The following is a 57,671-nucleotide window of genomic DNA, read 5'->3' on the forward strand; positions in this document are numbered from 1 at the left end:
AAGGCCATGAACGTGCGGTACCTGGCCAAGGCCACCACCTCACTGCGGGCACACGCGCGGGTCGACATCCCTGACTTCGAGGCCCTGACCAAGGGCACCGACGTGGTCGTATCGGTCTCGGTGGTCGACGCCCGAGGCGAGGAGGTCGTGCACGCCGACATCACGACGTGGGTGACGCCCGCCTAATCGAGATAGGTGCCGTGGCCTTCGCGCACCAGCTCACCATCGAAGATCAGCACCTCGTTGACCAACTGGCCGCGGTGGTTGCGGTAATTGATGACGAGCGCCTGCGTCCCTATATAGGTAGCCACGACCTCGAAGTGCAGCTCCGGCACTGCGGCCAGCGCGGTCCAGTACCGCCGCAGCGCGTCCTTACCCCGCACCACTCCCCCGGACTCGGGCACCACGCGCGCCGCGACCGGTGAGGTGAAGACGACATCGTCGTGAAAATGCGCCAGAACCGCCTCGACGTCATGTGCGTTCCAGGCCGCGCACCACTCGCGGGCGAACCGGTCGGCATCGGGAAGCGTCATGCCGCCCTATCGAAGTGCACACCCGCCCGGGCGGGCAAGCCATTTTCGGGCAGTGTGCGCCGAGCGTGGCACCTACCGCGACGACGCGCCGCCGGCGCCACCAGGATGCGCCACGTTCGACGTAGCACTCAGTGCTGCAGAGTCGCCCAGAACGCGCATTGGTGCACCTGGTCATAATCTGTGACCAATCGACTTCCGTCGGGGCGCAAGGACATGCGGCTGTCATGCTCGCCACCGGTCAGCGCCGGCCATTCCGGCGCACCGTCGGCGCTCGGCCTGCCGTCGCGGACGAATGAACTCCAGTAGTCGATCATCTGATCCGATAAGGCGATCTGCGCGGGCGCGGGCGGCGGCGCCCCGCCCATGTTGAAGATGTACCGCAGATCGAGCGAATGACTTGCCCCTACCGGGAAGGGCAACTTGCGCAGCGGATCTGGTGTCGGTGGCGCCGGATCGGCGAACTCGTACCCGTACACGGGTGCGTCGGCAACCAGCGCGTCGCCGATGCGGTCCGCCACACACGCGAACGCCGCGTCGGTGACTGCCGTCGAATAGGCGACTGCGGCGCTGCCGCCGTAGCCGCCCAGCGGGTAGTGCTCCGCCACCGCGCCGGCATCGGCGCCGAATGTCGACTCCAGCAGCCGCGGGTAGGCGTCGGCGTGGAACCGCTTGCCCGCGCGCAGGTATTGCAGCGCAACGAAGAGCGTGAACTCGTCGCGGGTCGTGCCGATCATCACCGGCACCCGGGCAGCGCCGCCATCGCTGATGGCCCGCATCGGGTCGACCGGCAGCAGTGTCGTCCCGGCGACGGGTCCGCTGAGCATGTTCTCGCCGATTCCGTAGTACCACACGGGTTTTCGCAGTTTGTCGACCGGCAGGCTGCGCAGGCAGTCCGCCGCGGCCGCCGGATCGCCGCAGCCCGCGGCCGCCGCGTAGGCCAGGCTGGCGCGGGTGGCCTCGGGCAGCGCGCCCTGGGCCTGGCACGGCCCGCTGGCGATGATGGCGCCGCGGAACAGACCGGCCGAGTCGGGCGCGACAAGGTGGTCGCACACCGACATCCCGCCCGCGGATTCGCCGGCAATGGTCACCTTGTCGGGGTCGCCGCCGAACGCGGCGATGTTGTCGCGCACCCAGCGCAGCGCCGCCTGCTGATCTGCCAGGCCGTAGTTGCCGACGTCGGAACCGGCACCCAGCGCGGGATGGGCCAGGAAACCCAGTGCGCCGAGTCGGTAGTTGACGGTCACCACCACCACGTCGCCGCGCGTCGTCAGCCGCGTCGAGTTGTAGATGCTGCTGGAGCCGTTGATGAACCCGCCGCCGTGGAGCCACACCAGCACCGGTCGACGTTCGCCGGAGGCCTGCACCGGCGGCGTCCAGACGTTGAGCGTCAGGCAGTCCTCGCTGGTGTTGCGGCCCATCTCGAGGTCGCCCTTGGGGTCCTGGATGCAGCGCGCGCCTGGTTTGGCACCGTCGCGCGCGCCGTCCCACGGTGGCGCCGGAGCCGGCGGACGGAAGCGCAGCGCACCCAACGGTGGTGCGGCATAAGGGATTCCACCGAAGAAGCGGAGATCGGGATTGACCGTCCCGCGGACGGTCCCCGAAGCGGTGTGCACCAGCGCCGGATCAGCTGTCACCGCGTCGGGCGCGCCGGCCGTGGCACCTTCACTGTGCGGGTCCAGACCACAGCCGGCCACCAGCAGCGCCGCGGCCGCCACTGCTACAGCGCGCTGCAGCAGTCTGCGCGGATGGGCGGACGACACGAGCACCCAGCCTACTGAAAGGCTGCCGAATGCAGCTCAGAAATATTTTCGGCGACCCCCTCCCCATCGGGGATCGAACGACCTACACTCCACTTGACAGCTGTCAAGTTTGCGTCTGCGTGAGGAGTTCAATGACTGCACCCACCACCGACGAGGCCGCCAAGGTCCTCGCAGATCCTTCCGCCTACGCCGACGATGATCGGCTGCACACCGCACTGACGCACCTCCGCGCCACCAATCCCGTTGCCTGGGTGGATAATCCGCCGTACCGGCCGTTCTGGGCGATCACCAAACACGCCGACATCATGGCCATCGAACGGGACAACAACCTCTTCATCAGTGAGCCCCGCCCGCTGCTGATGCAGGCCGACGCCGAAGATCTACTGAAGGCACAGGCCGACGCGGGCATGGGGCTGCGGACCTTGATCCACATGGACGACCCGCACCACCGCAAGATTCGCGCCATCGGCGCCGACTGGTTCCGCCCCAAGGCCATGCGCGACCTCAAGGTCCGCGTCGACGAACTGGCGAAGCGGTATGTCGACCGGATGCGCGACGCCGGCCCGGAATGCGACTTCGTCGAGGAGATCGCGATCCAGTTCCCGCTCTACGTGATCATGTCGCTGCTCGGTCTGCCCGAAGAGGACTACGACCGCATGCACACCCTCACCCAGGAGCTGTTCGGCGGCGACGACGACGAGTACAGCCGCGGCCAGTCCCCCGAGGAACTGTTCAGCGTGCTGCTCGACTTCTTCGGGTACTTCGCCAAGCTGACGGCATCGCGGCGGGCCAATCCCACCGACGACCTGGCATCGGCGATCGCGAACGGCCGCATCGACGGCGAACCGCTCAGCGACATGGACACCGCGTCCTACTACGTGATCGTCGCCAGCGCCGGCCACGACACCACCAAGGACGCCATCTCGGGTGGGCTGCACGCGCTGATCCAGAATCCCGGCGAGCTGGCCCGCCTCAAGGCGAATCCCGACCTGATGCCGACCGCGGTCGAGGAGATGATCCGGTGGAGCACGCCGGTGAAGGAGTTCATGCGCACCGCCACCGCCGACACCGTCCTGCGCGGCGTGCCGATCGCGGCGGGCGAATCCGTCTATCTCGCTTACGTTTCCGGCAACCGTGACGAGGAGGTGTTCACCGACCCGTTCCGGTTCGACGTCGGGCGCGAGCCCAACAAGCACCTGGCGTTCGGTTACGGCGTGCACTTCTGTCTGGGTGCGGCCCTGGCCCGCATGGAGATGAACAGCCTGTTCACCGAGCTGCTGTCGCGGCTGGACTCGATCGAGTTGGCCGGTTCCCCGGAACTCTCCGCGACGACGTTCGTCGGCGGCTTCAAGCACCTGCCGGTCCGGTATTCGCTGCGCTGATGCGATGAGTCGCGAGGAATCCGTCGACGGCGACGACGGCGATCTCGTGGTAATCGAAGTCGGGCAACGTGCTGAGCTTGCCGAGCACGATGGGGCCGAATAGCAACGCCGCCGCGTGGAGTCGGTCCACGTCGCCCAACTCGGCGACGGCCTCGGGACTGGACAGCACGGCCTCGAACGGGAAGGCGTACTGCTCGGCGACCCGTTCCCGCAGGTTGCGGACCTCGACGCTCTCGGCACCTGCCGTACCCCACGGCAGGTGTTCGAGGTTGCTGCCGAGCGCCAGCCAGGACATGGCCGCCAGGCTGACCGGCGCCTCAGCGATCAACTCCGCCTGCGCGCGCACGAGCGCGATCAACCGCTCGCGCAGGTCCCCCTCGGCGAGCGGCACCGGAGCCGGCGGAATGAGTGCGTGAAATGCCGCTGCCAGCAAGTCATTTCCGCTGGCATAGTGCCGGTAGAGGGTGGCTCTGGCCACATTGGACGCCCGGATCACGGCATCCACGGTCACGGCGCTGGGACCGCCGGAACGCAGCAGATCGGTCGCCGCCTCGAGAAGCCGCGCCCGGGAACGAGCCGGCCGCGGGTCACCATGTTCGCTGGACAACGCCAATCACCTCCGGGCGACAAACGAGACTGTTAGTCTCGTTTGAAGATCAACAGTCTTGAAACTACCGGAAGGCGGCTGCATGGCCGACAAGGCGAGCGCGGTGAGCCCCCGGACCCAAACCACCCTGCCTACGGCCGCACCACCCACCTCGCGTCGCCGCGGCTGGACGCTGTTCGTGGCGTGTTGTGGTGTGCTGCTGGTGATTTCGTCGATGGTGGCACTCAACACCGCGCTCGGCGACATCGCCATGGCGACCTCGGCGAACCAGACGCAGCTGACCTGGATCATCGACAGTTACACCTTGATCCTGGCGTGTCTGCTATTGCCCGCCGGTGCCCTGGGCGACCGCTACGGCCGGCGTGGCGCGCTGCTGTTCGGCCTCGCCATCTTCGCGGTCGCCTCGATCGTTCCGGCGCTGAACACCCATCCCATGCACATCATCGCGGCCCGAGGTGCGGCCGGAGTGGGCGCCGCGTTCATCATGCCCGCAACGCTGTCGCTGATCACCGCGTCGTACCCGGCGGACCAGCGCACCAAGGCGGTGGGCATCTGGGCCGGAATCTGCGGCTGCGGTGGCGTGGTCGGCATGCTGGGTTCTGTTGTGCTGCTGCACTTCTGGCCCTGGCAGTCGATCTTCTGGGCCTTCGGCGGTGCCGGGCTCGTCCTCATCGCCATGACCGCGACCATCACCAGTTCACGCGACGCGGAGGCCCGGCCATTGGATGTTGCAGGCGCCGCGGTGATTGCCGCGGCCGTGGCCGCACTGGTCTACGGCATCCTGGCGGCGCCCGATCGCGGTTGGACGCATCCGGTGGTTCTGGGTGGCATCGCCGCCGGGCTGATCCTGGCAGCGGCGTTCGCGATCATCGAGCTACGGGCCCGGTACCCGCTGCTGGATGTCCGGCTATTTCTCGATCGCCGATTCGGCACCGGAGCCGCAGCCATCACGGTGCTGTTCATGGTGATGTTCGGTTTCTTCTACCTGGCGATGCAATTCATGCAACTGGTCATGGGCTACAGCCCGATCGGGACCGCACTGGCCCTGTCCCCGCTGGCGGTGCCGATGCTCATCCTGTCCCCGCTGTCGTCGTGGTACCTGCCGAAGCTGGGATTGCGCCTCGTGGTACTCATCGGTTTGGGGCTGCTGTCCGCCGGTCTGCTGTCTCTGTGCCTGGTCCGCGTCGACTCGCCGTACTGGAGCCTGGCCTGGCCGCTCCTGGTGGTGAGCACCGGCGTCGGAATCTTCACCGCACCAACGACTTCAGCGATCATGACGTCCGTGTCCGATGACAAGCAGGGCGTCGCGTCAGCGGTCAACGACACCACACGGGAGGTGGGCGCAGCCATCGGCATCGCGCTGACGGGCTCCCTCCTGGCGGCCGGATACACCAAGCACATCGGGGCTGCCGTGGCCGGATTCCCGGTTCCGGTGCAGGACGCCGCGCGCGGCTCGTTGGCCGGCGCGGTGGCCGCCGCACCCCATCTGGGCCCGGTCGGCGGTCAGCTCGTGACCGTGGCCCGGGTGGCGTTCCTCCACGCCATGCAGACGTCGCTGGTGGTACTCGCGACGATCACCGCGGCCGCCGGCGTGCTGATCGCGTTCTGGGCGCCCGGCCGCGAGCGCTGAGCCGAAAGGCCATTTATCGCAATTGTTTTCGCGATTCGCGTGCGCCAGGTGGCCACTCAGCGGCTACGAGCGTGGGTCGGTAACACCGCAAGCGGGGTCCCCATCGATTTCGCAATTGACCGCACGCTCGCGCTACGCCCCACCCGAACCGTTACCGACCCACGCTCCTAGGACACGATGAACCGCGCGGCCCGGTGCGCCAGCATGACGATGGTCGCGTGCGGGCCCCGACCGGTGATGCCCGGCAGCGCGGCGCCGTCGGCGACCCACAACCCGTCGACGCCGCGCACCCGGCACTGCGGATCGAGGACGGCGCGTTCGTCGCCGTCGGCGCCTAACGGGGCCGTGGCAGACAGATGCTGCGCGGTGGACCAGGCCGGTTCCGCGTCGGCGATGGCAGTACCGAACAGGTCGCGACAGAGTTCGTACCCGACGTGTAGGGCCGCGGCGTCGGCCGGGTCGGCGTCGTAGCGGTGCTCGATGACGGGACGCACCTCGGGGTCGTCCGACACCAGCAGGACCCTGCCCTGCGCGCGCGGTCGCATGAGGGAGATGCCGAGGTGCACCGGGTCCGCGCCGTCGGTGACTCCGCCGGTCATGGCCGCGAAGCCCCAGGTGTACGGCCGGATTTCCAATTCGTCGGTGGTGAGCAGCAATTCGAGCGGCGGGCGTGCGGGCGCCGCGGGCCAGGTGGTCGGCACCACCCATTCCGGATGATCCGCGCACCCGGCCCCCACCGGCAGGTCCGCCACCACCGGTACGCCGACCGTGCGCAACTGTGCAGCCGGGCCGATCCCGGACAGCATCAGCAGATGCGCGGATTCAATTGCCCCGGCGCACAACACGATCCGGTCGGCGTACCGGTCCGACACCCCCTGGGGGCCGAGGCACCGGACTCCCACCGCGCGGTCACCGTCGAACAACACCCGTAGCGCGCGGGTGCCGGCGAGCACCGTCAGGTTGTCCCGGCCGCGCGCGGCCGTCAGATAGACCTCGCCGGGGCCGTGCCGGTGCCCGGTGTCATCGATGTTGAGCGGCACCGCGCCGAGGCCCGTCCGGACCCCGGCCGCGGCATTGAGATCGTCGATCCAGGGGAACCGCGCGCCCGCCGCGGCCCGGAAAGCCTGTGAGGATGCTGCGAATTCGCTGATACGGCGGACCGGGACCGGGCCGGCCGATCCATGTTCGGCACCACTGAAGTCATGGTCCGTCTCGATGGCGCAGTAGTGCGGCAGCACGTCGGACCAGGACCAGCCCGGCACCGCCCAGTCCGCGAAATCGGCCGGCCAGGCCCGGCAGAAGTAGCCGCCGTTGATCGCCCCGGAACCGCCCAGCACCCGTCCTCGCACGATGTCCACGGACCGCGCCGGATTCTGCGTCAGGGTCGTGCGGTGTTGTCGGGCCACGATGCTGTCGACGCCGATGGGCAGCACCCAGCCCGGCTCCGGGCGGATGGTGCCGCCGGTCTCCAGCAGCGTCACCTGGCAGGCGGGATCGGCCGAAAGACGCTCGGCCAGAACGCAGCCGGCACTGCCGGCCCCGACGATCAGGACGTCATCGCGGCGTCGGCTCAAGTCCGGATCTGCGGCTTGAGCGCACCCAGATGCCGCTCGCGCACCACGCCGCCCCACAGCCCGAGACCGTAGGCGATGTCGTCGAGACGCTTGAGCAGCAGGTAGGCCAGCAGACCAACGCGCTGGGTGTTGTCGTCGACGGTGTGGTGGCGGCGCGCCCAGTCGACGACGCCGTCCACGATCGCGGCGATGAGCACCACCTGCCGCCAGCGCCGGAAACACACCGCCAGCACCAGCGCCACCGGCCAGTAGTGCCGGCACAGCGCTGCGGCGAGTTGCAGGGCCGCAGCCCACAGCCCCTGCGCGGCGACCGCGGCGACCTCGCGCGGCTCGGTGTCGATCGATCGCAACGAGTTGGCGATGCGACGGCCGGTGATCGCCGCGGCGATGGTCGAGGCCAGGTACCCCACCCCGGACCCCATGGCCAGCAGCACCCAGACCACCAGCGTCCAGCCGGAGATGACCAGCGGCGCCGTCTTACCCGGGTGCCGCACCGACAGCGGCGCGGCAGAGGAACCGTAAAAGGCCTTGCGGGCGAACCATTCTCCCAGGGCGGTGCGGTGATCGTGGCCGACCAGCGCGATCGGCTCGTACCGCAGCCGGGCCCCGGCCTCGATGAACCGCCAGCACAGGTCCACGTCCTCGCCGGACTGCAGCGACTCGTCGAAACCGCCCACCTGGTCCAGCGCCGCGCGCCGGCAGATGATGGCCGCGCTCGGCACATAGGCCACCATGCCGTACGGCACCACGGGGGCTTCCCGCATGCCGAGGTCGAGCGACGAGCGCACGGCCTCGTAGCGCGCGATCAGATTGTCGGGCTCGTGCAGGCCGACGATCCGCGGCGCGACCAACGCGACGGCGGGGTCGCAAAAGTGCCCCAGCAGCGCTTCCAGCCACCCGCGACGGGGCACCACGTCCGAGTCCAGGAAGGCCACGAAGTCGGTCTCGCAGGCGGCCAGCCCGGTGTTGCGGGCCGCGGCCGGTCCGCGGCTGACGTCGTGCCGGAGCACGCGCACGTCGCAGTGCCCGGCCAGATCGCAGAAGTCCGCGGCCTGCAGCGACACCACGGAGCCGTCGTCGACCACGACCACGCGCATGCCGCGCAGGGACCGCACCAGCCGAGCGACGCCAACGGCGTTGTCGCGTACCGGAACAACGACGGTGACGTCGAGGTGCGACGGACCGGTCGCCGGCCGTGGGTGCGCCACCGTGGCGTCGAGCAGCGTGCGGGCCAGCTGCGCGCTCTGCGCGTCGTGGACCTCCAGGCGGCCGCGGTCGAGCATGGTCTGCGCCGCCGGAGCCAGCTTCAGCAGGCGCGTCGGCGAGCCACCGAGCAGCGCGGCGCCCTCTCCCAGCACCTTGACTCGGCGATCCACTTGGACGGCAAAGCCGTCAGGCAGCCGCGGCCCAGTCACTGTCCCACCCCCGTCACGCGAGCATCCCCCCAGAGCTCGGCTGCCATGCGCTGATCCGGCGCACGGAGCTTTCGACCATTTCTGCAAAGATACGGGACCCGTCTGCTGCGGTGGCGGTCGTCGGATCGCCGAGCACCCCGAGCGGGCTGACCGCCGCCATGCCGCCGCGGCGCAATGCCGGCAGCAGCTCGGGCAGCGGTGCGGTGTTGCCGACGACGCTTTCGTCGACCCAGACATCGGCCGGTGAAAGGTGCAGCAGTACAGACGTTTCGGTATGGCCCGCGTGGGCGTCCGCACCGGCGGCGGTGCACGGGCACCAGGCCACGTCGCGCCCCTCGGCCCGCAGCAGCGTGGTCGCCGCCGTCAGCGCCGCCGCGTTGCCGCCGTGACCGTTGACGAACACGATCCGGCCGGCCCAGTTACATGCAGACCGCCCGAACTCGACCAGCAAATGTTCCAGCGCGGCCAGGCCGATCGAGATGGTGCCGGGAAAGCCCTCGTGCTCACCGCTCGCGCCGTAGTTGATGGCAGTCGCGACCAACCACGTGGGCTGATCGACGCCGTGGATCGTCTGCGCGCGCAGTTCCTCCGCGACGGACCGCGACACTGCCTCAGCGATCCGGGTATCGGTATCCAGCGGCAGGTGCGGCCCATGCTGCTCGGTGGAACCAATCGGGACGATCAACGAAGGCCGCATGGCTTGCAACTGCCTCGACGTCGAGTTCCCGAGCTCGCTGGGAAAAGGCACCCGCCGATGGTAAGCCGAATTTGCCTGCTGTGCGCCAATTGTTGCCGTATACGCAACAATTCGTAGCGAATGGTCAAATCGCCGCGGTTGTCAAGACCCCGGCGACCATCACGTCAGTCCCGTCAGCACCGCGCGTATCAGCGGACCCGTCGAATCACCCCGTCCGCCCCGCGGCTCAGCCGCCCAGCCGCCGGGTGAAGCCTTCCGGCACCAGGATGTCGTCCGGTCCGAGGTCGTGGATCGAGGCCTTGCCCAGCCCACGCAGCGCCGAGTCGATACCCCCGTGCATGATGTCGAGGACGTTCTCGACGCCGGCCTGTCCTTCGGCCGCAAGCCCCCACAGGTAGGCCCGGCCGAGCATGACCGCCCGGGCCCCCAGCGCCAGCGCCTTGACCACGTCGCTGCCGCGGCGGATACCGCCGTCCAGCAAAACCTCGACCTGGTCGCCGACGGCCTCGGCGATCGCGGGCAGCGCCCGGATCGACGCCGGCGTGCTGTCCAGGTTGTTACCGCCGTGGTTGGACACCGAGATTGCTGAAACACCGGCATCCACAGCACGTTTGGCGTCGTCGATGCGCATGACGCCCTTGAGCATGAACGGTCCGCCCCACAGCTCACGCAGCCAGGCAATGTCCTCCCAGGTCGGTGCCGGGGTGCCCATCCATTCGCCGTAGGCCTGGAAGAACGGCGGCGCGGCCTGGCCGTTGATCGCCTGGTTCGGCACCGACAGGGCCGGCGGCCGCATGGTCTTGGCCCACTGCAGCAGCCAGCGCGGCTTCGTCATGACCTCGGGGCTCATCTTGACGATGGTCTTGAGATCCATCTTCTCCGGGATCTTTGGGCTGCCCCAGTCCCGGCCGTGGCTGAAGCTCCAGTCGGTGGTGACGATGAGGCCCTTGGCGCCGGCCGCGCGGGCGCGCTCGGCCCGGGCCGCGATGTCGTCGCGGCTGCCGAGCCAGTAGATCTGGAAGAACGTCTTGTCGTTTGCCGCGATGACCTCTTCCATCGGCTTGCTGGCGAACGACGACAGCCCCATCGCGGTGCCGCGGGCCGCGGCCGCGCGCGCGACAGCGACCTCGCCGTCGGGGTGGATCGCCTGCACACCGGTGGGAGAAATAATCACCGGCAGCGAAATCTCTTGACCCATAACCGTTGTGGCCATCTCACGCTTGTCCAGCGCGCCGATGACGTGCGGGGCGAAGCCGAGCTCGCCGAACGCCGCGACGTTGTCGGCGACCGTCAGGCCCTTCTCGCTCGCCGAGATCAGCGAGGAGTAGGCGGACTTGGGGAGCCGCTTCTTCGCACGCTCCTGCGCGATGGCGACGGTTTCGAACCAGGTATCACGGGCCATGATTTAGACAGGACTTTCGTTACAGAATTTCTGGGGCGCCTTGGCCGGCATGGCCAACAGCTTGAGCGGGATCGGCCCCTTGCGGCCGCCGCTGCGGGAGTGGTCGAGATGCGACTTGGGCTTGTCGCGGCCCTGCGCCAGGGCGGGCTCGCCGTAGCCCTGCACGCACTCGGGGTCCGGCCCGTCCATGGGCAGGCCGGTGAAGAACTTGGCCGCCATGCAGCCGCCGCGGCAGCTGTCGTAGTGCCCGCAGCTGCTGCAGGCACCGGCTGACTGCGGTTCCCGAAGCTCGCGGAACAGCGGGGCGTTCTGCCAGACGTCCTGGAACCCATTGTCGCTGAGGATGTTTCCGGCCAGGAAGCGCTCGTGGATGGCGAACGGGCAGGCGTACACGTCACCGACCGGGTCGATCAGGCACACGACGCGCCCCGCGCCGCACAGGTTCAGCCCCGCGAGCGCTCCGGGCTCGCCGAGGCCCGACAGGTGGAAGAACGAGTCACCGGTGAGCACCCGCTCCCCCTTGGCGACCAGCCAGTTGTACAGCTGCACCTGCTGCTCGGCGGTGGGGTGCAGGTCGTCCCACACATCGGCGCCGCGGCCGGACGGACGCAGCCGGGTGATGCGCAGGGTGGCGCCGTAGTTGTCGGCCAGGGCCTTGAAATCGTCGAGCTGGCCGACGTTGTGCCGGGTGACGACGACCGAGATCTTGGCGTCCTTGAAACCGGCGTTCTTCAAGTTCTCGAGCGCCCGGATCGCCATGGCGAACGAGCCCGGGCCGCGCACCGCGTCGTTGATCTCGGCGGTGGCGCCATCGAGCGAAATCTGAACGTCCACATAGTCACTCGCGGCCAGCTTGGCCGCGACCGCCTCGTCTATGCGCACGCCGTTGGTGGAGAACTTGACACCGACGTGGTGCTCGGTGGCGTAGTCGACGAGTTCCCAGAAATCTGACCGCACCGTCGGCTCGCCACCGCCGATGTTCACGTAGAACACCTGCATGCGCTCGAGCTCGTCGATGATGTCCTTGCACTGCTGGGTGCTCAGCTCGCGCGGGTCACGCTTGCCCGACGACGACAGGCAGTGCACGCAGGACAGGTTGCAGGCGTAGGTCAGTTCCCAGGTGAGGCAGATGGGCGCGTCGAGGCCGTGCTCGAACTGCTCGATCAGCCGGGGCACGGGTGCCGTTGCGGTCATGAAGCGGTGGATCCTTCGGGGCTGTTCTGGTCTACCGGGATCAGCATCTTGGACTGGACCAGCACGCCGAACGCGTGCAGATACGGCCCCTGCTGGTCATCGTCGATACCGACGGCGCGGCAGGCGCTGCGAACGTCCGGATGGTCGGCGAGCGAGTTGACGATCTCGACGATGATGCGGTTCTTGAGGAACGAAAGTTTGCGCGTACCAAAGTGATATAAGAGGGCGCCGAACGGTTCCGGACGGACGGCGACCTGGTGGTGCAGCCGCCAGCCACGGTCCGGATCGAAGGCCGCCTCGGGCCCGGTCCGGGCCGCGGCTGGTGCAGACACGGTCAGTAGACCCCGCACATACCGTCGATCGAGACCTCTTCGACCAGCGTCTCGGTGACCAGTTCGGTGTCGGAATTAGCCTGCTGATTCGAGTCCATGGATCGCCCCTTTCGCTACCGTGGCAGTTGTCGGGACTCGACAACTGTGATCCAAGTCGCAAGAATATGGCATCGAGTGCCGAAAAGGAAGGGCGGGTCTGATGCGGACCGAAACGGAGCGTCCCGAGCGCGATGCCGCGGCCGCCCCCCAGCACGGCCGCGTGGGCCGTCGCCGCTCCACCACGCGCGACCACATCACCCATGTGGCGCTCGAACTCTTCGCGACCCGCGGCTTCGACGACGTCAGCGTCGACGACGTCGCCCACGCCGCCGGGATCTCCCGGCGCACCCTGTTCCGGTACTTCTCGTCGAAAAATGCCATCCCCTGGGCCGACTTCGACGCGAGTCTGACCGATCTGCGGGACCTTCTGAATGCCGTCCCCCACGACGTACCGCTGGACGCCGCCCTGCGCTCGGCGCTGTTGGAATTCAACAGCTTTGACGAATCCGAGACGCCCCGGCACCGACGCCGGATGCAGGTGATCCTGCAGACCGACGCGCTGCAGGCCTACTCGATGACGATGTACGCGGGCTGGCGCGGCGTGATCGCGGCATTCGTCGCGCGCCGGCTGGACACCAAGCCGACAGCGCTGGTGCCGCAGACGGTGGCGTGGACGGTGCTCGGGGTCGCGCTGACCGCCTACGAACAGTGGCTCGCCGACGAGACCGTCTCGCTGCCCGATGCCCTGGGCGAAGCCTTCGACATCGTCCGCGCGGGCATCGGCGCCGTGTGATTTGTGCACGGTTTTCCGCGGTCAGCGCGGAAAACCGTGCACAAATCACAAAAAGTTGCGGTTGGGGCGTCGGAAAATGCGCGCCCGGCGCGACGATAAGGGTGTGAGGGGCGAATCAGACGGTGATGCTCCGCAGACGCTGCTGGCGCTGTACGACTCGGCACTGCCCGTCGTCTACGGCTACTTCGTGCGGCGCTGCGGTGATCGGGGCACCGCGGAAGACCTGACGTCGGAGACGTTTCTGGCGGCGATGGACGCCGCCCGCCGGGATGCGCCACCGACGATCTCGGTGCCCTGGTTGATCGGCGTGGCCCGGCACAAACTGGCCGACCACTACCGTCGCAGACACGACCGCTTCACCGTCCCCGTACCCGAAACACCCGAGCCCGCAGAGCCTTTCGACGACTGGGACGCCGAGCTCGACCGCATCGTCGCCGAGGCCGCGCTGGCCCGGTTACCCGAACAGCACCGCATGGTGCTGACGTTGCGATATCTGGATGACCGCCCCGTGCCCGAATGCGCCGAATTGATCGGACGCACCGTGCACGCCACCGAGGCCCTGCTGGTGCGGGCCAAGCGGGCATTCAAGATCGAATACCACGACACCGAATACCAGGACGGAGGTGCGTCATGACCATGCACAACAGTCACGACCCGCTGACGGTCCTGGCCGGCGGTGAACACCCCGTGCAGCCGGACCCGACATTCGCGGCCCGACTGCGCGCGCGCCTGGAAGCCGCCGTCACCCTGCCGAAAGGAGTTGTCATGAGTGGCACCGACACTGCCATCGCCGAACTGAACACCCCCGCCGCTGAGGTCGGGGTGCCCCGGCCCGCGGCGCTGCCCTATCTCGCCGTGGCCGACGCCCGCGCCGCGATCGGCTGGTACGTCGACGCGCTGGGCGCCGTCGTCGCCGGCGATCCGGTGGTCATGGACGACGGGCGCATCGGGCACGCCGAGCTCTCGCTGGCCGGCGGCGTGCTGTACCTCGCCGATGAGTTCCCCGAAATCGGCCTGAAAGCACCGGCACCCCAGTCGGTTTCAGTGAGTCTGATGCTCAACGTGCCGGACACCGACGCCGCGCTGGCGCAAGCCCGGCAACATGGCGCGCAGGTACAGCGGGAACCGTACGACGCCCACGGCTCGCGGACCGCGGTGGTCATCGACCCGTTCGGCCACCGCTGGATGCTCACCGGCCCGGTCCCGGTCGCGGTCCCGATCCGGCACGGCGACATCGGCTACATCTCGGTGCAGACGCCGGACGCCGAACGGGCGGCCGCGTTCTATGGCCACGTGCTCGGCTGGACATACGACCCGGGCACGCACAAGGTGACGGGCAACCGACTGCACACCGGCATCTTCGAGACCACCGGCCCGCAGACGGTGTTCTGCTGCTACGCGGTGCGCGACCTCGACGCCGCGCGGCAGGCGATCCTCGCCGCGGGCGGTCAGGTGGGCACGCCGGAGGACCACGAATGGGGGCCGACCGTGGACGCCACCGATGCGCTGGGCACCGACTTCGCGGTGTTCCAGCCGACACCGGACATTCCTCGCCCCGCGCTGAACGGGGCTGGGCCGGGCGAACTTTCGTACATGACGTACTACGTGACCGAATCGGCCGCGTTCCGGAACTTCTACGGTGCGGTACTGGGCTGGACGTTCGAACCAGGCCGCATCGACGACGGATGGGGCGTGCAGGACTGCCACCCGATGTCCGGCGCCGCCGGTGGCGCCGCCCAGACCGTCGCCGTCCCGATGTGGACGGTGACGGATATCGACGCTGCCGTCGCGCGAGTTCTCGAAGCCGGCGGTTCGGTGATCGAAGCACCGTCCCGACAGCCGTACGGGATGATGGCGCACTGCGCCGACGACCAGGGCGCTCGGTTCTACCTCGGCGCGTTCTGACCGGTGCGCGAAAGCCCGCGCGCGACGCGGGCTTTCGCGCCCACCGAGCCGCACATCGCGAGGAACGTCAGTGTCCACGCGGCCAGCGCCACCCAGCCCGCGAGGTCGCCGATATCGGTCAGGGCGGGCAACCCGTCAGCCAAACCGAGGAAGTGCCCGGCCACCGCATACATCCCAAGCGGGAACACCATGCTCCAGAGCGCCGTGCTGTACCGCAACGGCACCCGGCGGATGAGGTGGCGCCAGAAGCCGGCCACGATCAGCACCGGGATCAGCCACGTGCCGAACGCGAAGAACAGCACGGCCACCCCCGCAATCAGACCCCGCGTGGACACCACCACCGGAGTGTCGGCCATCTGCACTATGCGGGCGCCGGCGAACACCGTGATCGCGGTGGCGCCCATGGCAATCCAGTACGGCGGGGTGAGTTCTTGCGCGGTCACCGGATACATGAGCATGCGGAGCGCGACCAAAATGCCCGCCGCCGCGTACAGAAAAACGCCGACCGACCAGCAGAGCACCGCGAGCAGCGCCAGTGGCCGGTTGGTCTCGCCGAGCAACGGCTGCAGTCCAGCCGCCATGACGGCCACCGACTGGGCCGCGACGACCGCAAGAAACCACGTACCGTTCACACGGGACAGGGCCGGCTGCTCCGGCTGCCCGAGCACCGCCGTCCACGGAATCAGGTAGCCCAGTACCAGCCAGGACAGACCCCCGAGGACCGACAGCCAGACCGCCGGTGCGACATGACCATCGAGCAACAACCGGGCCGCCAGGACATCGGTACCTGCGACGAACGTGAACAGCGTGAAGCTGCGTTCGGGATCGGCCAGGCCATCCCGAAAATCTCTACCGAACAAGATGATTCGTGCGACATTGCCGACCACCAGCACGACGTAGACGATTCCGGCGATCCACAGCAGCACCGCCGACACCGTGTGCAACTTCAGCAGGCACGCCGCCGTCGACACGATGCCCGTCGCCATGACCACCGCGAAGTAGCCCGGTTCGAGCGTGCGCACCGCCGCGCGCAGGCCCGCAGCACGGACCTCAGAAGTCATCTCGACAGCCAAGCACGCCGGCTCAGGGATTTGTGCAGGATTTTCCGCGTGACGCGCGGATTTTCGTGCACAAATCGCACGGGAGCTAGCCCAGGACGTCCGCGATCGGCACCGCGACGGCGACCTTGGCCCGGTTCTTCATGACCTTGCCCGGCATACCGCCGCCGACCACGCCGCTGACGGCGCCGTCGCGCTCGTAGAACGCCAGGAACTTGCGGCCGTCGTCCTCGATGATGTGCACGGTGTCACCGGCCTTGGGCTCGCCGAGGCACTGGATCTTGACGTCGTACTGGTCGCTCCAGAAGTAGGGCACGACGACGGCGGCGGTGGCATCCTGGCCCAGCATCGCCGGCACGATCACCCGCGCCTGCTCGGCCACGTTGCTCCAATGCTCCACCCGCACTTGATGTCCCGCGACATCCCGCCAGGAGGCGACGTCACCGATGGCCCATACGTTGGGCGCGCTGGTGCGGCCGGCGGCGTCGCACACGACGCCGTTGTCGACGGCGATGCCGCTGCCGTCGAGCCAGTCGGTCGAGGGGCGCGACCCGATACCGACGACGACGACGTCGGCATCGAGCTCGGAACCGTCGGCCAGCTGCACCTTCTCGACGTGACCGGTGCCGGTCACGCCGGTGACCCCGACGCCGCACCGCACGTCGACGCCCTCGGCGCGGTGCAGCCGTGCGACCAACTCACCGATCTCGGTGCCGAGCACCGACGCCAGCGGCGTGGGCTGCGGCTCGACGATCGTCACCTCGACACCCATCTTGCGCAGGCTGGCGGCCACCTCGCAGCCGATGAACCCGGCGCCGATCACGACGGCGCGCTTGGCCGACCCGGCATGCGCGCGCAGCGCCAGCGACTCGTCGTAGGTACGCAGCACCCGGATGCCCTCGAGGTCCGGCAGCGACGGGATGGTGCGCGGCACCAGGCCGGTGGCGATGACCAGTTCCTCGTACGCGACGACCTCGCCGCCCGCCAACGTCACCGTCTGCGCCTCGGTGTCCAGCTTGACCGCACCCGAGCCCAGCAGCAGCGTGATGTTGTTCTCGGCGTAGAACTCGGCGGGCTTGAGCGTCGTGTCGTCGACCTCGGCGCGCAGCACGTCCTTGGACAGTGGCGGCCGGTCGTACGGCAGATGGACCTCGTCGCTGATCAGCGTGATCGGCCCGGCGTACTCGGCTTTGCGCAGCTGCTCGGCGGTACGTGCAGCGGCCAGACCGCCACCGACGATGACGATGCCTCCGTTTGTAGTCACGTCGGCTTTCTTACACGATGCGGCCGGTGCGAGGTAGGCCACCCTGTGCTTGCCTGCTCAGCACACCGGTAGCCATTCAGGCCTGGCCCCGGCCCCCGACCCTGCGCTCGACGATGTTCGACAGCACCACGATGCTCTCGCTGCGTTCGATCGCCGCGCTGCCCCGGATGCGCTCCAGCACCGACTCCAGATGTCTCATGTCGCGCGTCATCAGATGCAGGATCGCGTCGGACGTCCCGGTCACCGTGGCAGCCGAGACCACCTCGGGGATGCCCTCCCAGGCCTCGCGCAGCTGCGCCGGCGTGATGGTGCCGTGGCAGTACACCTGAACGTATGCCTCTGTCCCCCAACCGATCACGTTCCGGTCGACGACGGTGGTGAAACCGCGGATGACGCCGGTGGCGAGAAGCCGGTCGACCCGCCGCTTGACCGCGGGCGCCGACAGGCCGACCCGCTCACCGATCTCGGCGAACGTGGCACGCGCGTTGTCCGCCAATTCGGCGAGGATGCGCTCGTCGGTCTCGTCGACGCTTTCCACCGGCCGCACACCTCCGTCACGCAATAGATTGTCGAATCGCGAGTTATCAAACAATAGATCTGTTACATACGTGCAACAAGCAGCGATTGCTTGCACGCAAGAGTGCTTCTACCATCGAATTATGACGATTACTGATGTCGTCAAGATGGCGACACCGAATCCAGGTTGGCGACCAGACCGGGTGGCCCGCCCCCGGCACTATGTGATGACCCGGCCGACGCATTTCGCCGTCGAATATGCGATCAACCCGTGGATGGACACCTCGACCCACGTGGATGCGGCGCTGGCGGTGCGGCAGTGGGAGCAGCTGGTCCGCACGTACCGGAGCCTCGGGCACACCGTCGAACTGGTCGACCCGATTCCCGGACTGCCCGACATGGTGTACGCCGCCAACGGCGGACTGGTGCTCGACGACGGGTTCGAGAAGGTGGCCATCATCGCCCGCTTCACCTACCCGCAGCGGACCGGAGAATCGGTGGCCTACGCCGGCTGGATGATGGACCACGGCTACTGCCCGCTGTACACCGAGCACACCAACGAGGGACAGGGCGACCTGCTGATCATCGGGTCGAAGATCCTGGCCGGCTATGGATTCCGCACCGACCGCCAGTCGCACGACGAGGTCGCCAAGCTGTCCGGGCTGCCGTTGGTGAGCCTGCAGCTGGTCAATCCCCGCTTCTACCACCTCGACACCGCGCTGGCTGTCCTCGATGACGAGACCATCGCGTTCTATCCCCCGGCCTTCGGCGCCACGTCGGTGGCGTTGCTGCGCAAGATGTTCCCGGGCGCCATCGAGGTTTCCGATGCCGATGCCCACGTACTCGGCCTCAACGCGGTGTCCGACGGATTGAACGTCGTACATCCGGCCGCGGCCACTGGCTTCGCCGCGCAGCTCGCCGACGCCGGTTTCCGTCCCGTCGGTGTCGACCTGTCCGAGTTGCTCAAGGGCGGCGGGTCGGTGAAGTGCTGCACCCTGGAGGTGCACTCGACGTCATGCTGAAAGCCGTTGCGGGAACACCGCAGAGCACGGCTCAGCTGATCGCCCTCGACGACCGCTATGCCGCGCACAACTACGCCCCGCTGCCGGTCGTCGCGGCATCCGCCGACGGCGTCTGGATCACCGATCCGGAGGGACGCAGCTACCTGGATTGCCTGGCCGCGTATTCGGCGGTCAACTTCGGCCACCGCAACCCCGAAATCTTGGCGACCGCGCACGCCCAACTGGACGCCGTGACGCTGGTCAGCCGTGCCTTCCACTCCGACCGGCTGGGCCCGTTCTGCGCCGCGCTCGCGCAGTTGTGCGGCAAGGATCTGGTGCTGCCCATGAACAGCGGCGCCGAGGCCGTCGAGAGCGCCATCAAGGTCGCGCGCAAATGGGGCCGGGACGTCAAGGGGGTGACGGCGCCCAACATCATCGTGGCGCGGGGCAACTTCCACGGCCGCACCACGACGATCATCAGCTTCTCCGACGACGAGACAGCCCGGCAGGGCTTCGGCCCGTACACCCCCGGTTTCCGGTCGGTGCCGTTCGGGGACGCCGACGCGCTTGCGGCCGCCATCGACGACGACACCGCCGCTGTGCTGATCGAACCGATCCAAGGCGAGGCCGGCATCATCGTGCCGCCCGACGACTATCTGCCCCGGGTCCGCGCGCTGTGCACCGAGCGCCGCGTGCTGTTCATCGCCGACGAAATCCAGTCCGGCCTGGCCCGCACCGGGCGCACGTTCGCCTGCGACCACTGGGGCGTGGTGCCGGACATCTACGTGCTGGGCAAGGCGCTGGGTGGCGGCATCGTACCGCTGTCCGCGGTCGTGGCCGACGCCGATGTGCTCGGCGTACTGCACCCCGGCGAGCACGGATCGACGTTCGGCGGCAATCCACTGGCCGCGGCCATCGGCACCACGGTGGTCGGCATGTTGCAGCGTGGCGAATTCCAGTCCAGGTCAACTGAACTCGGCCGGCACCTGCACGCCCGCCTGACCGCGATGATCGGACACGGCGTGACGGCGGTGCGCGGGCTGGGCCTGTGGGCGGGCGTCGACCTCGATCCGGCGGTCGGCACCGGCCGCGAGGCCAGCCTGCGACTGGCCGAACGCGGCGTGCTGACCAAGGACACCCACGGCCCGACCCTGCGGTTCGCCCCGCCGCTGGTGATCACCGGGGCCGAAATCGATTGGGCGATGGACCGATTCGCCGAGGTGCTGGCCGGGCCGCCGGGCGCTCGGTGATAGACCCATAGGATGCGCTTCAATCCGCCACCCAACTGGCCGCCGTTCCCGCCCGGCTGGCGGCCCGGGCCCGACTGGCAGCCGGATCCGACCTGGCCGCCGCCACCGCCGGGATGGGCGTTGTGGGCGGACGACCAATACCGTTACGCGCCAACAGAACCGGGCCCGCCGCGCCGGTCCGGCGCCCGGAAATGGTGGATCATCGGCGGTGCGGTGCTCGCCGTGGTCGCGCTGGTGGCAGGCGGCACGGTCGTCGCCACGAAGTCCCTGCGCGACACCGCGGCGCCGTCGACCGCGCCGCCGACGACGTTCAACGGCCTGACCATCGTGCCGACGCACCCACCGGAGCCGACGGACTTCGACACCTGGACCCGCATCGGCGACATCGACGTCACGTTCACCAACGACGGCCGGACGGTACGCCTCGACCCGCCAGCCAACCCGACGACCGCCTGGGCAGGACTGATCCAGCCCGGTGATCCGGCGTGCTCGCTGCGATTCACCGGACGGGTCCGCGGCACGACCGGCGGCTACGCCATCGGACTCACCGCCGGCAACAACCCGGCCGACGCGGATGCGGTCCCGATCCCGGCACCGCCCGACAACGACTGGCATGCAATCGATGTGACCATCACCAAGGCGGGCGAGGTCTCGGTCGACCTCGACGGCAAATCCGCGCTGCGCCGCACGACGACGCCCGGCTGCGGCCGCCCGGCGATCAGAATCTCGGCGGGCGCAACAGAATTCGCCGACGTCCTGGTCGGTCAGGTGTCCGCGTAGGTCAGTACTTCATGACGCCGCGGTCGACGGCGATCTGGGAACCTGAGATGGTTGCCGATCCCGGGCCGGCCAGCCAGGTCACCACGTCGGTGACCTCTTCGGGCGTCATGAACTCCTGCAGACCGGCCTTGCCGTCGTGTGCGACGGGCTTGTACGGCATCGGCGCGAAGCTGTGCAGGTAGGTCGGGTACTTGGAGAAGATCGCGCCCATGGCCTCCGGCTCGATCATCGGCGTCATGATCGAGTAGGGGTGGATCGAGTTGACCCGGATGCCGAACTCGCCCACCTCGAGCGCCAGCGCATTGGTCAGACCGACGAGGCCGAACTTCGAGGCCGCGTAGTGGCCGTTGCCCGGCGTCGCCTTCAGCCCGGCCGACGAGCTGACGATGATGATCGATCCCCCGTTACCGGCCTCGATCATGGCGGGCACCACCGCCCGGATGGTGCGCCAGGTGCCGGACAGGTTGACGTTGACGACGCTGTCCCACTGGTCTTCGTCGATCTCGAACAGCCGTCCCCAGCTCAGCACACCCGCGTTGGCCACCAGGATGTCCAGACGACCGAACTGCTCGACGGCGTCGGCGACGACCTGCTTCTGGGCGGCGAGGTCGCGGATGTCGACCTCGCGGGCGAGGACCTTGCGGCCCTCGGCCTCGACCAGGCGTGCGGTCTCGGCGAGATCCTCCGACGTCGGCATGGGGTAGGTGATGGTGTCCGAGACGGGACCACAGATGTCGATGGCGACGATGTCGGCGCCCTCGCGCGCCATCCGGATGGCGTGCGCCCGGCCCTGCCCGCGGGCAGCCCCGGTAATGAACGCCACCTTGCCTTCGAGTGCTCCGTCTGCCGCCATTGCCAGTCCCTTCATCGCGCCGGAATTACCGTCACGCTAGCAGCCAAACTAGAACGCGTTCTAGTGGCTCCCCGCAGGCGGGATATCGGCTACAGCTCCGCGATGATCTGAGCGCGCTTCGCGGTGTACTCGGCCTCGCTGATGGTGCCCATGGCGCGCAGTGTCTCGATCTCCTGCAGCCGTTGTGCGGTCGACGGCGCCGGTGCCGGCGGAACGACAGGTGCCGCCGCGGCGGGCGCTGCGGCCGGCTCCCGCTCGGCGGCCGTCGCCCGCCGGACCACGTCCATGACCTGTTGCCGCACAGCCGGATTCGACCGCAGGTCCGCCATGCCCTCGAGCGCCACCCCGTTGGCCTTGAGGATCTGCAGGATCGCCATGATCGGACCCGAGCGCCCCGTCAGGTCATACGTCCGGCCGTCCTGCTCCGACGTGAGCCGGACCGGCATCATGCCCGACACCAAAGCACTTCGCTGCCAGTCGATGTGGAACTTGTTGGTCGCCGGATCGACCAGTGCGACGAGCTTACGGGCCGTGATCATCGGCAGCCTGCTCACCGAGGCCAGCACCTTGTCCTGCGCCTGGAACGGCGCCAGACCCGGCCCCGAGATCTGCAGATTCAGTTTCACCAGTGGCTGGTCGTTGACCCGGGTGCCGGTCTCCCCGATCCCGGTCACCTCCGCCAGCGCCAGTACCCCGCCGGCCTCGAGTTGCTCGAGCTCCGCCGAACGCATCTGACCGAACCCGGCCAGCCCCAATGCGACCAACACGTCGATGGCCGTGACCAGCAGGCCCGCCCAGAACATCCACTTCAGCAATTCGTCCTGGCCGGAGAAGAAGTACACCGCCAGGAAGATCGGGCCCACCAGCCCGCCACACAGCAGCACCATGGCCTGAGCCTTGAGATAACGCACCAACATGTCAGCCACGCTCCTTGATCAGCTGAACCGCTGCGAGAGACTCTAGTGCGGCTCAGTCGCCGAGGACGTCCAACAGGACGAACGAGAAATTGTCGGCGGCGCCGTTGGCCCGCGCCGTCCCGATGATGATGGCCGAGCCGTCGCCGCGGTCGTTACAGGCGGTGGCCGCCTGCAGATCGTGATGCTCCATCTGACCGTGCACACCGTCAGAGCACATCAGGTAGCTACCGGGCTGCAGCGGTGTCGCGGTCAGGTGGGCGGCGATGGGCACGCCCTGGCCGAGCGACTGCGTGATGATGTTGGTGGGCCGGCCCGAGGCGTCGAGGACGGCGTCGTCGACCGAAACCTGCGTCAGCGTCTCGCCCGCAACCGAATACACCCGGCTGTCCCCGACATTGAAGACGATCACCTCGTCGGCTGTCAGACAGACACCGGCGATGGTGGTACCCATCCCGGCCAGTTCGGTCTCGCGGCCCATGTCGTACAGCCAGTCACTGACGTACGACAGCGACGACGTGATGTCGTCGCCACCGGTCCAGCCCGGCGACATGGTCGCGATCATGCTCAGCGCCGTCCGGCTCGCGACGTCACCGCCGACGTGCCCGCCCATGCCGTCGCACACCGCACAGACGAACGGGGACCCCGGCTGCATCCGCATCTCCACCAGGACACCGTTGTGCGTCTGGCTGACCCAGCCGCCGACCATCACGGCATCTTCATTGCGCTTCCGGCGTAGACCGGTGTCGGTGAATGCCCGCACGTTCACCCGCACGACAGGCCACCCCTCATCGCGTTCCCCTCCATCGCGAACGATCCTGCCATCTTGCCCGCAAGTTCCATGCGTCGACACCTCTTTCTCCTGCAAAACAAAGCGCCGCCCACCCTTTCGGGTGAGCGGCGCTCCGCTGGAAAAACTAGATCACTTGATGATCTTGGTAACGCGACCCGCGCCGACGGTACGACCGCCCTCACGGATGGCGAAACGCAGACCCTCGTCCATGGCGACCGGCTGGATCAGCACGACGGAAATGTCGGTGTTGTCACCGGGCATGACCATCTCGGTGCCCTCGGGCAGGGTAACCACGCCGGTCACGTCCGTGGTACGGAAGTAGAACTGCGGGCGGTAGTTGTTGAAGAACGGCGTGTGGCGGCCGCCCTCGTCCTTGGACAGGATGTAGACGCTGCCCTCGAACTCGGTGTGCGGGGTGGTGGTGCCGGGCTTGACGACAACCTGGCCACGCTCGACCTCTTCGCGCTTGATACCACGAACCAGCAGACCGACGTTGTCGCCGGCCTGGCCCTGGTCGAGCAGCTTGCGGAACATCTCGACACCGGTGACGGTGGTCTTGGTCGTGGTCGGGCGGATGCCGACGATCTCGACCTCTTCGTTGACGTTGATCACGCCACGCTCGACACGACCGGTCACCACGGTGCCACGACCGGTGATGGTGAAGACGTCCTCAACGGGCATCAGGAACGGCTTGTCGGTCTCGCGAACCGGGTCCGGGATGGACTCGTCGACGGCCTCCATGAGCTCCTCGACCGACTTCACCCAGGTGGCGTCGCCCTCGAGCGCCTTCAGCGCCGAGACGCGGACCACGGGGGCGTCCTCGTCGAAGTCCTGAGCGGCCAGCAGTTCGCGGACCTCCATCTCGACGAGCTCCAGGAGCTCCTCGTCCTCAACCATGTCGGACTTGTTCAGCGCGACGAGGATGTAGGGCACGCCGACCTGGCGGGCGAGCAGCACGTGCTCACGGGTCTGCGGCATCGGGCCGTCGGTGGCGGCGACCACGAGGATTGCGCCGTCCATCTGGGCGGCACCGGTGATCATGTTCTTGATGTAGTCAGCGTGACCGGGGGCGTCCACGTGGGCGTAGTGGCGCTTGTCGGTCTGGTACTCAACATGCGAGATGTTGATGGTGATACCGCGCTGACGCTCCTCGGGCGCGTTGTCGATCTGGTCGAATGCGCGCGATTCGTTCAAATCGGGGTACTTGTCGTGCAGAACCTTGGTGATTGCTGCAGTCAGCGTGGTCTTGCCGTGGTCAACGTGACCGATGGTCCCGATGTTGACGTGCGGCTTCGTCCGCTCGAACTTCGCCTTCGCCACTTCTGTGTCCTCCTGGACTTGTTGGTGCTTTGGTTAAGCAGGTGTGTAAAGCAGTAAAACAGTGTTCAGTTATGTGGTCCGCCAGGGACAACGGGTCAGAGACTACTGGCCCGTCGCCTTGGCGATGATCTCCTTCGACACGTTCGCCGGAACTTCGGCGTACGAGTCGAACACCATGGAGTAGTTCGCCCGGCCCTGGGTCTTCGACCGGAGGTCGCCGACGTAGCCGAACATTTCGGACAGCGGAACCTGTGCCTTGACGACACGAGCACCACTGCGCTCCTCCATGGCCTGGATCTGGCCACGGCGGGAGTTCAGGTCGCCGATCACGTCGCCCATGTAGTCCTCGGGCGTGGTGACCTCGACGGCCATGATCGGTTCCAGGATGACCGGCTGCGCCGCAGACGCAGCCTTCTTCAGTGCCTGCGAACCGGCGACCTTGAAGGCCATTTCCGACGAGTCGACGTCGTGGTAGGCGCCGTCGAGCAGCGTCACCTTGAGGTTGACCAGCGGGTAGCCGGCCAGGATGCCGTACTGCATGGCGTCCTGCGCACCGGCGTCCACCGACGGGATGTACTCACGCGGGATGCGGCCACCGGTGACCTTGTTCTCGAATTCGTAGGTCGCACCGTCTTCGCCGATGAAGGGCTCGACGTTGATGATGACCTTCGCGAACTGGCCCGATCCACCGGTCTGCTTCTTGTGGGTGAACTCCACGTTCTGCACGGCCTTGCGGATGGTCTCGCGGTACGCGACCTGCGGCTTACCGACGTTGGCCTCGACCTTGAACTCGCGACGCATGCGGTCGACCAGGATGTCCAGGTGGAGCTCGCCCATACCGCCGATGACGGTCTGGCCGGTCTCCTGGTCCAGGTGCACCTTGAAGGTCGGGTCCTCTTCGGCGAGCTTCTGGATCGCCGTGCCCAGCTTCTCCTGGTCACTCTTGGTCTTGGGCTCGATGGCCACCTCGATGACCGGGTCCGGGAAGGTCATGGACTCCAGGACGATCTGGTTGCTCGGGTCGCACAGGGTGTCACCGGTGGTGGTGTCCTTGAGGCCGATGACCGCGTAGATGTGACCCGCGGCAGCCGACTCGACCGGGTTCTCCTTGTTGGAGTGCATCTGGAACAGCTTGCCCAGACGCTCCTTCTTGCCCTTGGTCGAGTTGATGACCTGAGCACCGGAGTCGACCTTGCCCGAGTAGACGCGGACGTAGGTCAGCTTGCCGAAGAACGGGTGCGTGGCGACCTTGAACGCCAGGCCCGAGAACGGCTCGTCGGCCGACGGCTTGCGCGAGATGATCTCGTCTTCCTTGCCCGGGACGTGGCCTTCGGCGGCCGGCACGTCCAGCGGGGTCGGGAGGTAGTCGATGACCGCGTCGAGCATGGGCTGCACACCCTTGTTCTTGAACGCGGAACCACACAGCACCGGGTAGGCGGCGCTGGTGACGGTCAGCTTGCGCAGGCCGCCCTTGATCTCGTCGATCGTCAGCTCTTCGCCGCCCAGGTACTTCTCCATGAGCTCGTCGTCGGTCTCGGCGACGGCCTCGATCATGGCGGTGCGGTACTCGTCGGCCTTCTCCTGAAGGTCGGCCGGGATGTCGATGGTCTCGTACTTCTCACCGAGCTTGGTCTCGCCGCGCCAGACCTTGGCCTTCATCTCGACCAGGTCGACGACGCCCTCGAAGTCACCTTCGGAGCCGATCGGAAGCTGGATCGGGATGACGTTCGCGCCCAGGCGGTCCTTCATGGTCTGGACCGAGAAGTAGAAGTCGGCGCCCAGCTTGTCCATCTTGTTGACGAAACAGATGCGCGGCACGTCGTACTTGTCGGCCTGACGCCACACCTGCTCGGACTGCGGCTCCACGCCTTCCTTGCCGTCGAAGACGGCAACGGCACCGTCGAGCACGCGGAGCGAACGCTCCACCTCGACGGTGAAGTCGACGTGGCCCGGGGTGTCGATGATGTTGATCTGGTTGTCGTTCCAGAAACACGTGGTGGCAGCGGAGGTGATGGTGATACCACGCTCCTGCTCCTGCTCCATCCAGTCCATGGTGGCCGCGCCGTCATGGACCTCACCGATCTTGTACGAGATACCGGTGTAGAAGAGGATGCGCTCGGTCGTCGTCGTCTTGCCGGCGTCGATGTGCGCCATGATGCCGATGTTGCGGACCTTGTTCAGGTCGGTCAGCACGTCCTGTGCCACGGCTAGATTCCCACTCTTTCAGTTGCTTTAAGTAAATCCGCGTCGCCCGGGAGGGCGGTCAGTTGTGAATCAGATGCGCCGGCCGCCGACATTGGCGGCCGGCGATTGAGTCACCAGCGGTAGTGCGCGAAGGCCCGGTTCGCCTCGGCCATCTTGTGGGTGTCCTCGCGTCGCTTGACGGCGGCACCCAGGCCGTTGCTGGCGTCCAGGATTTCGTTGGCCAGACGCTCGACCATGGTCTTCTCGCGGCGAGCCTTCGAGAAGCTGACCAGCCAGCGCAGCGCCAGCGTGGTCGAGCGGTCCGGACGAACCTCGACCGGCACCTGGTAGGTCGCGCCACCGACACGGCGGCTGCGGACCTCGAGGGACGGCTTGACGTTGTCCATGGCGCGCTTCAGCGTCACGACGGGATCGGTGCCGGTCTTCTCACGAGCCTGCTCAAGGGCGCCGTAGACGATGCGCTCGGCCAGCGACTTCTTGCCGTCCAGCAGCACCTTGTTGACGAGCTGGGTGACCAGCTGCGAACCGTAGACCGGGTCGTTGACCAGCGGCCGCTTCGGCGCGGGACCCTTGCGTGGCATTAGCTCTTCTCCTTCTTGGCGCCGTAACGGCTGCGTGCCTGCTTGCGGTTCTTGACACCCTGGGTGTCCAGCGAGCCGCGGATGATCTTGTAGCGCACACCGGGGAGGTCCTTCACACGACCGCCACGCACGAGCACCATCGAGTGCTCCTGCAGGTTGTGGCCTTCACCCGGGATGTAGGCCGTGACCTCAACCTGGCTCGTCAGCTTCACACGGGCGACCTTGCGCAGCGCCGAGTTCGGCTTCTTGGGGGTGGTGGTGTACACGCGGGTGCACACACCACGACGCTGCGGGCTGCCCTTGAGCGCCGCGGTCTTGACCTTGGCGGTCTTGTCGTGGCGACCCTTGCGGACCAGCTGGTTGATGGTTGGCATCTATCGGCTTTCTCTGTTGCGTTCGTACTGCGGTTTTAAGTCTCTGTACTGCGGTTTTCGTCCGATCGCATACCCCGCGTCCGGGCGTGTCGCACGAGGCTGGGCACAGAACCTTTCAGTGCACCACGGACATGCGAATTGGCCCGGCGTGCAGGCATGCCTACAAACACAATGAATGCAAGCGCCCAGTCGGCCAGGCACGAACCACCACGATACCAGTACGGACCGCCACGATCCAAACCCGCACAGAGGACTCAAACCGCAGGTCAGGGCGGTGTGGCCAGGAGCGTGATCAACACCTTATCGGTGGCGCGGTCCCCATCGGGTCATCAGAACCGCTCCGAGGATGACCGCGAAGATCACCACCACCCCGCCACCGACAACCGCGATTCGTGGTGCCGACCAGAATGCCGGGGCGAGCTGATCCGTCTGCACCGACTGCACCGAGATCGGCAGCGGTAGCGCCCCGCCGGCCACCACCGCGGCGAACGACTTCGCCGAATCGGCGGTGAACTGCCCATGGATCTGGGTGCGCCCCGTCGTGATGGGTTCCAGCAGCGCCGGCGCGCTGACGATCCGGGTGTCGACGGTGAAGGCGGTCCGGGCGCCGGTGTTGGCCGCGGTGAACGTCGACCAGACGTCGGCGGCCTTGTCGTCGAAGGCGACGAAGACGACGTAGTCGCCGCGCTGCCCGCCCTGCCGCGCCGACGCGTCCTTGATCTGGTCGCCGCTGATGATCGATTCGTCCAGCAGATACACCTGCTTGCCGTCGTCGGAGCAGGTGACGAGCGGCAGCGTCGGGTCGTCGTGGTCGGCGAGTGCGTCGGGCTGACCACAGCGCGTGGCCTGGAACTGCAGCGACAACACCTGAATCTGCGGCTGGGTGCTCTGCCGCAGCGCCTTTTCATCGGCGATGCGCTGGCTGTCGGCCCGCTGCGGAGTCGCCGGGGTCTGCGCCGGGTACGTCGGGTCGGGCTGCGCCGGAATCGTATGGATCACGGGTCGGATATAGAGGCGGCCGACGGCGGTGACGCCCCGCAGTTGCGCCTCGGTGACGTCAGTGGCGCTGACCTTGAGGGTGTTCCCGTCCAGCCCGACGGCCACGTCGTGTCCACCGAGGTGACCGATCCGGGACTCGACGACCTTGCGGGTCTGCGCGAGGGCGTCCGGCGCCGTGCCGGGCGGAGCCTGAATCTCGACCGACGCGTGCACCACCGGGCGTGGCTTGCCCGCACGCCAGATGTCCCTGGTCACGAAGACCGTCGCGCCATAGCTGAGGATGAGCACCGTCAGCACCAGGGCGACCAGCCACCGGGGCACGCCGGACGGCGCGGTCACGGGCGGCGGCAGCCATGCGGGCGACATGCCCGGTGGCATCCCCGGCGGAAGGAAGCCCGGCGGCGGCTGGGGCGGCTGCGGCGGCTGCCAGCCGCTGGGGTCGTCAGACATCACGCACTCCCCCGCTCACGCCGAGTCGCGCTCGTTCATCCCTCGTGCCAGCCGTACCACCATGTCGGTGAACACCGCGTCGGTGTCGACGCCGTCCATCACGCCCGTCATCTCCAGCAACACGAAACCGTGCAGGGCCGACCAGAACTCCAGCGCCGCGTAGAAGGCGTTCTCACCGTCGAGGCCGTACGACGCCAGGACCGCGATCACCGGCCCGGCCGCCGCGTGCGTCGCGGCGGTGTACTCGGGGTCGTCGCCACCCAACGGCATCCGGGTGAACGCCGAGTACCGGCCCGGATGGTGATGGGCGTAGCTGCGGTAGGCACTGGCCATGGCCATCACCGCGTCGTCGCGGCTGCGGCCCTCGCCGACGGTGTTGAGCATGCCGATGATGTCGTCGATGACGCGCATCCGGACCGTGCGGCGCAGGTCGTCGAGGCTCTGCACGTGGTTGTACAGCGACGGGCCCTTGGTGCCGAGTTGGTTGGCCAGCGCATTGATGGTCAGCGCGTCCCAGCCCTCGCGGTCGAGAAAGGTCAGCGCGGCGCTGACGATAGAGTCCCGGCTGAGCTTGGTGGCGCGTGCCGTCGCCCGCGACCGGACCGGCGCAGCCGGTCGGGCATCCCCAACGGCTTGCGACTCTGGCCGAGGTGCCATCTGCCCGATCCTCCGGTGTTCTATCTGGGTGCCACCAGCTGCGGCGCGGCCAGTTAACTAATGACTCTAACCTCTGGACGCTGCAGATACGTCGCCATTTGAGCGAAATTTGTAACCGCGTCTCATGACAAGTCCCACAGAACGGACCAACCTCCTCCGCAGCACCTGCCCCGCAACGTAGGCTCCCAGATACCGCACGACGGTGCACGTCATGCCCGACCCACAACGAAGGGGACCATCGTGATTCGCAAAGCATGGGGAACCGCATTGGTTGCCGGCCTGCTTACGGTCCCGCTCACCGTCGGCGCACCCCATGCCGCCGCGGTCAACGACGACACCCACATCGTCGGCACGGGCATCACCCAGACCCTCGACTGCCACGGCGGCACCCTGTTCGTCAACGGGAGCGGCAACACCGTCACCGCGTTCGGCACCTGCTGGGCCGTCACCGTGCAGGGCTCGTCCAACACCGTCATCGCCGACACGATCGTCAATGACGTCACCGCTTACGGCTTCAATCAGACCGTCATATTCCACAATGGGGATCCGGCACTCATCGACGTCGGACACCAACTGGGATTGGGCAACCGGCTCAACAAAATCCCCTGACCGGCCTCCGCACCGGGTGCCGGTAACGCCGACAGGGAGGGACACCGTATGAACCCCAACCGAATCGCGATGGCGGCGGGCGTCGTCGCCGCTGCAGCGCTGGTGCTGACCGGCTGCGGATCGCAGGACAGCACGACGGGCGGCAGTTCGACCGCCGCGGGCACCACCGGGACCGCCGGCGTGCCGACGACTGCGCAGGTCGAGGTGGGCAACACCATCAACTACAGCGCCGTCGGCACCACCCGGGAAATCGATTGCGGCACCGGCAAATCGCTGACCGTAGGCGGCGCCAACAACACGCTCACCGTCAAAGGCACCTGCTCGAAGGCGAACATCGGCGGCACCGACAACAAAGTGACGTTCGACAAGGTCGACCAGGAGCTCGACGTCGTCGGCATGCACGCCACCGTCACCTACAAGGACGGGTCACCGAAGGTCACCAACACCGGAACCGGCAACACCGTCAGCAAGGGCTAGCCGGCCCTCACGCCTGCGCGCCGTGGCGGCCCGCTCCCCCGGCGAACCGCTGTGCGCCCGCGAGTGACTCCTCGGCCACCTGCACCAGGCTGCCGAACTCGAATTCCATTGCGGATTCCTCGGATTCGCCCCACTGCCGCAGCGCAGACATCCGATCGGCGCGCAGACACAACTGCGGCAACGCCGCCAGCTGGTGGGCCAGCTCTTCGGCCTTCTCGCGGGCCTGCCCGTGCGGGACGACCCGGTTGGCCAGGCCGATCTGCAGCGCCTCCGCGGCGTCGACGGCGCGGCCGGTGAGGATCAGGTCCATGGCCCGGCCGTGCCCGATCAGCCGCGGCAACCGGACCGTCCCACCGTCGATGAGCGGGACGCCCCAGCGCCGGCAGAACACGCCGAACGTCGCGTCCTCCTCGACGACGCGCAGGTCGCACCACACCGCCAGCTCCAGCCCACCGGCGACGGCGTAGCCGCTGACCGCGGCGATCACCGGCTTCGACAGCATCATCCGGCTCGGGCCCATCGGCCCCGGACCCGTCCGGTGCGTCTGGTTCATGTCCGGGGTGCCGAACGCCTTGAGATCTGCTCCGGCGCAGAAGGTTCCGTGGTCGCCCCACAACACCGCGACGGACGCGGAGTCGTCGCGGTCGAACTCGTCGAACGCCTGGTACAGCGCCGCCGCCGTCGGCCCGTTGACGGCGTTGCGGGCGCCGGGCCGGTCGATGATGACCGTCGTCACCGGTCCGTTCTTCTCGACGCGCACGGGTTCGGTCATGATGCCTCCATCGGTTCGTCGCGCCGCCCGGTCAATTCGGCGGCGAAGTCTGCGTAGGCCTGCCGCAACTGCTCGCCGGGCCAGTCGCCCGGAAGTAGTTCAGCAGGGAGTACGGGGTCGGACAACAGGTGCCGCACGATGGCGGCCGCGGCCACGAACCGGCCGGGCACGTCGGCGGCAGAGGCGATCTCGTCGAGCAGTTGCCGCGCTGTATCGCTCCAGGCGGGCAGATCCCACAGCACGGCGGCCAGTCCCGCCGGATCGTCGTCCTTGCTGGTCAGTACCCGGGCGTTCGCCGTGATCTCCTCCGGGAGTTCGCCGGCCAGATTGGCCGGCCGCAGCCACAGACCTTCACGGAGCTCACCGAACCTGTTCTGCAGCAGGTCGTTTCGCAGGTCCGCCCGGGTCCGGGCATCGGCACCGACGGTGGTGATGACGACCGTCGTCCAGTCGCCGCGCCACGGCCGGGTTTTCGGGTCGATGGCGGCATCCTGTCGCCGTTGCCGAGCCAGCAGGCGGTCGGCGAGACGGTAGCCGTCGGCCGAGCGCACCAGGTCGCCGGCGCTGACCATGCGCGTCAGCGCCACCCGCAGCGTCTGTTCCTTGATGTCGAAATCCGAAGTGAGCCGGACCAACTCGGCCGCGGACGCCCACGCGGGGTGGGCACCCAGCAACACGCTGAGCACCACCGACCGGGCGGTCATCCGCTTCAGGTCAGCCATGGTCGTCAGACCCCGGAGGCCACCCGGCCGGCGTCCCCGAACGGATCATCACGGTGCCGCACCGCCTGCCGGAAGCCGTGCTCGACGGCGTCGGCGACGAACGCGTGGCCCTCGGGGGTGTGCCGGGCGATGCCGTCGAAGACCGTGCTGACCATCCGGCTGGTGGCGACGCCCTGCTGCAGCAGCGAGGTGTTGCAGGCCAGCTTCGCCATGATCAGCTGGTTGACGGGCATGGCCGCAATGCGCGCCACGAGCCGTTCGGTGCGTTCGTCCAGGTCCTCGGGGGCCGGCGCCTCGACGGCCAGGCCCCATTCGGCGGCCTGCGCCCCGGTGATGCAATCCCCCGTGAACAGCAGACGCTTCGCGCGCTGGTCGCCCAGACGATGCGCCCACAACCCGCCCGCGGGCACGCCCCACACCCGCATCGGCGGGTACCCGATCTTGGCATCGGAGGCCGCGATCACCTGGTCGGCGTGCAGCGCGATGTCTGTGCCGCCGGCCACGCAATACCCGTGGATCTTCACCACTGTCGGCTTGTCGCAGTGCATCAGGCTCGAGAAGCCGCGGACGAACCGGCTCATCATCTGGTAGTCGATCATCGGATCCCAGGGCTGGTTCGGCAGGTGGTTGACCGCCTGGGTCCTGCCGTCGAGCACCGTGCCCTGGTGCTCCGCGCCGCCGGCGGCTCCGGTGCCGTCGGCGTACGCGCTCAGATCGAAACCGGCGCAGAAGCCTTCACCACGGCCGGACACCAGGATCACGTGCACGTTCGGGTCGAGGTCGGCCCGCTCGACGCATGCGGCCAGCTCCAGTGGAGTGTCCGCGACGATCGAGTTGCCCTTCTCCGGCCGGTTGAACGTGATCCGGGCGACGCGATCGGCGACCTCGTAGGTCATGGTCTTCAGATTGTCGAAATCCACTGGCTCACTTTCCCTCGGGCAGTCGTGAGACTGTCCAAAACAGGTTTTTGGATCAGCCCTTGACGAGGGCGCGTTCGATGATGGGCGCGAGGTCGAGGCCCGTCGGCAGGGTGCCGAACGCGCCGCCCCACTGGCGGTCGAGGCGGCTGACGAGGAACGCCTCGGCCACCGCCGGGTGACCGTGACGCACCAGCAGCGCACCCTGCAGGGCCAGCGAAATATCCTCGGCCACTTTGCGTCCGCGGTATTCGAGGGTCTGGAAATCGGTCAGCTGCGCCTTCAACGCGTCGACGTGCGCGTCCAACCGGGGGTCCTGCGACTGCGTCTGCGCCAGTTCGTCGAACAGCACCTCGATGCACTCGGGCTTGGTCGCCATCGCGCGCAGGGTGTCCAGCGCGCTCACATTGCCCGAACCCTCCCAGATGCCCATGAGCGGGGCCTCGCGGTAGAGGCGCGGCATGCCGGATTCCTCGGCGTAGCCGTTGCCGCCGAAGCACTCCATGGCCTCTGCGGCGTGCGGCGTCGCGCGCTTGCACACCCAGTACTTGGCCGCCGCCAGACCGATCCGGCGGAACAGGCTTTCGCGTTCGTCGCCGCGGACAGCCCGGTCGGTGGCGCCGGCCATGCGCATCGCGAGCATGGTCGCCGCCTCGGCTTCGACGGCCATGTCGGCGAGCACGTTGCGCATCAGCGGCTGGTCGATCAGGTACGCGCCGAAGGCCTTGCGGTGCTGGGCGTGGTGCACGGCCTGGGTCAGACCGGTGCGCATGCTGGTGGCGCTGCCCAGTGTGCAGTCGAGCCGGGTCAGGTTGACCATCTCGATGATGGTCGGCACGCCGCGTCCTTCCTCGCCGACGAGCCAGACGGTCGCGCCGTCGTACTCGATCTCGCTGGAGGCGTTGGCGTGGTTGCCGAGCTTGTCCTTGAGCCGCTGGATGAACATGCGGTTGCGGGTGCCGTCGGGCAGCACGCGCGGCAGGAAGAAGCACGACAGACCGCCGGGCGCCTGGGCCAGCACCAGGAACATGTCGCCCATCGGTGCCGACGTGAACCACTTGTGGCCGCGCAACGAGTAGGTGCCGTCGCCGTTGGGCGTGGCCTGCGTGGTGCCGGCGCGCACGTCGGAGCCGCCCTGCTTCTCGGTCATCGACATGCCCGCGGTGATACCCGCTTTGGTGGCAGGCACTTTCAGCTCGGGGTCATAGACCCGGCTGGTCAGCAGCGGCTCGTACACCTTGGCCAGGTCGGGGTTGAACCGCAGTGCCGGGACGACGGCGTAGGTCATCGAGATCGGGCAGACGTGGCCGGGCTCGGGCGTCCAGACCGACATCTTCGCCGCGCGGACGACGTGCGCGCCCGGACGGTCGTCGGCCCACGGTGCGCCGTGCAGACCGTGCGTCACCGCGGCGTTCATCAGCTGGTGGTAGGCGGGGTCGTACTCGACCTCGTCGACTCGGTGCCCGTAGCGATCGTGCGTGTGCAGGATCGGGACGTTGCGGTCCGCCAGCTCACCCCAGCGCTGCGCCACCCGGCTGCCGCCGCGCGCGCCGACCTCGTGGACCTCGTCGACGCCCCACTCGCCGCCTTCGCGGATCAGCGCCTCGGCGAGCGCCGGGAAGGTCGCAGCGTTGTAGTCCTGCAGCGGCGGAACCTGATTGGTGACGACATGCGTATCAGCCATGCTCCCACTATTACACTTTTCCGACAGCTGCACAAGAACTGTATATATGGCGGGCCGGAGCGTGGTGCGCTCCGGATGACGACATCGTCCGACAAGTCTCAATACACTCGCGACCGAGCCGGACGATGAGTGCCAGCGGTCGGCAGACACGCAACTCCAGGAGTCCCGCCATGCTTCTCGTGCGTATCGACCCGATCCGCGGTCGCAACCCCGAAACCGAAGACGACCTGCAGAGCCCTGGCCGACAGGCACGTCCGTGGCACCGCTGACACCGCCTGCCCTGGCCCAACAAGGTTGCGCCGCATTGGTTGTCGGCGGTCCGACCACCGTGCTCGATCTCGGCGGAATACGCATCGTCAGCGACCCGACCTTCGACGACCCCGGGCCACATGGCTACCTGACGAAGACCCAGGGCCCGGCCGTCACCGAGGAACAAATCGGCGCCGTCGACGTCGTCCTCGCCAGCCACGACAACCACGCCGACAACTTCGACGAGCGCGGCCGCGCCTTCGCCGAGAACGCGCCGGTGCTGCTCACCACCACCGGCGCGGCCCGGCGCCTGGGTACCCCGGCTGTCGGGTTGCGACCGTGGAGCACCTACACCCTCACCCGGCCCGACACCGGCGAGCTCAACGTCACCGCCGTCCCTGCCGTCCACGGTCCCGAAGACGGCGACCGGGACCCCGACGGGTACGTCAACTGCGAAGTCATCGGGTTCGTGCTCTCCGGCAGCGCACTGCCCACGGTCTACATCAGCGGAGACAACGCCTCGCTTCGCACTGTCGCCGAGATCGCCCGTCGCGTCGGCACCATCGACGCAGCCATCCTGCACGCCGGTGCCGCCCGAGTGCCCGGCAAGTTCGGGCATCGAGCGGTCAGTCTCGACAGCATCAGAGCGGCGGCTGCCGCTGCGGTTCTGGGCGCCCCGGTCAACATCCCCGTCCACTACGACGGGTGGGCACACTTCACCGAGGGCCGCGACGCCATCACACGCGCTTTCGACGACGCCGGTCTCACCGCGGCCCTGCGCATCGCCGACCACGGCACCTGGCTGTCGTTGCAGCCATGAGCGGTGCCGATGGCCTCGGCCGTCACCGACACGCGCCGGCGAGCTGCGATTCGCCTAGTGGCGCGTCACCACCTCGGTGGCGCGATCGCCGCGGTGCACGAAGTACCCCAGCGTCACGATGACGAACCAGATGGCACCCACCAGGATCGCGGTCCGTCCGTCGTCGGTGAAGAACAGCAGCACGACGACGAGCGCCAGGAAGCCGAGCGCCAGGAACGTCGTGTACGGCGCCCCCGGCAGCCGGTAATCCGACGCCGGCAACACACCGGCAGCGACCCGCTGGCGATAGATGAAGTGCGACACCAGGATCGAGCCCCACACGAAGATGATGCCGATGGTCGACACCGAGGTGATGTAGGCGAACGCCTTGTCCGGCGACAGGTAGTTCACCAGGACGCCGACGCCCATGGTCAGGGCCGAGAAGCAGATCGCGAGCATCGGCACGTGGCGGCTGCTCAGCGCCTGCAGACCGGCGGGCGCGTCACCGCGCTGGGCGAGGCTGCGCACCATGCGCCCCGTCGAATAGATACCCGAGTTGCATGACGACAGCGCCGCAGTCAGCAGGATGAAGTTCACGATGCCCGCGGCGGCGGGGATGTTCAGGTACTGGAACACCGCGACGAACGGGCTGTGGCCGGCGTGGTAGTTGCGCCAGCCCTGCACCGACAGGATCACGATCAGCGCGCCGACGTAGAACAGGCCGATGCGGAAGGGCAGCGTGTTGATCGCCTTGCGCAGCGTCACCTTCGGGTTCTCGGCCTCGCCCGCGGTGACACCCACGAGCTCGACACCGACGTAGGCGAACACCACGATCTGCAGGCTCAGCAACGCCGAGCTGAAGCCCGTCGGGAAGAAGCCGCCGTCGTTCCACAGGTTGCTCACGCTGGGGCCGGTGGCCGGGCCGAAACCGGCGATCGGCAGCAGCACACCGATGCCGATGATGATCATGCCGATGATCGCGGTCACCTTGATCATCGAGAACCAGAACTCGGCCTCACCGAAGATCTTCACCGAGATCAGGTTCGCCACGAACAACACCAGCAGGACGACGAGCGCCGTCACCCACTGCGGGATGTCGTGCCCCCACGGCCAGTACTGCACGTACTTGCCGGCCACCGTGATCTCGGCCATGCAGGTCGTGGCCCAGACTGCCCAGTACGTCCAGCCGTTCGCGAACCCGGCGAAGCGGCCCATGAACTCCTCGGCGTACTCCGAGATGCTGCCCGACACCGGGCGGTACACCAGCAGCTCACCGAGCGCCCGCATGATGACGAACACCGCCAGACCGGCCAGCAGGTAGGCCAGGATCAGCGCCGGACCGGCCTTCTCGATAGCGCCGCCGGCGCCGTAGAACAGGCCGGTACCGATGGCCCCGCCGATCGCGATCATCTGCACGGTCCTGGCCGACAGACCGCGCTCGTAACCGACGTCGGGTGTCTCTGCTACCTCAGTGTTGGCGTCTCGCACCCGAGGTGTCTATCACAATTGTCGGGACCGACTAAACGTTCTCACGCAGGAACGCGATGTCGTCCTTCCGGCCGTCCTCGGACGTCTCGCAGATGACCGGAGCGTCCGCGGCGCGCACCACCGCTGCCAGCAACTGCGGGTCGATCTGACCCGAACCGAAGTTCGCGTGCCGGTCGGCCCCCGAGCCGGCGGCGTCGCGGGAGTCGTTGCAGTGCACCAGATCGATGCGGCCGGTGATGGACTTGATGCGCTCGACGGCGTCGACCAGCGCCTCCCCTGCCGCCCAGGCATGGCACGTGTCCAGGCAGAAGCCGATGCCCTTGTCGCCGATGCGATCCCACAGCCGGGCGATCGTGTCGAAGTGCCGCGCCATGGCGTGATCACCGCCGGCGGTGTTCTCCAGATACACCGGCATGTCCGTCTTGAGGGCGTCGAGCGCCTTCACCCACCGCTCGAAGCCGGCGTCCATGTCGTTGTCGTCGGCGTGCCCGCCGTGCACGATCACGGCCGTCGCGCCGATCTCGGACGCCGCATCGCACGTGTCCTGCAGGATCTTGCGCGACGGGATACGCACCTTGTTGTTGGCCGACGCGACGTTGATCAGGTACGGCGCGTGGACGTACAACGGCACCGACGACGCCCGCAGGATCTCGGCGTCCTCGCGGGGCGCGGGTTTCTTCCAGCTCTGCGGGTTGCCGAGGAAGAACTGCACCACATCGGCGCCATCGGCGGCCGCCGCGGCCAGGGGATCGGTGTTGTCGACGTGCGAGCCAATCAGCATGGGGCCCAGCCTAGTTGCGTGGACCGACACCTCGTCGGCCCACGTCCGACGCATCGTGAAACGCAGAACTGCCCCTCTTCCGGAGAAGAGGGGCAGTTCTGTGCGGGTTACGCCACTACCGGTTAGCGGTAGTCGCTGTAGCCGTAGTCATCCAGCGGCACGGCAGCACCAGTGGCCTGACCGAAGTCCGGGCTGTAGTACTGATCCTCGTAGGACGGGATCGTGTACGCCGCAGCGCGGGCTTCCTCGGTCGGCTGGACCTGGATGTTGCGGTACCGGTTGATGCCCGTACCAGCCGGGATCAACTTACCGATGATCACGTTCTCCTTCAGACCCTGCAGCTTGTCGCTACGGCAGTTGATGGCCGCATCGGTCAGCACGCGAGTGGTCTCCTGGAACGACGCCGCCGACAGCCACGAGTCCGTGGCCAGCGATGCCTTCGTGATACCCATCAGCACCGGACGTCCGGCCGCGGGCTCGCCGCCCTCGGCCACGACGCGACGGTTCTCGGTCTCGAACTCGCTGCGCTCGGTCAGCGAACCGGGCAGGAACTCCGTCGAGCCCGAGTCGATGATCGTCACGCGACGCAGCATCTGGCGAACGATGACCTCGATGTGCTTGTCGTGGATCGACACACCCTGTGCGCGGTAGACCTCCTGGACCTCCTTGACGAGGTGAATCTGCACCTCGCGGGGGCCCTGGACGCGGAGCACCTCGTGGGGGTTCGCCGAACCCTCCATGAGCTGCTGGCCGACCTCGACGTGGTCACCATCGGCCAACAGGCGCTCGGTGCCGTCGTCGTGCTTGAAGACGCGCAGGCGACGGTTACGACGCGGCAGCTTGTCGTAGACGACTTCCTCGCCACCATCGTCGGGAACGATGGTGATCTTGTAGAACTTGTCGTCCTCTTCCAGCTGCACCCGGCCGGCCACGTCGGCGATCGGAGCGACGTTGCGGGGCACGCGGGCCTCGAACAGCTCCTGGACGCGCGGCAGACCACCGACGATGTCGGCGCCACCGGTGACGCCACCCTGGTGGAAGGTACGCATCGTCAGCTGGGTACCGGGCTCACCGATGGACTGGGCGGCGACGATACCGACGGCCTCGCCGATGTCGACCAGCTTGCCGGTGGCCATCGAGCGGCCGTAGCACTTGGCGCAGACGCCGGTGCCGGTGGCACAGGTCAGCACCGAACGCACCTTGACCGTCGAGATACCCGCGGCGAGCAGGGCCTCGATCGCCGGGTCACCGAGATCGTGGCCGCGCTCGACGACGACGTTGCCGTTCGCGTCGACCGCATCGGTGGCCAGGGTCCGCGCGTAGGCGGACGTCTCGACGTGGGCGTCGCGCACCAGCGAACCGTCGGCCTGAACCTCGGCCAGCGTGACGATGACGCCGCGCTCGGTCTCACAGTCGGTCTCGCGGACGATGACGTCCTGCGACACGTCGACCAGACGACGGGTCAGGTAACCCGAGTCGGCGGTACGCAGCGCGGTGTCGGCCAGACCCTTACGAGCACCGTGGGTGTTGATGAAGTACTCCAACACCGTCAGGCCCTCGCGGAAGGACGACTTGATGGGCCGCGGGATGAACTCACCCTTCGGGTTCGTCACCAGACCCTTCATGCCGGCCAGGGTGCGGGTCTGCGTGAGGTTACCCGTGGCGCCCGACTTCACGATCGTGATGATCGGGTTGTCCGCCGGGTAGTAGTCCTCCAGCGCCTTACCGACCTCTTCGGTGGCCTGCTGCCAGATCTTGACCAGCGACTCGTTGCGCTCGTCGTGGTTCAGACCACCGCGCTGGTACTTCTTCTCGATCGCGTCGGCCTGGCTCTCGTAGCGCTCCAGGATTTCCTGCTTCTGCGGCGGCACCAGAACGTCGGCCATCGAGACCGTCACGCCCGAGCGGGTCGCCCAGTGGAAACCGGCGTCCTTCAGCTTGTCGACGGTCTGCGCCACGACGATCATCGGGTAGCGCTCGGCGAGATCGTTGATGATCGCCGCCTGGACCTTCTTGTGCATCTGCTTGTCGACGAACGGGTAGCCCTTGGGCAGCAGCTCGTTGAAGAGCACGCGGCCCAGGGTGGTCTCCGCGGTCCACGCGTCGCCCGGCTTCCAGCCGTTCTCGAACAGCTGCGCCTCGATCTCGGCCGGCGGACGCAGGTGCGTCAGACGGACCTTGATCTTCGCGCGCACCGACAGCGCGCCACGGTCCATGGCCATGATGGCCTCGGCCGGGCTGCTGTAGACGCCCTGCTCCGCGCTGTCCTTGGTGGCCGCGACGAACTCGCCGAGGTCACCGTCGATCTGCGTGGTCAGGAAGAACAGACCGGTCACCATGTCCAGACGCGGCATGGCGAGCGGGCGGCCCGACGCCGGCGACAGGATGTTGTTCGACGACAGCATCAGGATGCGCGCCTCGGCCTGCGCCTCCGCCGACAGCGGGAGGTGCACGGCCATCTGGTCACCGTCGAAGTCGGCGTTGAACGCCTCACACACCAGCGGGTGCAGCTGGATGGCCTTGCCTTCCACCAGCTGCGGCTCGAAGGCCTGGATACCCAGGCGGTGCAGCGTAGGTGCACGGTTCAGCAACACCGGGTGCTCGGCGATGACCTCTTCGAGGACATCCCACACCTGGGGACGCTGACGCTCGACCATGCGCTTGGCGCTCTTGATGTTCTGCGCGTGGTTCAGGTCGACCAGACGCTTCATCACGAACGGCTTGAACAGCTCGAGGGCCATCAGCTTCGGCAGACCACACTGGTGCAGCTTGAGCTGCGGGCCGACGACGATGACCGAACGGCCCGAGTAGTCGACGCGCTTACCCAGCAGGTTCTGACGGAAGCGGCCCTGCTTGCCCTTGAGCAGATCGGACAGCGACTTGAGCGGACGGTTGCCCGGACCCGTGACGGGCCGGCCACGACGGCCGTTGTCGAACAGCGCGTCCACAGACTCCTGCAGCATGCGCTTCTCGTTGTTGACGATGATCTCGGGCGCACCGAGGTCGATCAGTCGCTTCAACCGGTTGTTGCGGTTGATGACGCGGCGGTACAGGTCGTTCAGGTCGGAGGTCGCGAAGCGGCCACCGTCCAGCTGAACCATCGGGCGCAGCTCCGGCGGGATCACCGGAACGGCGTCGAGCACCATGCCCATGGGCGAGTTGCCGGACTGCTGGAACGCGGCGACGACCTTCAGACGCTTGAGGGCGCGCAGCTTCTTCTGGCCCTTGCCGTTCTTGATGGTGTCGCGCAGCGACTCGGCCTCGGCGTCGATGTCGAAGGTCTCGATGAGCTTCTTGATCGACTCGGCACCCATGGCGCCGGTGAAGTACTCGCCGTAGCGGTCCTGCAGCTCGCGGTACAGCACCTCGTCGACGATGAGCTGCTTCGGGGCCAGCTTGGTGAAGGTGGTCCAGATTTCGTCGAGCCGGTCCAGCTCACGCTGGGCCCGGTCGCGGAGCTGACGCATCTCGCGCTCGCCACCGTCGCGCACCTTGCGGCGGACGTCGGACTTGGCGCCTTCCTTCTCCAGCTCGGCCAGGTCCTGCTCGAGCTTCTGCGCGCGCTCGGCCAGGTCCAGATCGCGCTGGTCCTCGACAGCCTTCTTCTCGACGACCATCTCGGCCTCGAGCGTCGACAGCTCGTTGTGCCGCATCTCGGTGTCGACCGAGGTGATGACGTAGGCCGCGAAGTAGATGATCTTTTCCAGATCCTTCGGGGCCAGGTCCAGCAGGTAGCCCAAGCGCGACGGAACGCCCTTGAAGTACCAGATGTGCGTGACCGGCGCGGCCAGCTCGATGTGGCCCATGCGCTCACGACGCACCTTGGCGCGAGTCACCTCGACGCCACAGCGCTCGCAGACGATGCCCTTGAAGCGGACGCGCTTGTACTTACCGCAGTAGCACTCCCAGTCGCGAGTCGGTCCGAAGATCTTCTCGCAGAACAGGCCGTCCTTTTCGGGCTTGAGCGTGCGGTAGTTGATGGTCTCCGGCTTCTTGACCTCGCCGTACGACCAATTACGGATGTCTTCCGCGGTGGCCAGGCCGATGCGGAGTTCATCGAAGAAGTTGACGTCTAGCACGTAACTCCCTTTCCCCTTGCGGGTGTATGAATCAGAAAAAGCTGACTACGGGCGGACGGTTTAGGCGAGGTCTTCAACAGACGCGGACTCGTTCCGCGACAGGTTGATACCGAGGTTCGCGGCGGTGCGCTCGAGGTCCTCGTCGTCGCTGTCGCGCATCTCGATCGCGGCACCGTCCGAAGACAGCACCTCGACGTTGAGGCACAGCGACTGGAGTTCCTTGAGCAGAACCTTGAACGACTCCGGGATACCCGGCTCGGGGATGTTCTCGCCCTTGACGATCGCCTCGTAGACCTTCACGCGACCGACGGTGTCGTCGGACTTGATGGTCAGCAGCTCCTGCAGCGTGTACGCCGCACCGTAGGCCTGCATGGCCCAGCACTCCATCTCACCGAACCGCTGGCCACCGAACTGCGCCTTACCACCGAGCGGCTGCTGGGTGATCATCGAGTACGGACCGGTCGAACGCGCGTGAATCTTGTCGTCCACCAGGTGGTGCAGCTTCAGGATGTACATGTAGCCGACCGTGACCGGGTACGGGAACGGCTCACCCGAACGACCGTCGAACAGCTGAGACTTGCCGTCGGCGTCGACCATGACGTCGCCGTCGCGGTTCGGCAGTGTCGCCCCGAGCAGGCCCTGCAGCTCGTTCTCACGGGCACCGTCGAACACCGGGGTGGCGACGATGCTGTCGCGCGGGGCACTCCGCATGCCTTCAGGCAGGTTCGCTGCCCACTCCGGCTCGCCCTCGATGTTCCAGCCGGCCTTGGCGACCCACCCGAGGTGGGTTTCCAGAATCTGGCCGATGTTCATACGACGCGGCACACCGTGGGTGTTCAGGATGATGTCCACCGGGGTGCCATCGGGCATGAACGGCATGTCCTCCTGCGGGAGGATCTTGCCGATGACGCCCTTGTTGCCGTGGCGGCCGGCGAGCTTGTCACCGTCGGAGATCTTGCGCTTCTGAGCCACGTAGACACGGACCAGCTCGTTGACACCGGCGGGCAGATCGTCGTCGTCCTCGCGCGAGAACACGCGGACGCCGATGACCTTGCCGGACTCACCGTGCGGCACCTTGAGCGACGTGTCGCGGACCTCACGGGCCTTCTCACCGAAGATGGCACGCAGCAGGCGCTCTTCCGGGGTCAGCTCGGTCTCACCCTTCGGGGTGACCTTGCCGACCAGGATGTCGCCGTCGCGGACCTCGGCGCCGATGCGGACGATGCCGCGCTCGTCGAGGTCAGCCAGCACCTCGTCGGAGACGTTCGGGATGTCCCGGGTGATCTCCTCGGCGCCCAGCTTGGTGTCGCGGGCATCGATCTCGTGCTCCTCGATGTGGATCGAGGTGAGCACGTCCTGCTCCACGAGCCGCTGGCTCAGGATGATGGCGTCCTCGTAGTTGTGGCCTTCCCACGGCATGACTGCCACGAGCAGGTTCTTACCGAGGGCCATTTCACCGTTCTCGGTGCAGGGACCGTCGGCGATGACCTGGCCGGCCTCGACGCGCTGACCCGAGTCCACGATCGGGCGCTGGTTGGCGCACGTGCCGTGGTTCGAGCGGTTGAACTTGCGCATCCGGTAGGTGTGCCGCGAGCCGTCGTCGGCCATGACGGTGACGTAGTCGGCGGAGACCTCTTCGATGACACCCGACTTGTCGGCGACGACGACGTCACCGGCGTCGATGGCGGCACGCAGCTCCATGCCGGTACCGACCAGCGGGGCCTCGCTGCGCACCAGCGGAACCGCCTGACGCTGCATGTTCGCACCCATCAGGGCGCGGTTGGCGTCGTCGTGCTCCAGGAACGGGATCATCGCGGTCGCGACCGACACCATCTGGCGCGGCGAGACGTCCATGTAGTCGACGTCGTTCGCCGAGACGAATTCGACCTCGCCGCCCTTACGACGGACGAGGATCTTCTCCTCGGTGAAGTGGCCGTTCGCGTCCAGCGGCGAGTTGGCCTGCGCCACGACGTGGCGGTCCTCCTCGTCGGCGGTCAGGTAGTCGATCTGATCGGTGACGATGCCGTCGACGACCTTGCGGTACGGGGTCTCGATGAAGCCGAACGGGTTGACCCGCGCGTACACCGACAGCGAGCCGATCAGACCGATGTTCGGGCCTTCAGGGGTCTCGATCGGGCACATGCGACCGTAGTGCGACGAGTGGACGTCGCGGACCTCGAGGCCGGCGCGCTCACGGGACAGACCACCGGGGCCCAGCGCCGACAGACGGCGCTTGTGGGTCAGACCCGACAGCGGGTTGTTCTGGTCCATGAACTGCGACAGCTGCGACGTACCGAAGAACTCCTTGATCGCCGCCACGACGGGACGGATGTTGATCAGGGTCTGCGGGGTGATCGCCTCGACGTCCTGCGTGGTCATGCGCTCGCGGACGACGCGCTCCATACGCGACAGGCCGACCCGGATCTGGTTCTGGATCAGCTCGCCCACGGTGCGCAGACGACGGTTGCCGAAGTGGTCGATGTCGTCGACCTCGACGGGGACTTCCACGCCACCGGGGGCGGTCATGGTCTTGTCACCGTCGTGCAGGCGCACCAGGTACTCGATGGTGGCGACGATGTCCTCTTCGGTCAGCGTCGTCGCGGTCACCTGGGCGGGGTTGCCGTCGTGCAGGCCCAGCTTCTTGTTGACCTTGTACCGGCCCACGCGGGCCAGGTCGTAACGCTTCTCCTTGAAGAACAGGTTCTCCAGCAGGGTCTGCGCCGACTCCTTGGTCGGCGGCTCGCCCGGGCGCAGCTTCCGGTAGATGTCCAGCAGGGCCTCGTCGGGACCGGCGGTCGGGTCCTTCTCGAGGGTGCCCATCATGATCTCGGAGAAGCCGAAGCGCTCGCAGATCTGCTCGTTGGTCCAGCCGAGCGCCTTCAGCAGCACGGTGACCGGCTGGCGGCGCTTGCGGTCGATGCGGACACCGACGGTGTCGCGCTTGTCGACGTCGAACTCCAGCCACGCGCCACGGCCCGGGATGACCTTGACGCTGTGCAGGGTCTTCTCGGTGGCCTTGTCGATGGACTCGTCGAAGTACACACCGGGCGAACGGACGAGCTGCGAGACGACGACGCGCTCGGTGCCGTTGATGATGAAGGTGCCCTTTTCGGTCATCATCGGGAAGTCACCCATGAAGACCGTCTGGCTCTTGATCTCGCCGGTGGTGTTGTTGATGAACTCAGCCGTGACGAACAGCGGGGCCGCGTACGTCTGGTCCTTTTCCTTGCACTCGTCGACGGGAGCCTTGACCTCGTCGAAGCGCGGGTCGGAGAAGCTCAGCGACAGGGTGCCGGCGAAGTCCTCGATCGGCGACAGCTCGGCGAGGACCTCTTCGAGGCCACCGACCGGGTTGATGTCGCCGCGGTCGACTGCCTTCGAGCGCCAGCGGTCCGAGCCGATCAGCCACTCGAAGGAATCCGTCTGCACTTCGAGCAGGCCCGGAACCTCAAGCGGTTCGCGCAGCTTGGCGAACGAGACTCGGTTCGGCGCTCCTGGGACGGAGTTGTTGGAATCTACTGACTTGCTCTCGCGAGAGACTGCCAAGATGCGTCCTTCCAGCACCTGATGCGACCTTCCGGTGCCGGTCGAAACCGGTCCGAATTGCCGCTCTATCTGCGTCGGTCCGGCTGGCGTTCTCACAGTCCGGGCCTTACAAGACACAGGGCACGCGTCTAGATCACTGAGCAAGACTCAGGCTAGAAGGTGTCAGGTGCGGGTGAGGTGGGCAGGATGCAGCCAGCGCAACGTCCAACATTAGCGTAGGACGGCGCATTCCTCAACCACGGCATGGTGAATCAAGGGTTTGATCGGCTGACGCTGGCTGGCGTCCGGAACCCTCGAATACATGCTGCCCAACAGATTGGCCCGTTTGCGGGCGTCAGTCAAGACTTGCCACGGTGTTTGGTGTGGAGTTTTGCCGGCAACTGGCGAACCGGGGCGCTCTCATCGTGACGCAGCGGGCCCCGCGGCGCCACCCGCACGCCGCCGCCGGCGGACGCGCCGTGACCAAGATCACCGGGCGCCCGGGTCCGTGCGCCGCGTCCGAGCGCGCACACAGCGCCCGCTGAACGCGGTTTTCGCGGCTTGGGTGCACGTGCGCCGAAAACAAATCGCGCCCGGGCTGGTTCAGCCCGGGCGCGATTTTCGCGTTCTGCGGATCAGGCCCGCGGAATCTGAGCGGTCACCGGGTCGTCGGCGTGGCCGTTCTTGTTGAGGTCCTCGAGGATGGCGGCCTGCGCGGCGGGCGGCAGGGTGTGCAGGATCGAGCGCACACGAGCCTGACGACGAGCGACGGCCTGGCGGACCGGCATACCCGGGGTGACCTCGATCTGCGGCGGCACGCCCTCGATCTCCTCGACACCGCCGTCGGAGTGACCGGCGTCGATCGCGGCCTGCTCGGCAGCGGCGGTCGCGGCGTCCTTCTCCTCCGACATACCGATGGGGCCGATACGACGGCCGTTGAGGAACTGCTTGACCGCGGGCTCCTCACTGGTCAGCAGCACCTCGCGGGGGCCGAACATGACCAGGTGCTTGCGGTAGAGCATGCCGATGTTGTCCGGCACCGTACGCACGATGTTGATGTTGTGGGTAACGATCAGCACCGTGGCGTCGATCTGGGCGTTGATGTCGATCAGCAGCTGCGACAGGTAGGCGGTACGGACCGGGTCCAGACCGGAGTCCGGCTCGTCGACCAGGATGATCTTCGGGTCGAGCACCAGGGCGCGGGCCAGGCCGGCACGCTTGCGCATACCACCGGAGATTTCGCCCGGGAACTTGTGACCGTCGTTGGGCATACCCACGACGTCGAGCTTTTCCATGACGATCTTGCGGATCTCGGACTCGGACTTCTTGGTGTGCTCGCGCAGCGGGAAGGCCGTGTTGTCGTAGATGTTCATCGAACCGAACAGCGCGCCGTCCTGGAACAGCACACCGAACAGGGTGCGGATCTCGTAGAGCTCCTTGGCCGAGCACTCGATGATGTTGGTGCCGTCGATGACGATCGAACCGCGCTCGGGACGCAGCAGGCCGATGAGCGACTTCAGGAACACAGACTTACCGGTACCGGACGGGCCCAGCATGACGCTGACCTCGCCGGCGGGGATGGTCAAAGTGACGTCTTCCCAGATCTTCGACGACCCAAAGGACTTACTCAGTCCCGTCACGTCGATTTGGACGCCCATGTGAGATCCCTTCCGCCAGCGCTCGCGCGCCATTTGCTGCCCTGCCTGTGGCTTGAGTCACTGTAGCGCATCGATCGCGAGCTGTTGCACCTTGTTCCAACTATCGGACGGCCCGCCGAAAAGTCACCCTGATGGACGCGGAGCCAACTACCCCATCGTCCCCCGAACGGCTCGAAATGCCCCGATTTATATCCCCTGAAAAGCGAAATCCCCCGGAGTCCGTGCTGGACTCCGGGGGAAAACGTCAGTTCTGGCGAACTTACTTGACGGACACCGATGCGCCGGCGGCCTCGAGCTTGGCCTTGGCGTCCTCGGCGGCCTCCTTCGAGACCTTCTCCAGCAGCGGCTTGGGGGCGCCGTCGACCAGGTCCTTGGCTTCCTTCAGGCCCAGGCCGGAAACGATCTCGCGGACGACCTTGATGACGCCGATCTTCTTGTCGCCGGCACCCTCGAGGATGACGTCGAACTCGGACTGCTCTTCGGCGGCCTCAGCGGCGGCGGGAGCGGCACCGGCGGCGGCAACGGCGACCGGAGCGGCGGCGGTGACGTCGAAGGTCTCCTCGAACTGCTTCACGAACTCCGAGAGCTCCAGCAGGGTCATTTCCTTGAACGCGTCGAGCAGTTCTTCGGCGGACAGCTTGGCCATGTGAATGGTCCTTCCTTATTACTTCTTTTGTGGATGTGGGGTGGGTCAGGCGGCCGAGTCTTCGGCGGCCTTCTTGTCCTGCAGAGCGGCGGCCAGGCGCGCAACCTGGGACGCGGGCGCAACGAACAGCGCCGCGGCCTGGGACTGCTTCGCCTTGAGGGCGCCGGCCAGCTTGGACAGCAGCACTTCGCGCGACTCGAGGTCGGCGATCTTCTCGACCTGGGCCACGGACAGCGCAGCGCCGTCCATGTAGCCGCCCTTGATGACGAGCTGCTTGTGATCCTTCGCGAACTTCTTGAGTGCCTTCGCGGCATCGACCGGCTCGCCGGTGATGAACGCGATGGCGGTCGGACCTGCGAACAGGTCGTCGAGGCCTTCGATCCCGGCCTCCGAGGCAGCGCGCTTGACCAGGGTGTTCTTGGCGACCGTGTAGGTCGTCGAAGCACCGAGGGAACGACGCAGCTCGGCGAGATTGGCAACCGTCAGACCGCGGTACTCGGTCACGACAGTGGCCGTCGAGGCCTTGAACTGTTCGGCGATGTCAGCGACCGCAGTGGCTTTATCAGCCGTGGCCATACATGCCTCCTTGTGGTGTATTCATCGGCCCACTGGAGACTGCCGGGGATTCGGTCCGGAAATGCAAAGCGCCCCGACACAGAAAGGTCGGGGCGCGCAGAATCAAAACTCTGGAAACCTCGTCCTCCTGCGTGGGCCGCCAGGCGTTGCCTGGACCTTCAACCTCTGCGCGCAAGCGCTCAGCGGTGACCGACGGTCTTCGGTGGAACTGGACAAGAGTAGCCGATGGGCTGCCGATCAGCCAAAACGGCGATTCTGCAGCTACGGCCGGCCGCGGCGAACCTGGTCCGGCGTCGGCAACCGCCACTGCCGGCCCTGCTCGAGGTCGAAGCTCATGGGCTCGTACCGCAGCATGCCCGTCCCCGGGTACGGGGTGTACTCGCCGAACCATACGTCGCCGTCGACGGCATAGAGGTCGACGCGGATGAAATCCCAGCCGGTGCCCAGCACGCTCGCGATCTCCAGCATCTTGTCCAGTTCGAGCGGGCGTTCTTCGACGGCGACGGGGTGGATGCGCCACCGCACCGGCAGTTGACGCCAGTCGGCGTCCAGGAATGTGGTGGTCTGCCGCTTCCCGAAGCGGCCGCGATTCACCTGGATCAGCTCGACGCGGCCGTCGAAGACGAAGAACTTGTAGTCGACGGGCGCTTCGCCGTCCGGGGTCGGGATGCGTTCCTCTATCAACAACAGCGGGCGGGCCTGGCTGTAGCCCCACTCGCCGAGCTCCAGTGGCGTCTCCTGGAACCAGCTTCTGGTCTGGTCCCGCAGGCGGGCCAGATCAGTTTGCGGATCGGGACCGAACAGCGCCTGGCCGCTGCTGGCATTGGGCTTGAGCACCCAGGGCGGCAGGGCCGCCAGGTCCGGTGCGTCCCGTAGGTCGGTGCCGCACCAGTACGTGGCGGGAATCCGGAGATCGGCGCCGGGGTACGCCGCGCGGGCCATCTCCTTCATCCACATCTTGTCGCAGGCCCGCACGATCCGGTCCCGGCGATCGTGGAAGATGCGCCAGTTCACCTTCTCGTTGAAGGTCGCGGGCTCACGGAAGTTGCCGGGCTTGCGGATCATCACGAGATAGAGGACGTGCCGCAGGAACCGGACCGGGATCAACGCGAGCAGCCGGCGGCGGATCGACATGAGCCACGACGGCGTGGCGATGTATGTCAGCAGCGGCACGGCCTCATGCCTCGCTGGTGAGGTAGCCGCCGCGGCGGAAGAACTCCGTGCCGTCGTGCTCCTGCCCGTCGGCCGTGCGGAGCCGGGTGATGACCAGGCCGAGGTTCCCGCCGCGGTGGGCATGCGAGCCGCACACCACGGCGCCGCCGCCCTCCTGCACGATCACGCGGCCGGGGGTGCCGCCGTAGCGGATTTCGGAGACCTTGGCCTCGAGCACTTCGATGCGCTCACCGCGGTAGAAGGTGAACGCGCGGGGGTAGGGGTCCGACAGCGCGCGGACGAGGCGCTCGAGGTCTTCGGCCGGCCAGCTCCAGTCGATGAGGCTGTCGCGTTCGGCGCGCTTGTGGAAGTAGGTCCGCTCGGCCTTGTCCTGCGGCCGCCACTGCGCGGTGCCCGCTTCCAGCGCGGTCAGTGCCTCGGCGAGCGCTCCCGGGATCAGGTCGATGCCGCGCATCACCAGTTCGGTGCCGGTGTCGCCGGGCCCGATGGACAGCGAGCGCTGGACCAGGATGTCGCCGGCGTCGAGCTCGGCGTTCATGCGGTGGATGGTCAGGCCGATGTGCGATTCCCCGCTGATCAGCGACCAGATGACCGGTGAGAAGCCGGTGCCCTTCGGCAGCAGGGAGTCGTGCAGGTTCAGGGTGCCGTAGGGCGGCAGGTCGTAGAGCTCGTCCGTCATCCGCGTGTACCAGCTGTTGACGACGATGACGTCGGGTTCGGAGCGCTTGACGAGGTCGATGGTCTCGCGGTTGGCCCGCATGGTCAGGTGGACCGGGATGTCGTGCGCGCGGGCGAGTTCCTCGACGGAGTCCGAGAAGATCGCCTTGTACGACTCCGTGCTGGTGGGGTGCGTGACGACCATCGGCACGTCGTGCCCCAGATCGATCAGCGCTTGCAGCGTCTTGACCCCCCACGTCTGGAAACCGAAGAAGACGACGCGCATGCCAATACCTCACTAAGTCTGATTCCGCTGGCGTGTGAAGACTTGTTCACCCACCGTTAAACAAGATCAACTTAGCTAAGACTTGCCTAACTTTGGGGGCTACCCTCCCAGCCGACTCACAGCCTTGCCGCCGGCGCAAGCGCTACCAGGACAAACACCACGATCAGCAGGGTTACGCGCACCCAGTGCAACCGGTCCCAGCGGTGGGCCAGCTCCCGGTTTGTCGGCGCTTCGTCGGAACCGGCACCCGCCCACGCGGCAACGCGGTTGTTGATCGGGACCAACGCGGTCAGCGTCAGCACCATCACCACCGCCATCAGGACCACCGCGGCGATGGCGCCGGGCGCCGGGGCGAGTACCGCATCGGCGACCAGCAGTGCCGCCGCGGCGGCGTACCAGAAGGGCATCACCGTGCCGAGAATCCGGCCGCCCGTCGCGCGCGCCTGCCGGTAGGCGTCGTCGGGCAGCCGTTCCACGATCGGATTGGTGAACGCGGCGACCCCGAACTCCACGCCGACGAGCGTGCCGACGACGATCACGGTGAGAATCTGCGCAATGTGTTCCATGGCATCGAGCCTGGTCACTACACTGACAAATAACAAGGTACTGACAAATTAGTCAGCACAAAGGAGGGACCGGGATCGCATCATGGCGGTGTCGAAGAAGGAGATCGGCGAGTGCCCGATCGATGCCGCGCTGTCGGTGATCGACGGCCGGTGGAAGGGCACGATCCTGTGGCGGCTCGCCGACGGGCCGATGCGCACCGCCGAGCTCCGGCGCAGCATTCCCGACATGACGGAGCGCATGCTCATCCGACACCTGCACGAACTGGTGGCCGACGGCATCATCGAACGCCACGACGCGGGCACGGTGCCGCCGTGCGTGCACTATTCGATCTCCGAATACGGCAAGACGCTGGAACCGGTGCTCGGTGCGCTGTGCGACTGGGGCCGAAAGGACATGGCGCGGCGCGCCGCTCAGCTCCGCCACAACGCGGCGGCGCCGACGAGCCCGGCATCGCCCCCGAGCTCGGCGGGCACCACCCGCAGGCCGCGCAGGAAGCTCAACCCGGCGTAGCGGGGCAACGCCGCCCGCAGCGGGCCGAACAGCACCTCCCCCGCATTCGCCACGCCGCCGCCGACCACCACCAGGTCCAGGTCACAGACGGCCGCTGCCGACGCGATGGCGACGGCGATCGCCTCGGCGCCACGCGAGAACGCCTGCACCGCAATCGGATCCCCGTGGCGGGCGGCCTCCGCCAGCGCCTTCGCGTCGGCGTCCGGCGGGGCGTCCCAGCCGTGCTCGTGTGCCCACCGCGCGAGGTGTGGACCCGAGGCCACCGCCTCCACGCAGCCCTGCCCACCGCACGCGCAGCGCGGGCCGTCGGGGTCGACGACGACGTGGCCGACGTGGCCGGCATTGCCGGTGCGGCCGAGGTACGGCGCACCGCCCTGCACCAGACCGCCGCCGATACCGGTCGACACCACCATGCCGAGCAGGAGCTGCGCCCCCTGGCCGGCGCCGCGCCAGTGCTCGCCCAGGGCCAGGCAGACAACGTCGCCGGCCAGCCGAATCGGCAGGCCGGTGCGCTCGCCAAGCCGCGGGATCAGCGGAAACTGTTGCCAGACAGCGATATTGAGCGGACTGACCGTGCCCGCGACCACATCGATGGGGCCGGCGCAGCCGACGCCGATGCCACACACGGGGCGCTCCGCGGCGGCGGCGAGAGCGTTTCCGACCAACGCGTCGACCGCCGCCCATACCTGCTCGCTGTCGGCGTGTGGGGTCGGCAGCTGCTCGCGGTGCACGAGCACGCCGCCGGAGTCGACGAGGGCCGCGGCGATCTTGGTGCCACCGATGTCGAGGGCGAGTATCAGGTCGGACATCGTGCGCTTTCAGTGCCGGTGGACGTGGTCGGGCTGGCGCGGGTCTCCGGGATGCTCATAGCCGGGCGCCAGGTGCACCGACTCGGCGCGGCGGGCGTCGAGCCAGTGCCGGAAGGCCCGCCGGCGCGCCGAACCCAGCAGGTGCGTGGTGATCTGCGGCCGCACCTGATCAAGCTCCGGCGCGACTGTCGGCGCGGTGCACCAGCCACCGGGGCCGGGCACGGGCGGCGCGAACCGCAGGGGGTTGCGGACGTGGTAGCGCCCGATCTCCTCGTCGGAGACCTGCACGTCGGCGGTCACCCGAACGAACAGCGCACGCCCCAGCGGCTGTTCGAGCGCAGCTGCGGCGATACTGCCGAGCTCCATGCGGGCGGCGGCGTCGGGTAGCAGGTCGGCTTCCGCCGGTGCGTCACCATCGGTCACCCCGAGTTCGGCTGCCGCCACCCGCACCAACTCGTCGGCGACGAGCAGCTGGTTCAGCCAGCGCCGCAGCTGGCGGCCCTCACTACTTCCGGGCGCCGGTAGCGAAGGCGCCAATACGCTTGCCCGCAAACGTGATTCGCGCTCATCGAGCGCGCTGACCGGAATCTCCCGCCCGGCGACGGTGGCGACGCGGTTCATCGGACCCGCACCGATACCGCCGGCGTGTAGAGCACCCGACCGGCCCCGGCGATCCTGACCAGCGCCCACCACTGCCCCGGCCCGACCCACGACGGCGGCGCCACGTCGAAGTCGAATGCGGCGGTGCCACCCGCCGGGACGTCGGCCCCGAGCACGGCCGGCCCCAACCATTCCCACGTCCCCCACGGACTGATCAGGTGCGCCTCCAAGCTCAGCGGCGCACCGGCGGCAGAGCCGACGACGACACTCAGGTCGGCGTGTTCACCGGCGACGACGTCGACGGCCTGAGGCTCCTCGACCACCCTCAGCAGCGGGGCATCGCCGGGTTCGCCGACTGTGACGACGCAGACGTCTTCGACCGTCTGCCGCCACGCCGCGGGAATCTGGTGCTGTTTGTCGCCGCCGGTGACCGCCAGCTCGACCCGCACCGGATACCGGCCGGCGGGCACATCGGCCGGAAGTTGCAGCCGCACTTCGGTTTCCAGGTAGCCACCCGGCGGCAGCACGAAGGGCAGCTCGTCCGGGGTGGCCGACCAGCCGTCGGGACACAGCACGCGGACCCGGCCGTGGAGCGTGGCGTCGGTGCAGTCGCTGGCAGCGGTTACGCGTACCTGCACGGGCGCACCCGGTGTGCCGGCCAGTTCGGTGGGGTGCACGTGAGCCACCGCGGGCAGTCCGCCCAGCGGTGCCGGGCCGCGGTTGTGCAGCCAGTACCGGGCGTAAACCGGTTGCGCGACTTCGGCATCCGGCGCCAGGGTGGCGTGGTCGCCGTTGAGCACATGCGGCAGGTCGAGCCGGGCCCGCACGGTGGCGATCTCGAAACCGTGCAGCCGCAGGTCTTTTCTGCCGGCAATCGGTTGTTCGAGGAGGTCCAGCCGTTCGACGTCCTCGAGGTGCCGCAGGCCCGAGGTGACGTTGACCTCGGTCGGCCGTCCCGATGTCTGGACCAGGCGCAGGGTGATGCCCGAGCTCGGGTCGACGGGCGCGCTGCGGCCCGCGGCGATGGGGTTGCCGGTGGCCTTCAACGCGGCCAGCGTCACCTCGGACGCGGGTTCGACGCCCAACAGCGAACCGGTGCACGGCAATCCGCCGGCCACCGCGGGATGGTCGGTGTGCACCGCGAGCAGTGGCTGGGAGTATTCGGCGCTGCGGCCCGGGATGCCCGCGGCGCGCCAGTCACCGTCGCCGGCCGCGATGGCGTAGTCGAAGGTGTGGGTCCAGTGCTGGAGCTGGAAGTTCGAGCCGTCGGGTGCGGTGCGGCGCGGCGGGTCGATCCAGGTGCCCGACGGCCAGCCGGTGCACGACCGCATCAATGAGGTGTGCAGGACGCCATCCGGTTCGACGGCGAAACCCGGTACGCCGCGGTTCAGCACGGCCACACTGCGGGCCTCGAAGGGCCCGATGCCGGCCGCGGCCTCCTGTTCGACGGTGATCTCGGTGGTGGCGAGGGCGGCGATCAGCTCGTCGATGGCGCCGGGTCCGGCGACGATCAACACCGGTAGCGCGCGCACGCCGGTCAGGTCGGCGCCGGGTATCCAGCGCTGTACCAGGTCGGCATCGGCGGGCACCCAGAGCCGGGCGCTCCCGGCCGTCAGGCGCCGCTGCAGTTCGGCGCCGTAGCGGGGTTCGGCGGCCGCCAATACCGCTGCGGTGAAAGCATTCTCGTCGGGCCCGCCGAGCGCGATGCGGGCGTCGGGCAGGTTGGAGTCGACGGCGAGGTCGCCGTAGCGCGGCTTGTCGGCGCTGCTGCAGGTGGCCGTCACCCCGGACCGCACCAGCGCGACCATCAGGTCGCGGGTCGGTGCGTCCGGATCCGCCGCGTTCGGCGCCACCACCTCGGCGACCGACACCGCCCGCATACTCTCACCGTGCGCGTCGCGGACCCGGACCCGCACCGCCGAGGACAGCCCGAACCACCCGTAGGCAGGGTTGTCCAAGGTGTAGGGGTGCTCCGCGGTGTCGACCGCATGGCGCGAATCCCGTTGGTGCAGTAGGCCAAAACCCCGGCCGATCACCGCGTCGCCGACCTCACTGACCGGCATCGCGCCCGGCACCGAGCAGGGCCAGCGCAGCCGCAACAGCTTGTCGGCGCCGGTGAATTCGTCGATCACGGTGCGGCAGTCCACGCGGTCCACGCCTTGCCACAGCGTGATTGTCTGGGTGTACCGCAGCACGTCGCCGATGCGCCCGGTGACCACCAGCCGCTCCCCCAGCGCGCTGCGGTAGGCCTGCACCGACTGGGCGGCGCGTTCGGCGGAGCCCACCACCGGCCCCTTGGGCAGCAGGTGCCAGGGCCCTTCATGTTCGGTCGGATGCGCGGAATGCTCGTCGTAGACGGCGATCTCGTTGCCGACCCGGCCGGCACCGATCAGCTCGACGCCTTCGCGCACCAGCGACGACACCGCGCCGCCGCGGTCGGGGTCGACGGTGCAGCCGTACCGATCATTACCGATGGTGGTGCCGGGCAGGGGTTCCCACGAGGCCGGCTCGCACGCGGACTGCGCCGAGCCGATCGTGTATGCCCGCCACCCCAGCGACGGCACGTCGTGGGCCGCCCAGGTGACGGTGTGGCCGTCGTCTTCGATCAGGACCGGGACCGGCGTGCCGTCCGCGTCGAGCACCGGCCCGTCCAGCGGTTCCTCGAGGTGGACGGTGACGATGTCGGTTCGGCTGTGTGCCAACGGGTTCCACACCACGATGTCACCGTCGACGGCCCGCGACAGCAGCGCCAACGCGTTATCGCGGGCGGTCCGGCCGAGTTCCCACGCATCGCGCCAGCCGGTGAGCAGGTCGAGGTACACCTGGTCGGATTCCGATCCGGTGATGGCATCGTGGTGGGCACCGTAGGCCAGTTGCACCCAGGCCTTGGCCAGCGCCGCTTGCGGATACGTGGCGCCGGTCAGCAGTCCGGCGAACACCGCGAACCGTTCGGCTTCCAGCACGACGTGCTCGGCGGCCCGGTTGGCCTGCTTGGTGTCGATGTACGACACGTCCTTGCCCGTGTAGATCGGGTTCATGTCGCGGGTCTGCGGCGACGGCTGCGTACCGACGGCCGCGAGTTCCGCACGCACGGCGGCGAAGAACTCCCGCGGCAGCGCACACACGAAGCGGGGCCAGGTATAGCGGGCCGCCCAGTCGCGGTGAATCTCGGTGACCCACTTGTTCGGCGGGGTGTAGTCGGTGCCGACCGGCAGCAGCACATTGCGGGTCAGCGCAACCTTTTTCAGCTTGGCGAACGTCTCATAGGTGGCGTCCTCGGCTTCCTGCAGCGACGCCGACGAGTCCATCCACCAGCCGGCGGCGTAATGCGCGGGCATGTAGTGCGTCAGCAGCCCGCGGCCAGACGGCGCGATCCAGTCGAATTCACTGGCGAACTGCATGCGTTCGGGGTCGCCGTCGCGGTGCATCGGGCCCCACTGGTGATGCGGGCCGCGGGCCCACGAGCTGGAGGTCAGGCCGGCGTCGGCGGCCATGCCCGGGAACTGCGGGTCGTGGCCGAACACGTCGAGCTGCCAGGCCGTCGCCGGGTCGGCGCCCATGACGTCGCGCTGGAACCCGATGCCGTGCACGAAGTTCCGGATCGCCGTCTCCGGACTGGTCAGGTTGGTGTTCGGCTCGTTGTAGGTGCCGCCCATGATCTCGACGCGGCCCTCGGCGAGCAGCGCGCGCAACTGGGCGCGCTGCTCGGGGTGGGTGTCCCAGTAGGGTTTGAGGTAGTCGACCTCAGCGAGGACGAACTTATATTCCGCTTCGCGCCTTGCCATTTCGAGATGTGCGGTGACCAGCTC

General features: G+C 67.7%; 52 protein-coding genes (2 of these 52 cut by a window edge). 13 read left to right on the top strand and 39 right to left on the bottom strand.

The window, feature by feature from the left end; genetic code table 11:
* A protein-coding gene (locus ACJEIK_RS22885) for a hotdog fold domain-containing protein (RefSeq protein WP_061002791.1) crosses the window boundary here: on the top strand, window positions 1–186 show its final stretch. The gene continues 288 nt to the left of window position 1, outside the view; only the last 186 of its 474 coding nucleotides appear in the window; its start codon lies beyond the left edge, outside the window; its stop codon occupies window positions 184–186.
* Here ACJEIK_RS22885 and ACJEIK_RS22890 read toward each other — a convergent pair.
* Both ACJEIK_RS22890 and ACJEIK_RS22895 read right to left on the bottom strand, forming a co-directional pair.
* Window positions 183–533, bottom strand: a complete 351-nt coding sequence (locus tag ACJEIK_RS22890; protein WP_409430330.1) for a nuclear transport factor 2 family protein — start codon at window positions 531–533, stop codon at window positions 183–185. The two genes, ACJEIK_RS22885 and ACJEIK_RS22890, sit on opposite strands and share 4 nt — an antisense overlap.
* Window positions 534–661: 128 nt before the next feature.
* Window positions 662–2,299, bottom strand: coding sequence for a carboxylesterase/lipase family protein (locus ACJEIK_RS22895; RefSeq protein ID WP_409430331.1), 1,638 nt, complete (start codon window positions 2,297–2,299; stop codon window positions 662–664).
* 125 nt (window positions 2,300–2,424) lie between these two features.
* Here ACJEIK_RS22895 and ACJEIK_RS22900 point away from each other — a divergent pair, with 125 nt between their 5' ends.
* On the top strand, window positions 2,425–3,675 hold the full coding sequence (locus tag ACJEIK_RS22900; protein ID WP_409430332.1) for a cytochrome P450: 1,251 nt from the start codon (window positions 2,425–2,427) through the stop codon (window positions 3,673–3,675).
* On the opposite strand, the gene ACJEIK_RS22905 is transcribed toward ACJEIK_RS22900, so the two are convergent.
* Window positions 3,641–4,282 carry a TetR/AcrR family transcriptional regulator gene (locus ACJEIK_RS22905; protein ID WP_409430333.1) on the bottom strand — a complete coding sequence of 214 codons (642 nt, stop codon included), beginning with the start codon at window positions 4,280–4,282 and terminating at the stop codon, window positions 3,641–3,643. The genes ACJEIK_RS22900 and ACJEIK_RS22905 overlap by 35 nt on opposite strands.
* A gap of 82 nt (window positions 4,283–4,364) precedes the next feature.
* Between ACJEIK_RS22905 and ACJEIK_RS22910 the strand changes: the two genes are divergently transcribed.
* Window positions 4,365–5,912, top strand: coding sequence for an MFS transporter (locus tag ACJEIK_RS22910; protein ID WP_409430334.1), 1,548 nt, complete (start codon window positions 4,365–4,367; stop codon window positions 5,910–5,912).
* Window positions 5,913–6,079: 167 nt separating this feature from the next.
* On the opposite strand, the gene mftG is transcribed toward ACJEIK_RS22910, so the two are convergent.
* The 7 genes from mftG to mftA form a co-directional block, all read right to left on the bottom strand.
* Window positions 6,080–7,486 carry a mycofactocin system GMC family oxidoreductase MftG gene (gene mftG / locus ACJEIK_RS22915; protein ID WP_409430335.1) on the bottom strand — a complete coding sequence of 469 codons (1,407 nt, stop codon included), beginning with the start codon at window positions 7,484–7,486 and terminating at the stop codon, window positions 6,080–6,082.
* The gene (gene mftF, locus ACJEIK_RS22920) at window positions 7,483–8,901 is read right to left on the bottom strand and encodes a mycofactocin biosynthesis glycosyltransferase MftF (RefSeq protein WP_409430336.1); all 1,419 of its coding nucleotides are present in this window, start codon (window positions 8,899–8,901) and stop codon (window positions 7,483–7,485) included. The genes mftG and mftF overlap by 4 nt, the downstream gene beginning before the upstream one ends.
* A 13-nt stretch (window positions 8,902–8,914) precedes the next feature.
* Complete coding sequence (mftE, locus tag ACJEIK_RS22925; protein WP_409431745.1) at window positions 8,915–9,688, bottom strand: mycofactocin biosynthesis peptidyl-dipeptidase MftE; 774 nt, start codon at window positions 9,686–9,688, stop codon at window positions 8,915–8,917.
* Between the two features lie 136 nt (window positions 9,689–9,824).
* Window positions 9,825–11,000, bottom strand: coding sequence for a pre-mycofactocin synthase MftD (mftD, locus tag ACJEIK_RS22930; protein WP_409430337.1), 1,176 nt, complete (start codon window positions 10,998–11,000; stop codon window positions 9,825–9,827).
* Between the two features lie 3 nt (window positions 11,001–11,003).
* Window positions 11,004–12,194, bottom strand: coding sequence for a mycofactocin radical SAM maturase (mftC, locus tag ACJEIK_RS22935; RefSeq protein WP_409430338.1), 1,191 nt, complete (start codon window positions 12,192–12,194; stop codon window positions 11,004–11,006).
* Window positions 12,191–12,526, bottom strand: coding sequence for a mycofactocin biosynthesis chaperone MftB (mftB, locus tag ACJEIK_RS22940; protein WP_409430339.1), 336 nt, complete (start codon window positions 12,524–12,526; stop codon window positions 12,191–12,193). Before mftB ends, mftC begins: the two co-directional genes overlap by 4 nt.
* A 2-nt stretch (window positions 12,527–12,528) precedes the next feature.
* Window positions 12,529–12,624 carry a mycofactocin precursor MftA gene (gene mftA / locus ACJEIK_RS22945; protein WP_020101386.1) on the bottom strand — a complete coding sequence of 32 codons (96 nt, stop codon included), beginning with the start codon at window positions 12,622–12,624 and terminating at the stop codon, window positions 12,529–12,531.
* Between the two features lie 101 nt (window positions 12,625–12,725).
* Here mftA and mftR point away from each other — a divergent pair, with 101 nt between their 5' ends.
* The 3 genes from mftR to ACJEIK_RS22960 all read left to right on the top strand — a co-directional run bounded on the left by mftR (window position 12,726) and on the right by ACJEIK_RS22960 (window position 15,263).
* A complete protein-coding gene (gene mftR / locus ACJEIK_RS22950) occupies window positions 12,726–13,358 on the top strand; it encodes a mycofactocin system transcriptional regulator (protein ID WP_409430340.1) in 633 nt (210 codons plus the stop codon).
* Window positions 13,359–13,434: 76 nt separating this feature from the next.
* Window positions 13,435–13,992: an RNA polymerase sigma factor gene (locus tag ACJEIK_RS22955; RefSeq protein WP_409430341.1), complete on the top strand. Its 558-nt coding sequence runs from the start codon at window positions 13,435–13,437 to the stop codon at window positions 13,990–13,992.
* Between the two features lie 2 nt (window positions 13,993–13,994).
* Complete coding sequence (locus ACJEIK_RS22960; protein ID WP_135356901.1) at window positions 13,995–15,263, top strand: VOC family protein; 1,269 nt, start codon at window positions 13,995–13,997, stop codon at window positions 15,261–15,263.
* Here the strand turns inward: ACJEIK_RS22960 and ACJEIK_RS22965 are convergent.
* The 3 genes from ACJEIK_RS22965 to ACJEIK_RS22975 all read right to left on the bottom strand — a co-directional run bounded on the left by ACJEIK_RS22965 (window position 15,245) and on the right by ACJEIK_RS22975 (window position 18,123).
* The gene (locus ACJEIK_RS22965; protein WP_409430342.1) at window positions 15,245–16,324 is read right to left on the bottom strand and encodes a tellurite resistance/C4-dicarboxylate transporter family protein; all 1,080 of its coding nucleotides are present in this window, start codon (window positions 16,322–16,324) and stop codon (window positions 15,245–15,247) included. The two genes, ACJEIK_RS22960 and ACJEIK_RS22965, sit on opposite strands and share 19 nt — an antisense overlap.
* An 85-nt stretch (window positions 16,325–16,409) precedes the next feature.
* Window positions 16,410–17,585, bottom strand: coding sequence for an NAD(P)/FAD-dependent oxidoreductase (locus ACJEIK_RS22970; RefSeq protein ID WP_409430343.1), 1,176 nt, complete (start codon window positions 17,583–17,585; stop codon window positions 16,410–16,412).
* A 76-nt stretch (window positions 17,586–17,661) separates the two neighbouring features.
* Window positions 17,662–18,123, bottom strand: coding sequence for an Lrp/AsnC family transcriptional regulator (locus ACJEIK_RS22975; protein WP_064857488.1), 462 nt, complete (start codon window positions 18,121–18,123; stop codon window positions 17,662–17,664).
* Window positions 18,124–18,244: 121 nt separating this feature from the next.
* On the opposite strand from ACJEIK_RS22975, the gene ddaH reads away from it, so the two are divergent.
* From ddaH to ACJEIK_RS22990, 3 genes are read left to right on the top strand one after another with little or no spacing between them, the layout of a single operon-like run.
* Window positions 18,245–19,123: a dimethylargininase gene (gene ddaH / locus ACJEIK_RS22980; protein ID WP_207546760.1), complete on the top strand. Its 879-nt coding sequence runs from the start codon at window positions 18,245–18,247 to the stop codon at window positions 19,121–19,123.
* Window positions 19,117–20,352 carry an ornithine--oxo-acid transaminase gene (gene rocD, locus ACJEIK_RS22985; RefSeq protein WP_409430344.1) on the top strand — a complete coding sequence of 412 codons (1,236 nt, stop codon included), beginning with the start codon at window positions 19,117–19,119 and terminating at the stop codon, window positions 20,350–20,352. The genes ddaH and rocD overlap by 7 nt, the downstream gene beginning before the upstream one ends.
* 12 nt (window positions 20,353–20,364) lie before the next feature.
* Window positions 20,365–21,132, top strand: coding sequence for a hypothetical protein (locus tag ACJEIK_RS22990; RefSeq protein WP_409430345.1), 768 nt, complete (start codon window positions 20,365–20,367; stop codon window positions 21,130–21,132).
* A 1-nt stretch (window position 21,133) separates the two neighbouring features.
* Here the strand turns inward: ACJEIK_RS22990 and ACJEIK_RS22995 are convergent, their stop codons facing one another.
* The 9 genes from ACJEIK_RS22995 to ACJEIK_RS23035 form a co-directional block, all read right to left on the bottom strand.
* Window positions 21,134–21,985, bottom strand: coding sequence for a mycofactocin-coupled SDR family oxidoreductase (locus ACJEIK_RS22995; RefSeq protein WP_135356874.1), 852 nt, complete (start codon window positions 21,983–21,985; stop codon window positions 21,134–21,136).
* A gap of 89 nt (window positions 21,986–22,074) precedes the next feature.
* Window positions 22,075–22,902 (bottom strand): SHOCT domain-containing protein, encoded by an 828-nt coding sequence (locus ACJEIK_RS23000; protein ID WP_135356873.1) that lies wholly within the window; start codon window positions 22,900–22,902, stop codon window positions 22,075–22,077.
* A gap of 52 nt (window positions 22,903–22,954) precedes the next feature.
* Window positions 22,955–23,674 carry a PP2C family serine/threonine-protein phosphatase gene (locus tag ACJEIK_RS23005; RefSeq protein WP_135356872.1) on the bottom strand — a complete coding sequence of 240 codons (720 nt, stop codon included), beginning with the start codon at window positions 23,672–23,674 and terminating at the stop codon, window positions 22,955–22,957.
* 147 nt (window positions 23,675–23,821) lie between these two features.
* Window positions 23,822–25,012 (bottom strand): elongation factor Tu, encoded by a 1,191-nt coding sequence (gene tuf / locus ACJEIK_RS23010; RefSeq protein ID WP_020101374.1) that lies wholly within the window; start codon window positions 25,010–25,012, stop codon window positions 23,822–23,824.
* Window positions 25,013–25,114: 102 nt separating this feature from the next.
* The gene (gene fusA / locus ACJEIK_RS23015; RefSeq protein WP_234785563.1) at window positions 25,115–27,166 is read right to left on the bottom strand and encodes an elongation factor G; all 2,052 of its coding nucleotides are present in this window, start codon (window positions 27,164–27,166) and stop codon (window positions 25,115–25,117) included.
* Between the two features lie 161 nt (window positions 27,167–27,327).
* Window positions 27,328–27,798 carry a 30S ribosomal protein S7 gene (rpsG, locus tag ACJEIK_RS23020; protein WP_020101372.1) on the bottom strand — a complete coding sequence of 157 codons (471 nt, stop codon included), beginning with the start codon at window positions 27,796–27,798 and terminating at the stop codon, window positions 27,328–27,330.
* A complete protein-coding gene (gene rpsL, locus ACJEIK_RS23025; protein WP_020101371.1) occupies window positions 27,798–28,172 on the bottom strand; it encodes a 30S ribosomal protein S12 in 375 nt (124 codons plus the stop codon). The genes rpsG and rpsL overlap by 1 nt, the downstream gene beginning before the upstream one ends.
* 300 nt (window positions 28,173–28,472) lie before the next feature.
* The gene (locus tag ACJEIK_RS23030; RefSeq protein ID WP_135356871.1) at window positions 28,473–29,621 is read right to left on the bottom strand and encodes a SecDF P1 head subdomain-containing protein; all 1,149 of its coding nucleotides are present in this window, start codon (window positions 29,619–29,621) and stop codon (window positions 28,473–28,475) included.
* A gap of 15 nt (window positions 29,622–29,636) precedes the next feature.
* Window positions 29,637–30,278, bottom strand: coding sequence for a TetR/AcrR family transcriptional regulator (locus ACJEIK_RS23035; RefSeq protein WP_061001892.1), 642 nt, complete (start codon window positions 30,276–30,278; stop codon window positions 29,637–29,639).
* Between the two features lie 240 nt (window positions 30,279–30,518).
* On the opposite strand from ACJEIK_RS23035, the gene ACJEIK_RS23040 reads away from it, so the two are divergent.
* Both ACJEIK_RS23040 and ACJEIK_RS23045 read left to right on the top strand, forming a co-directional pair.
* On the top strand, window positions 30,519–30,887 hold the full coding sequence (locus ACJEIK_RS23040) for a DUF3060 domain-containing protein (RefSeq protein WP_061001894.1): 369 nt from the start codon (window positions 30,519–30,521) through the stop codon (window positions 30,885–30,887).
* A gap of 48 nt (window positions 30,888–30,935) precedes the next feature.
* Complete coding sequence (locus ACJEIK_RS23045) at window positions 30,936–31,364, top strand: DUF3060 domain-containing protein (RefSeq protein WP_135356870.1); 429 nt, start codon at window positions 30,936–30,938, stop codon at window positions 31,362–31,364.
* Window positions 31,365–31,371: 7 nt separating this feature from the next.
* Here ACJEIK_RS23045 and ACJEIK_RS23050 read toward each other — a convergent pair whose 3' ends face one another.
* From ACJEIK_RS23050 to ACJEIK_RS23065, 4 genes are all read right to left on the bottom strand, one after another.
* Window positions 31,372–32,136, bottom strand: coding sequence for a crotonase/enoyl-CoA hydratase family protein (locus ACJEIK_RS23050; RefSeq protein WP_135356869.1), 765 nt, complete (start codon window positions 32,134–32,136; stop codon window positions 31,372–31,374).
* The gene (locus tag ACJEIK_RS23055; RefSeq protein WP_209841208.1) at window positions 32,133–32,849 is read right to left on the bottom strand and encodes a PaaX family transcriptional regulator C-terminal domain-containing protein; all 717 of its coding nucleotides are present in this window, start codon (window positions 32,847–32,849) and stop codon (window positions 32,133–32,135) included. The genes ACJEIK_RS23050 and ACJEIK_RS23055 overlap by 4 nt, the downstream gene beginning before the upstream one ends.
* 14 nt (window positions 32,850–32,863) lie before the next feature.
* Window positions 32,864–33,754, bottom strand: coding sequence for a crotonase/enoyl-CoA hydratase family protein (locus ACJEIK_RS23060; protein ID WP_061003254.1), 891 nt, complete (start codon window positions 33,752–33,754; stop codon window positions 32,864–32,866).
* A 76-nt stretch (window positions 33,755–33,830) separates the two neighbouring features.
* On the bottom strand, window positions 33,831–35,459 hold the full coding sequence (locus ACJEIK_RS23065; RefSeq protein ID WP_135356867.1) for an acyl-CoA dehydrogenase family protein: 1,629 nt from the start codon (window positions 35,457–35,459) through the stop codon (window positions 33,831–33,833).
* 256 nt (window positions 35,460–35,715) lie between these two features.
* On the opposite strand from ACJEIK_RS23065, the gene ACJEIK_RS23070 reads away from it, so the two are divergent.
* A complete protein-coding gene (locus ACJEIK_RS23070; RefSeq protein ID WP_244602305.1) occupies window positions 35,716–36,528 on the top strand; it encodes an MBL fold metallo-hydrolase in 813 nt (270 codons plus the stop codon).
* A 54-nt stretch (window positions 36,529–36,582) separates the two neighbouring features.
* Here ACJEIK_RS23070 and ACJEIK_RS23075 read toward each other — a convergent pair whose 3' ends face one another.
* The 10 genes from ACJEIK_RS23075 to ACJEIK_RS23120 all read right to left on the bottom strand — a co-directional run bounded on the left by ACJEIK_RS23075 (window position 36,583) and on the right by ACJEIK_RS23120 (window position 51,942).
* On the bottom strand, window positions 36,583–37,995 hold the full coding sequence (locus ACJEIK_RS23075; protein WP_135356866.1) for an amino acid permease: 1,413 nt from the start codon (window positions 37,993–37,995) through the stop codon (window positions 36,583–36,585).
* A 31-nt stretch (window positions 37,996–38,026) separates the two neighbouring features.
* A complete protein-coding gene (locus tag ACJEIK_RS23080; protein WP_135356865.1) occupies window positions 38,027–38,776 on the bottom strand; it encodes a deoxyribonuclease IV in 750 nt (249 codons plus the stop codon).
* Window positions 38,777–38,898: 122 nt separating this feature from the next.
* Entirely contained in the window at window positions 38,899–42,855 is a 3,957-nt protein-coding gene (locus tag ACJEIK_RS23085; protein WP_061003239.1) for a DNA-directed RNA polymerase subunit beta', read from the bottom strand.
* Between the two features lie 60 nt (window positions 42,856–42,915).
* Complete coding sequence (locus ACJEIK_RS23090; RefSeq protein WP_409430346.1) at window positions 42,916–46,401, bottom strand: DNA-directed RNA polymerase subunit beta; 3,486 nt, start codon at window positions 46,399–46,401, stop codon at window positions 42,916–42,918.
* A gap of 614 nt (window positions 46,402–47,015) precedes the next feature.
* On the bottom strand, window positions 47,016–48,038 hold the full coding sequence (locus ACJEIK_RS23095; protein ID WP_061003231.1) for an ABC transporter ATP-binding protein: 1,023 nt from the start codon (window positions 48,036–48,038) through the stop codon (window positions 47,016–47,018).
* A gap of 259 nt (window positions 48,039–48,297) precedes the next feature.
* Window positions 48,298–48,684: a 50S ribosomal protein L7/L12 gene (gene rplL, locus ACJEIK_RS23100; protein WP_135356862.1), complete on the bottom strand. Its 387-nt coding sequence runs from the start codon at window positions 48,682–48,684 to the stop codon at window positions 48,298–48,300.
* A 45-nt stretch (window positions 48,685–48,729) separates the two neighbouring features.
* Entirely contained in the window at window positions 48,730–49,260 is a 531-nt protein-coding gene (gene rplJ / locus ACJEIK_RS23105; RefSeq protein WP_135356861.1) for a 50S ribosomal protein L10, read from the bottom strand.
* 261 nt (window positions 49,261–49,521) lie between these two features.
* A complete protein-coding gene (locus ACJEIK_RS23110; protein WP_409430347.1) occupies window positions 49,522–50,433 on the bottom strand; it encodes an ATP-grasp fold amidoligase family protein in 912 nt (303 codons plus the stop codon).
* A gap of 4 nt (window positions 50,434–50,437) precedes the next feature.
* The gene (locus ACJEIK_RS23115; RefSeq protein ID WP_409430348.1) at window positions 50,438–51,376 is read right to left on the bottom strand and encodes a methionyl-tRNA formyltransferase; all 939 of its coding nucleotides are present in this window, start codon (window positions 51,374–51,376) and stop codon (window positions 50,438–50,440) included.
* Between the two features lie 116 nt (window positions 51,377–51,492).
* Window positions 51,493–51,942: a DUF1772 domain-containing protein gene (locus ACJEIK_RS23120; RefSeq protein ID WP_061003222.1), complete on the bottom strand. Its 450-nt coding sequence runs from the start codon at window positions 51,940–51,942 to the stop codon at window positions 51,493–51,495.
* An 82-nt stretch (window positions 51,943–52,024) separates the two neighbouring features.
* Between ACJEIK_RS23120 and ACJEIK_RS23125 the strand changes: the two genes are divergently transcribed.
* Window positions 52,025–52,453, top strand: coding sequence for a helix-turn-helix domain-containing protein (locus ACJEIK_RS23125; RefSeq protein ID WP_138250495.1), 429 nt, complete (start codon window positions 52,025–52,027; stop codon window positions 52,451–52,453).
* On the opposite strand, the gene ACJEIK_RS23130 is transcribed toward ACJEIK_RS23125, so the two are convergent.
* The 3 genes in view from ACJEIK_RS23130 to ACJEIK_RS23140 are tightly spaced (at most 9 nt apart) and all read right to left on the bottom strand, a layout consistent with a single transcriptional unit that may run on beyond the window.
* Window positions 52,354–53,262, bottom strand: a complete 909-nt coding sequence (locus ACJEIK_RS23130) for an ROK family protein (RefSeq protein ID WP_409430349.1) — start codon at window positions 53,260–53,262, stop codon at window positions 52,354–52,356. The genes ACJEIK_RS23125 and ACJEIK_RS23130 overlap by 100 nt on opposite strands.
* A gap of 9 nt (window positions 53,263–53,271) precedes the next feature.
* Window positions 53,272–53,883, bottom strand: coding sequence for a malonyl CoA-ACP transacylase (locus tag ACJEIK_RS23135; protein WP_409430350.1), 612 nt, complete (start codon window positions 53,881–53,883; stop codon window positions 53,272–53,274).
* On the bottom strand, window positions 53,880–57,671 hold the 3' portion of the coding sequence (locus ACJEIK_RS23140) for an NEW3 domain-containing protein (protein ID WP_409431746.1). It continues 396 nt past the right edge of the window; the window shows 3,792 of its 4,188 coding nt (coding positions 397–4,188); its start codon lies off the right edge, out of view; the stop codon is at window positions 53,880–53,882. The genes ACJEIK_RS23135 and ACJEIK_RS23140 overlap by 4 nt, the downstream gene beginning before the upstream one ends.

Origin of the sequence: Mycobacterium sp. SMC-16, from assembly GCF_046250085.1 — a bacterium.
GTDB classification, from domain to species: domain Bacteria; phylum Actinomycetota; class Actinomycetes; order Mycobacteriales; family Mycobacteriaceae; genus Mycobacterium; species Mycobacterium phocaicum.

Excerpts from the sequence above, each read along its gene's own strand:
- ACJEIK_RS22890 (WP_409430330.1), bottom strand. The coding sequence starts at position 533 with ATGACGCTTCCCGATGCCGACCGGTTCGCCCGCGAGTGGTGCGCGGCC.
- ACJEIK_RS22900 (WP_409430332.1), top strand. The coding sequence starts at position 2,425 with ATGACTGCACCCACCACCGACGAGGCCGCCAAGGTCCTCGCAGATCCT.
- ACJEIK_RS22910 (WP_409430334.1), top strand. The coding sequence starts at position 4,365 with ATGGCCGACAAGGCGAGCGCGGTGAGCCCCCGGACCCAAACCACCCTG.
- mftD (WP_409430337.1), bottom strand. The coding sequence starts at position 11,000 with ATGGCCCGTGATACCTGGTTCGAAACCGTCGCCATCGCGCAGGAGCGT.
- mftC (WP_409430338.1), bottom strand. The coding sequence starts at position 12,194 with ATGACCGCAACGGCACCCGTGCCCCGGCTGATCGAGCAGTTCGAGCAC.
- mftA (WP_020101386.1), bottom strand. The coding sequence starts at position 12,624 with ATGGACTCGAATCAGCAGGCTAATTCCGACACCGAACTGGTCACCGAG.
- mftR (WP_409430340.1), top strand. The coding sequence starts at position 12,726 with ATGCGGACCGAAACGGAGCGTCCCGAGCGCGATGCCGCGGCCGCCCCC.
- ACJEIK_RS22955 (WP_409430341.1), top strand. The coding sequence starts at position 13,435 with ATGCGCGCCCGGCGCGACGATAAGGGTGTGAGGGGCGAATCAGACGGT.
- ACJEIK_RS22960 (WP_135356901.1), top strand. The coding sequence starts at position 13,995 with ATGCACAACAGTCACGACCCGCTGACGGTCCTGGCCGGCGGTGAACAC.
- ACJEIK_RS22965 (WP_409430342.1), bottom strand. The coding sequence starts at position 16,324 with ATGACTTCTGAGGTCCGTGCTGCGGGCCTGCGCGCGGCGGTGCGCACG.
- ddaH (WP_207546760.1), top strand. The coding sequence starts at position 18,245 with ATGACGATTACTGATGTCGTCAAGATGGCGACACCGAATCCAGGTTGG.
- rocD (WP_409430344.1), top strand. The coding sequence starts at position 19,117 with ATGCTGAAAGCCGTTGCGGGAACACCGCAGAGCACGGCTCAGCTGATC.
- ACJEIK_RS22990 (WP_409430345.1), top strand. The coding sequence starts at position 20,365 with ATGCGCTTCAATCCGCCACCCAACTGGCCGCCGTTCCCGCCCGGCTGG.
- ACJEIK_RS22995 (WP_135356874.1), bottom strand. The coding sequence starts at position 21,985 with ATGGCGGCAGACGGAGCACTCGAAGGCAAGGTGGCGTTCATTACCGGG.
- ACJEIK_RS23000 (WP_135356873.1), bottom strand. The coding sequence starts at position 22,902 with ATGTTGGTGCGTTATCTCAAGGCTCAGGCCATGGTGCTGCTGTGTGGC.
- fusA (WP_234785563.1), bottom strand. The coding sequence starts at position 27,166 with ATGGCGCACATCGACGCCGGCAAGACGACGACGACCGAGCGCATCCTC.
- rpsG (WP_020101372.1), bottom strand. The coding sequence starts at position 27,798 with ATGCCACGCAAGGGTCCCGCGCCGAAGCGGCCGCTGGTCAACGACCCG.
- rpsL (WP_020101371.1), bottom strand. The coding sequence starts at position 28,172 with ATGCCAACCATCAACCAGCTGGTCCGCAAGGGTCGCCACGACAAGACC.
- ACJEIK_RS23030 (WP_135356871.1), bottom strand. The coding sequence starts at position 29,621 with ATGTCTGACGACCCCAGCGGCTGGCAGCCGCCGCAGCCGCCCCAGCCG.
- ACJEIK_RS23035 (WP_061001892.1), bottom strand. The coding sequence starts at position 30,278 with ATGGCACCTCGGCCAGAGTCGCAAGCCGTTGGGGATGCCCGACCGGCT.
- ACJEIK_RS23045 (WP_135356870.1), top strand. The coding sequence starts at position 30,936 with ATGAACCCCAACCGAATCGCGATGGCGGCGGGCGTCGTCGCCGCTGCA.
- ACJEIK_RS23050 (WP_135356869.1), bottom strand. The coding sequence starts at position 32,136 with ATGACCGAACCCGTGCGCGTCGAGAAGAACGGACCGGTGACGACGGTC.
- ACJEIK_RS23060 (WP_061003254.1), bottom strand. The coding sequence starts at position 33,754 with ATGACCTACGAGGTCGCCGATCGCGTCGCCCGGATCACGTTCAACCGG.
- ACJEIK_RS23065 (WP_135356867.1), bottom strand. The coding sequence starts at position 35,459 with ATGGCTGATACGCATGTCGTCACCAATCAGGTTCCGCCGCTGCAGGAC.
- ACJEIK_RS23080 (WP_135356865.1), bottom strand. The coding sequence starts at position 38,776 with ATGCTGATTGGCTCGCACGTCGACAACACCGATCCCCTGGCCGCGGCG.
- ACJEIK_RS23095 (WP_061003231.1), bottom strand. The coding sequence starts at position 48,038 with ATGGGCGTCCAAATCGACGTGACGGGACTGAGTAAGTCCTTTGGGTCG.
- rplL (WP_135356862.1), bottom strand. The coding sequence starts at position 48,684 with ATGGCCAAGCTGTCCGCCGAAGAACTGCTCGACGCGTTCAAGGAAATG.
- rplJ (WP_135356861.1), bottom strand. The coding sequence starts at position 49,260 with ATGGCCACGGCTGATAAAGCCACTGCGGTCGCTGACATCGCCGAACAG.
- ACJEIK_RS23115 (WP_409430348.1), bottom strand. The coding sequence starts at position 51,376 with ATGCGCGTCGTCTTCTTCGGTTTCCAGACGTGGGGGGTCAAGACGCTG.
- ACJEIK_RS23120 (WP_061003222.1), bottom strand. The coding sequence starts at position 51,942 with ATGGAACACATTGCGCAGATTCTCACCGTGATCGTCGTCGGCACGCTC.
- ACJEIK_RS23125 (WP_138250495.1), top strand. The coding sequence starts at position 52,025 with ATGGCGGTGTCGAAGAAGGAGATCGGCGAGTGCCCGATCGATGCCGCG.
- ACJEIK_RS23130 (WP_409430349.1), bottom strand. The coding sequence starts at position 53,262 with ATGTCCGACCTGATACTCGCCCTCGACATCGGTGGCACCAAGATCGCC.
- ACJEIK_RS23135 (WP_409430350.1), bottom strand. The coding sequence starts at position 53,883 with ATGAACCGCGTCGCCACCGTCGCCGGGCGGGAGATTCCGGTCAGCGCG.